The sequence below is a fragment of the Bacillus sp. V2I10 genome, from assembly GCF_030817055.1.
Classification (GTDB): domain Bacteria; phylum Bacillota; class Bacilli; order Bacillales; family Bacillaceae; genus Bacillus_P.
Genome location: NZ_JAUSYV010000001.1, coordinates 1611016 through 1668686, shown reverse-complemented (window position 1 = coordinate 1668686; position 57671 = coordinate 1611016). Strand labels below are relative to the sequence as shown.

Sequence of the window (57671 nt, the reverse complement as noted above, 5' to 3'; positions counted from 1 at the left end):
GAATTTCCCAAAGTATGCCCCGAAAGATGTAAAACAAAAAGCTGCAGGTATATGAGTCCAAAAAGAAAGCTTTGCGTAGTCTTTAAATGAAGTCGACCGATCAAGGATACAAAACGATAAAATGGAAAAGTTAACGAATGGGATCATTCTGAGAACAATAATTTGCCCTACAGAAAGTCTCGTATAGTTTCCAAGCCATTTTTTCTTTAACCCTGAAAAACGCTCCAAAAAAGAAGGAAATTGTTTTGATAGGGTATAAAAACTTATGCTTGCGACAGTCAGGCCAATAATGGAATAAAAGGTCCCAAATTGAGTGCCGAATAAAATTCCGCCAATGATGCAGATGACAACTACAGGAATGAACAAAAACTGTCTTAAAATGTGCATAAAGATAAAAAAAAGCGGGGCTAGAAAGCCTGTTGACTGAACCGTTGAAACGACTGCAGAAGTTGCAAGATCGATTGTCCTCACCTCTTTCATGCAGTTCATAAGATGACTTTTTGTGAGAATCGTGTGTACTAAATTGTATCTTATTCAATGGAGTATTATGACATCTTATATAAAAAATAGCCGAACAGGACGAGATGAATAATCATTAAAGCAGGCAGACCGACAACAAAAGATTGATGCTTCGTTTTGTGCCTGAAAGTGTTCATTCCAATTGTCAGCCCGATCGCTCCCCCAATAAAGCCAATAAACCAAAGATTGCTTTCTTTAATTCTCCATTGTCCCTTTTTAGCTTTATTTTTATCTGCTCCCATTAAATAAAAGCCGTAAATATTCAGCAATATGTAATAACTGATCAAAAGCGCCATCATCATCATCCTTTCTTTAAGAAAAGTGCAAGTGCCTGTTTAGCTCTGGCATGACAGATCAGCAGCAAAGTCCGGTTTTGACTATTTTGACGGATTTGTTCTGTCCGAGGAGCTGGGCTTGCTTCCGCTTGCCATCAATGCTCCAAACTTTCTTATCTACTTTAAAATAATGAGAAAAAAGGCCATTCTCAAACGGTGAGAATGACCTTTCTGCAGCGATTAGCTGTTTAATTTTGCTTTAGCAGCGTCTGCTAATTGAGCAAATGCTTGAGCATCAGTTACAGCAAGCTCAGAAAGCATTTTGCGGTTTACTTCGATGCCAGCAAGCTTTAAGCCATGCATTAAACGGCTGTAAGAAAGACCATTCAAGCGAGCAGCTGCGTTGATACGAGTAATCCAAAGCTGACGGAAATCGCGTTTTTTCTGACGGCGATCGCGGTAAGCATACATTAATGATTTCATTACTTGCTGGTTAGCAACTTTGTATAATGTATGTTTTGAACCGTAATAACCTTTAGCTAATTTAAGAACTTTTTTACGTCTTTGACGTGAGACAGTACCGCCTTTTACTCTTGGCATGTCAATTCCCTCCTATGTGAAAACGAATTATTTAATATTATCTAATAAATGACGGATGCGTTTGAAGTCGCCTTTGCTTACTAAAGTGCCTTTGCGAAGTTTGCGTTTTGCTTTTGTAGATTTGTTAGCAAATAAATGGCTAGTGTAAGCGTGTGAACGTTTTAATTTACCTGATCCAGTCTTTTTGAAACGCTTTGCAGCGCCGCGATGAGTTTTCATTTTTGGCATAAGGTATTCCTCCTCGTATCTTTACTTTTCTACTTTAGGTGCTAGAACCAAGAACATGCTGCGTCCATCCATTTTCGGATGAGACTCAATTGTACTTAAATCTTCACAAGCTTTAGAAAAACGGTCTAAAACACGTTGACCAATTTCTTTATGAGTGATTGCACGGCCTTTAAAACGGATAGAAGCTTTCACTTTGTCTCCTTTTTCTAGGAACTTGCGTGCATTCTTAAGTTTTGTGTTAAAATCATGCTCATCAATTGTCGGGCTGAAGCGAACCTCTTTAATACTGATGATCTTTTGATTTTTACGTGCTTCTTTATCTTTCTTTTGCTGCTCAAAACGGAATTTGCCATAGTCCATAATACGACATACAGGTGGTTTCGCGTTTGCAGCAACTAAAACTAAATCAAGATTCGATCTGGCAGCAATCTCAAGCGCCTCTTGGCGAGATTTAATTCCAAGCTGGTCGCCATTTGCACCAATTAGACGAACCTCACGAGCGCGAATTCCATCGTTTACCATCATGTCTTTGCTAATAATTAGCCACCTCCAAGGATTTTTAACTGAACAGATGAATTGTTTGTGCTACACTTTCTTGAAAAACAAAAAAGTGTGGGCGCACAAAACACCCACACTACGATTTAGTATACTAAGTATATATAGTCGTAAACCTGTAGACTGCAATGATGCGTCGATCAGGTGAGAAGCGGGTGCTTCTGCTTGCAAGACAAACTTCTATTCAATTACCCTGCAAATTATATCACGAAAAAATTTCCGCTGTCAAGTCATGCTGGTTTTATTGCAACAAAATGAATTGTATCAAACATTTACTGGATGTGCAATACTTTTTTTCGAGAAGATTTTATCTCTTCACTTCTTTTACGATTCCTTCGATAAATTCTTTAAGAGCAATTGTCTCTGATTTTTGTTCTCCGTATTTGCGGACATTAACGGCAGATTCAGCCGCTTCATTGTCACCGACAACAAGCATATAAGGTGTTTTCTGAATTTGCGCCTCGCGGATTTTATAGCCGATCTTTTCATCGCGTGCGTCAAGCTCTACGCGGATTCCTTCAGCCTGCAGCAGTTCTTGAACTTTTTTTGCATAATCAAGGTGCACAGAAGGTGAAACCGGAATTACCTGCACTTGTGTCGGAGCGAGCCAAGTCGGGAAAGCCCCTTTGTATTCTTCAATCAAGAATGCAACAAAGCGCTCCATTGTTGATACTACCCCGCGGTGAATAACAACTGGGCGGTGCTGTTTGCCGTCCTCGCCGACATAATTTAAATCAAAACGCTCCGGCAATAAGAAGTCAAGCTGAACAGTAGAAAGCGTTTCATCTTTTCCAAGCGCTGTGCGGACTTGCACATCAAGCTTTGGACCATAAAAAGCTGCTTCGCCGTCTGCTTCAAAATAATCAAGCTGAAGCTCATCCATTGCTGACTTCAGCATGCTTTGAGCTTTTTCCCACATCGCATCATCATCAAAGTATTTTTCCTTATCCTCTGGATCGCGGTAAGAAAGACGGAATGAATAATCATTGATTCCAAAATCTTTATATACTTCTTCTATCAACCTCACAACTCGGATAAACTCGTCTTTAATTTGATCCGGACGGACAAAGATATGTGCATCATTAAGTGTCATCGCACGTACGCGCTGAAGCCCGCTGAGTGCACCTGACATTTCATAGCGGTGCATTGTACCCAGCTCGGCTACACGGATCGGAAGCTCGCGGTAACTGTGAATATCATGCTTGTAAACCATCATGTGATGCGGACAGTTCATTGGACGAAGAACTAAATCCTCATTATCCATAGACATTGCAGGGAACATGTCATCCTGGTAATGATCCCAGTGACCTGATGTTTTGTACAGCTCCACACTTCCCAGAACAGGAGTGTAAACGTGCTGATAGCCCAGGCGCTCTTCTTTATCCACAATGTAGCGCTCAACGATGCGCCGGATTGTCGCACCTTTTGGAAGCCAGATCGGGAGACCCTGACCTACTTTTTGAGATGTAGTGAATAAGCTCAGTTCTTTTCCCAGCTTGCGGTGATCGCGCTCTTTCGCTTCTTCTAATAAACGAAGATGCTCATCTAAGTCGGCTTTTTTAATAAAAGCTGTGCCATAAATGCGCTGCAGCATTTTATTGTTGCTGTCTCCGCGCCAGTACGCACCCGCTACACTTAAAAGTTTAAACTCTTTTAATTTTCCAGTTGAAGGAACATGAATTCCGCGGCAAAGATCGAAAAATTCACCCTGCTCGTAGATTGTCACCTTTTCGCCTTCAGGGATAGCATCAAGCAGTTCTAGTTTCAGGTTATCGCCAATTTCTTCATAGATGGCTTTTGCTTCTTCCCGCGTTACTTCCTTGCGGACAACCTCAATGTTTTCATTGATGATTTTTTTCATTTCTTTTTCTATTGCCGGAAGATCTTCAACAGAAATCGATTGGTCCATATCAATGTCATAATAGAATCCATTCTCGATAACCGGTCCAATTCCAAGCTTCACATCTTTGTAAATTCTTTTTATAGCCTGCGCGAGTACGTGTGCAGAACTGTGACGGATAATCTCTAATGCATCAGAACTGTCCAATGTGACAATTTCAATGCTGCCATCCTGATCGATTGGTGTTTTCAAATCAATTAATTCACCATTGAATTTACCTGCCAATGATTTTTTTCTAAGCCCCGGGCTGATGGATGCCGCAATATCTTCAGTAGTTGTGCCTGCCTGATATTCCTTTACAGCTCCGTCCGGAAATGAAATTTTTACAGCGTCTGACATCCTTGTCACTCCTTAAATATAATTTTTTAAAAAATAAAAAACTCGTCCCTATAATAAGGGACGAGTGATTATTCGCCGTGGTTCCACCCTTGTTTCCATCCACAAAGTACAGTGAATGGCTCAAAAAAATCTGTAACGGGAATACCCGTCAGCTATTACTTGGCAGCATGCCTTTCAAAGCTGAAGTTTAGAGGTGGTAAGCGAGTTATTCATGCCAGGAAGCTCTCAGCCGTGACTTCCCTCTCTTTGCGCCGTGATAACACTCTCATGTCCTCATCATAACTTATCATGTATTTACTACGTATTATAGAATCATTTCCAGGGGAAATCAAGATTATTCAGCTTTTTTTATAAGATAGTATAAAATTTCGGATTGGTGTCAAAAAAGTCAAACCCGGACTTTTCTGCCTGATTCTTATTTGTCATGCCTGAGCTAAACAGGCGTTTCCGCTTTTCTTAAATACCGGCCATTTTTCTGGGATAAATGTTTACCCGCTCCAAAAAGATATTCTGTATCGTCCGTACCATGCCAAAGTCTGGTGAATCGGTATATAAATGAATTTGGTTTGGAGCGATTGACACCAGCGGTGCCAAAAGCGAGGCATCAATGTACATAGGATGCTGATGAATAAAAGACCTGTCAATATACTTCATCAGCTCATCCTGGCTCAGTTCAGCAAAATGTTCATTGTAAACTGTCAGCTCTTTTTCATGCACGATGTGAAGCACGTTTACTTTCGTTTCCCTGTTCATGGCATAATCTCTTAAACTTTGAATAAATGTCTGATATTCCTGCTCGAGCTTGTACTCTTCGATCGCAATCTCAATATATTTATTTAAACGCTCCACATACTGGTGAAGACGGAATTTTATAAAGGATGGAAGAGCAAAAGACAGATTAGGCTTGATGAAATCGGCTAGAGCTTCATAGATGGGAGTTTCCCTTAGCGGAAGCTGATCAACTTTCGGAATCTCGCTGCGTTCTCCTTCAATAATCGCCTCGGCAATATGTATAATTTGCTGCTGTTCCTCCGGCTCTTGAAAATAGAATTTGTCTTTGATGATGGACAGCATCAGGTGAGATTCTTTGTACTTCAGGATGTAGCGGACGATCACCGGAATCAGAAGGACGTTAATCATCTCACCTGGATCATTGCTTACAATCTGGATTCCATGTTCCTTTATTCTAACAATCTCGGCTTTCCATTTATCACGCTCATGATCAAGCATATTGTGGACTGTTTCTGCTTCATGCGGAGAATTGAAAAATATTTCGATCATGGTTGTCCCCCCTTTTTAGCCAATACCTGATTTCATGTATATGGCGGAGAACCGTTAAATAGAATCGTTTTTTAAAGGAATTAGAAAGGCGCAGGCGCCATTCCGTTCTGACCCGAGGATCTGTGCAATCCGCTTGCCAACAAAATCGCAACATTTTTACTTTCTTAAAAATAAATAAAAAAACACAGTCCCTGTAGAACTGTGTCTTGTACTGCTTATTTATCTCTCCCGCCAATTTCGTCCTTTTAACTCATAAGGATCGGCAAGATATTTAATTCTCTCCATGATCCGCGCTGATTTGACAGGTTCTTCTTCCCCGCGCTGTGTAACACTTAAGTGACTCTGCAGATCTTTCATGCTGAAGTTTGATGTGAAAAATGTCGGAAGATTTTCAAGCATGCGATATTGAAGAATAGAGCCTAATATATCATCCCGAATCCAGCTGGACATCGCTTCTGCGCCAATGTCATCGAGCATAAGCACTTTCACTTTTTTAACAACATCAATCTTGTCTTCAAGTGAATTGTCATGGAGTGAGCTCTTCAGCTCTCTCATAAATTCGGGAACATAGACGAGCATGGAAGGGATTTTTTTCTTGGCGAGCTCGTTCGCAATGGCTCCAAGTATATAGGTTTTGCCGACTCCAAACGAACCGTATAGATACATTCCCTTTACATGTTTTCCTGCTTCATATTCTTCGCTGAAGCTAAGTACCATATTGACAACTCTTATTCTGCTGTCTTCTTTAAGGTCAATATCTTCAAGTTTCGCATTAAGTATATCACGGGGAATAAACATGGATTTAATTAAAGCCTGATGTTTTTTCCGTTCATCCTCCGCTTCCTTCATTGGACAAACCTCATATTTTAAATCAATCGTTTTTCCCTGAAGAATAAGCTTGGGATGATACCCCTCAACTAAATTCTTACACTCTGACAGGCTTGGGCAATCTGCACACCGCTTGCTTTGGCCGATATATTCATACAGCTTGATTAGACTTCTGTTAATCATCTCATCATTAATTTCTGTACGATGTTCACTCAGAAATTTTTGAATATCGGGATTCTTCATAATTTGTGCTTTCATCGCACTCATCCGTTTTTGAAAATCCTCACGGCCCGCAAGTCCGCTTAACGTTTTATTAATCGATTCCACTTGGATTCACCTCCAATTGTTAATCAGACTGCTGCTGTCTGTATTGTTTTATTTTTTCTTCAAGCCTTTTCCGCTCAAGATCCACTTCTGTTTGGTTGATTTCTTCTTTTGTATCGGGTTTTTCCAGGTCTTCTTTAAGCCACTGTGGAAGCTTCTCTTTCCGTATCAGCTTTCTGCCTGTTTTAGAAACGGTTTTCTTTTCGGCCCACTCCTGGTATTGGCGATGCTCCTGCTTAGCGAGCTCCATAGCCGATTTCACAGTGGATACTTGTTTTCTCGCCCAGTGACTTGCAATTTTTTGCACATACGTTTTCGATAGCTTCATATCTGTTTTTAACATAACATAGTAAATTAAAACATTGACGACGCCAGGATGAAGCTTTTGCTTAAACATCACTTCTTCAACGATCTGTAAATCTGCAGCTGCCGGCTCAATTCCGTCTGCCAGATCCATTAAAAACTGCTTTGGCGATATTGAATCCAGCTGTCTGATCAGCATTTCCTCCTGAGACAGTTCTTTTTTTGAGGAAGTATCAGATCTTAGTAAAACCGGCTGGGTTTTATCGGCAAGTGCAGGCAATTTTTCGCCGTGTTCAAACTGATACCAGTCTCTTGCAGCTTTTCTCAAACTGTCAATCTGGATTGTTTCATTTGCGTCAATTGCATTCATCACGACATTTTTCATTTCCATTGCACCTATGCCATACAAGTAAGAAAGCTTTTTAATGGTTTCTTTCACTTTCTTTGTTATGGATTTTCTGGGAATGACAGCTTCAGACAAACCTGCAAAAAATAAATCAAAATCAAACACTTCATCTGTCATCTGAGGCGATGCGGCTTCTCCAGAATGATAAAATTCTGATCCTTTTTCAGGTTCAAGGTCTTCCTGCACCTCATCTGTGAGTCTGGAAATCATTTCACTCGGCTGAAGAGATTTAAATACCTCATTAAACGGCCTGGTAATCTGAACAAGATCAGAAGACAGACTGCTGTCTGCAAAAAACTTTTTCAGCTGATTGTATTTGTTTTTCCCTACGCGATTATATAAATAAATGTTTAATACCCCATCCTGAAAAAAATCAGCAGGCTTTAGGGGAGGCATTAATTCGTAGATGTACAGCTTTGTGTCACTTTGTTCCTTTTGATATGTTTTTAATAATCCGATGCCTTCAAGTTTAATCCGCTCTTCATAGATTTCTCTCAGGTTGCTTTGCATGAGGGACATCAGTCCATGATGTGTCGTTTCTTCGCTCCACATCCGGTCCTGTTCAAGCTCCGCCCAAAGCGTCATATAAAGACCATAGCATTTTGCACCTAATAGCGGCTGATAAAGCAGCGTCAAAACTTTCCTGTCAAAATCCTGCAGGACACCATTCATTTTGACCAAATACCGATCAACAGGCAATAACTGATTCCAATGCTTGTCCATTACTTTCCCTCTATTTCATAAGTTGAAAAAAGAGCCTGAAGCGATTCCTTCACGAGCTCTTTATTTCACCTTTTTAATCAGTTCTGATAACTCTTGAATGAAAACATTGATATCTTTAAATTGACGGTAAACTGAAGCAAACCGGACGTATGCAACTTCATCAACGTGTGCAAGTCTGTCCATTACCATCTCGCCGATATCTTCACTGTTTACTTCTGAGATTCCTTGATTTCTTAATTCCTTTTCAATCTCCTGAACGATTTCCTCTAAGTTCGTAAGAGGCACAGGGCGTTTTTCGCAAGCCTTAATCAAGCCCCGCAGAATTTTGTCCTTGCTGAACTCTTCTCTAACGCCTTCTTTTTTCACAACAATCAGCGGAATTTCTTCCACTTTTTCAAAGGTTGTTGAACCGATATTGGCATTCCTCGCATTCACGTCGTCTTCGAATCGATTTCCCTTCATCAACAGGCCGAGAGTCAAGCACTCTTGTTCCATTATGCTGACATGTTGGACATTTCATACTACCAGCTCCAATCCAAAAGCATCAGGGTTGTTTCTTTATTTTTTTATGAAAATAAATGACATGCTGCAAGAATCACTTTGGATTCAGTCCGGTTCCTATAAACGGCAGTGCTTTGTTCAGCTTTTCATAGGCATCAATAATCAGCTTTCGGCTGAATCCGAAATCGCTTGCCAATTTAGTGTCTGCTGATACATTAAAATCAATAGCTGTTTCATAAGGTCTCACCGAAACGATGGTTATAATCATCAGTGCTTTTTTCGGCTTGTCAATCACAATGCTGATTTCGCCCCGGTCTTCTGAAACAGATGTAACCGTCGCACCGGGCTGTTTGCTGAATGTATTTTCAACAGCTTCAATTGCCTTTTTTGCAGTTGTTTTATAATAATGGCTTTTTAATGCGTCGTCATAATGATTTTCGGATGTTTCTTGACCTGTAGAAAGAAAAACCTTCATTTTTCGCAGCATGCTCATAGTCGAAGTAAAGCTCCTTTTATTGTTTTCTATATGTAAACTTGTAATTCTTAGACAAAAGTGCAGGTGTTTAATAATAAAAGAACATTTCTGAAACATAAGAAAAAAGAGGTGCAGGTGCACCTCTTTTATTTTACATTAAAATGATTCATCATTAAAGAGCTTTTACTTGAGCTTGTTTAACTTGTACAGGACCCATGCCGCGCGGAATTTCAATATTCTCGCGAGTTTGTGCTCCAAGAGCTTCTGCAATGTAGTCTGCAGCAATATTTGGATTTAAGTCACCGCATGTGTAAACATCGATGCTTGCATATCCGTGCTCAGGGAAGCTGTGGATGGTTAAATGTGATTCAGAGATAATAACAACTCCGCTTACACCTTGTGGAGCAAATTTATGAAAGGCAACCTCGCGTACTTCGGCACCTGATTTTAAAGCAGCATTTACAAACGTTTTTTCAATGTATTCCATATCGTTCAGCTTATCAAAGTCGCATCCCCATAATTCTGAGATAACGTGTCGTCCCATTGTTTCCATTTTTAATGGATCCCCCTTTAGCAAAATTAGTTTACATGAATTCTTCGCAAATGGTTTGTTCAACTACCACGGGGGAAAGTTAGTCCAAAGAGGTCCTAACCCTTTAAGTAGCCACAAGGCCGTGCTTAGTAAGAAGTTCACGAAAAATAGTATACTTCCTTTAGTTTCTTTTTGCAACAAACTTTTTTTGAAAAAATACAGCACAGTTTCTCACATGAACCAGAGAGCCCGCCAAAACTGATTTTTGAGAAAGCCCATTTTTTCTTAATATGCTCTTTTTTTGTTGTGATGGTTAAATTTATGAAACTGTGAACGTTTGTTTTAACAGCTTAATGCGGATTTATAACCTTATCTGGACGCATAGAGCTGCTTCACATCATCCATCTCTTCACATTCCCAAAGCAAAGGTTCCTTAGACATTAAAAAAACAGGCTGCCAGCGCAGCCTGTTTCCATCTTATCATCTTATTAAACTGCAGACAGCCGCTTCATTTTTGAAGCAACAAACTGAACTAGGTCAACGACTCTGCAAGAATATCCCCATTCATTGTCATACCAGGCCAGCACTTTTATTTTACGGCCCGCCATCACAATTGTTGATAAACCATCAATGATTGCAGAGTGGGAGTTTGTATTGAAATCTACAGAAACAAGCGGTTCTGTCGTGAAGTCCAGCACTCCCTGTAAAGGTCCGCTTGCAGCAGTCATAAATGCAGAACTTACTTCTTCAACCGTTACATCCCTCTTCACATCCACCACAAGATCTACAAGCGAAACATTAGGTGTTGGCACTCTGAGCGCCATCCCATGCAGTTTTCCCTGAAGATGCGGCAATACGAGTGACAGTGCCTTTGCTGCTCCTGTTGTTGTTGGAATAATGGACTGGCCGCAGGCTCTTGCTCTGCGAAGGTCTTTATGAGGGTTATCTATGTTTTTTTGATCATTTGTGTAAGCATGTACTGTCGTCATTAATCCGTTTTCGATTCCGAATTGCTCGTCAAGTACTTTTACAACTGGCGCGAGACAGTTTGTTGTGCAGGAAGCATTTGAAATAATGACGTGCTGTTCATTATTGTAAGCCTCTTCATTTACTCCCATCACAATTGTTACATCTTCGTTTTTGCCAGGTGCCGTCAGGACTACTTTTTTAGCCCCTGCCTGTACATGGTACATGGCTTTTTCACCGTCATTGAACTTACCCGTTGCTTCAATGACGATATCAATATCCATTAATCCCCATGGCAAATCCCTGGGATCTCTGAAATTTAACAGCTGGATTTTTTGTCCATTTACAAGTAAATAATCATCGAATGGAATAACTTCACCCTCGAATTTCCCGTGATTTGTATCATATTTTATCATGTGCGCCAACGTCTCAGCCGGATAGCTGGCGTTAATCGCTACAATCGATAAATCCTCTTCAAAGATTGCTTTTCTAAATACCATTCTCCCAATGCGACCAAAACCGTTAATGGCAATCTTCGCTTTCATACCATTACCCCTTCCGGATTATGTGATATACTAATATATGCTTAATTTCATAAATAGTATATCACATTTAACCCCTAATAGGATGATTAATTTCGTTTTTTTTCAAAAAAAAAAGAATCAAGCTTCAATTAGAAGCTAGATTCCATTTTTTCATTAACTCTTCAAATTGTCTTTTCGTAGACTGAAGCGAGCCATTGTTATCGATCACTTCATCAGCTTTGTCCTTCTTATCGTTCAGAGGCAGCTGTGACTGTATTCGCCACTCGGCTTCCTGTTTTGTCAATTGATTCCGGTTCATCAGACGCTCAAGCTGCACATGGGGATCTACATATACGACAACTGTTACGTCTGCCATATGTGCTAAATTGCTTTCGAATAAGAGAGGAATATCGAGCACAACCGCAGGCTCATTTCTTCTTTCGGCATCCTCTTTTTGTTTCAGCATTTCCCTTCGGACTGCGGGATGTACGATGCCGTTTAATTTTTTTCGCTCTGTTTCATTTTGAAAGACGATGCTGCCTAACTTTTCACGGTCAATTGCACCATCATCTTTTAAGATGCTGCGCCCAAATGTTTCTACCACTGAATGGTAAGCAGGTTCTCCTGCTTCCACTACTTGTTTGGCGATTACATCTGCATCTATTACGGGGATATTTGCATCCTTGAACATGTTTGAGACTGTACTTTTTCCGCTGGCTATGCCTCCTGTTAATCCAATCGCCAATGTCACTTTGAATTCCCCTTCCCCTACAGCTTCCAGATGCCTAAAATAATCAGCAGGACACCTGGTAAAAAAGTGAGTTTATCCATCCAGGCAAACCGTGAAAAGAGATGGCCTGATTTTATCCCAAACGCTACAAACAATGAGCTCATAACAGCTACCAGCAAGCTTGTTAAAATAGGCGAATATCCTAAAAGGGCAGCTCCGATTCCTGCTCCAAATGCATCAAGTGATAACGCAAAACCCAGCAGCAGGGCCTCTACTCCTGTAATGGTTCCTGATTTATCAATATCCGCCGCAGTAGGCCTGCTTAATATATTAATCACGATTCCGAACGATTTAATCTCTAAGTTGAGCAGTGTTTTCTCCGATTCTTCCTGCGTCATTTCTTTTACCGGCTGAAAAAACTGATAAAGAACCCACGCTCCAATGGCAATTAAGATCATGCCTCCAAGTTTTCCAGTCAGGCTATGGGGGAGAAATGACGTAAGCAGGTGACCTGCTCCCATCGCTAAAAGCAAAGTCACTGCCGAACAGCAGGCAATAATAACGATTGATTTAAATGGCATGCTCATTTTTCTTAATCCATAAGTAAACCCGACTGAAAAACTATCCAAACTTACTGCAAATGCTAATAAAAAGAGTGATGCAGCTGCAACCATAAACCATGCCCCTTCCGCAAAAAGCTACGGTAGTATATGACAATGGCCTATGAGTTGTTAAAGCCTCATCGCTGGCAATTTTCGCAATAGTGTGTTCCTCTGCCCCCTACAGCTGTTTTTATCAGCGTTTTTCCGCAAACTTTACACGGCTCATTTGTTCTTCCGTAAACAAACAGTTCAAGCTGGAACATACCAATCTGCCCTTGTGTGTTGACGTAGGATCTTATGGTGCTGCCGCCTTTTTCAACCGCCTCACTTAAAGTAAGAATAATCTCATTGTGAAGCTTTACGATTTCCTCATCTGATAATTCGTTTGAAAGGCGTTCAGGATGAATGCCCGCCCGGAATAAAGCCTCATCGACATATATATTCCCAAGTCCAACCATCACTTTTTGATCCAGCAGGACAACTTTTATTTTCCGATTTGTTTTTTGAAGCTTTTCGCTTAGATAACTCACAGTAAAATTGTCAGAAAAAGGCTCAGGCCCTAAATGAGATAAGGGAAGATCGAGTTCCTCCTCTCCCTTTTTGAAAAGATGCATTGTTCCAAACTTGCGTACATCTTTATATCTCAGTTCTGTACCGTCTGTCATCGCAAAAACAACATGTGTATGTTTATCAATCGGGTCAGAATCCTTGTATAGACCGTATCTTCCTTCCATTCTCAGATGTGAAACGAGCACATAGTCATCAAGGAAAAATTTCAGGAACTTTCCCCTTCTCCCTACATCATGGATTGTCTGACCAACGACGGCATCCTGAAATTGCTCGGTCACTTCCGGTCTTTTAATGATTTTAGGCCAATGAATATAAACGGCTGCGATTGTTTTTCCTTTTACAAGTTCAATAAGTGTCCGTCTTACGGTTTCAACCTCTGGCAGTTCAGGCATCCTATCACTTCCTTATTTTGCGTCATACCAAGATGATCCGAATGAATAATCAACTTTAAGCGGCACCTTTAGTTCAACGGCATGCTCCATCACTTGCGGAACCAATTTTTCAAGAATTTCGATTTCAGCTTTAGGCGCTTCAAAGATCAATTCATCATGCACCTGCAGCAATAATCGTGTTTTCAGGTTCATTTCTTTCAGCTGTGCAGCCATATCAATCATCGCTTTTTTAATGATATCAGCGGCGCTTCCCTGTATCGGAGTATTCATAGCCGTTCTCTCGGCAAAACTGCGCACGTTGAAATTTCTGCTTGTAATCTCTGGAATGTATCGACGGCGCTGCAGCAGTGTTTTTACATAGCCATTTTGCTTTGCTTCCTGAACGATTTCATCCATATACTCTTTGACACCTTCGAAGCTTTCCAGGTAGCGTTTAATAAATTCCCCCGCTTCTTTACGGGTGATATTTAAGCTTTGAGATAAACCATAATCACTTATGCCGTAAACAATACCAAAGTTTACGGCTTTTGCCTGTCTTCTCATATTTGAAGTCACGGCTTCCGCTTCAACATGAAACACATCCATTGCCGTTTTCGTATGAATGTCCAGATCATTTTGAAAGGCCTCAATTAAATTGATGTCTCCTGCTATATGGGCAAGAACTCTCAGCTCAATTTGAGAATAGTCTGCAGCAAACATCACCCAGTCTGGTTCAGAAGGGACAAAGGCCTGGCGGATTTTACGCCCTTCTTCTAACCGGATTGGTATGTTCTGCAGATTGGGATCTGTCGAGCTTAAACGCCCTGTCTGCGTTAATGTCTGAACATATCTTGTATGGACTTTATTTGTGTCGCGGTGAACAACTTTCAGCAGCCCTTCAATATAAGTGGACTGCAGCTTCCCCAGCTGACGGTAATGGAGGATTTCCTGAACAATCTCATGCTTGTCTGCAAGTTTTTCAAGAACATCAGCAGATGTAGAATATCCCGTTTTTGTCTTCTTTACGGCTGGAAGCTGAAGCTTATCAAATAAAATCACGCCGAGCTGCTTCGGAGAATTAATGTTGAATGCTTCCCCTGCCAAACGATGGATATTTTCTTCAAGAGTTTTTAACCGTTCAGTCAGCTGCTGGCCCATATCATTTAAACGGTTCACATCCACCGTTACACCTGTTGATTCCATATCAGCTAAAATGATCGAAAGCGGCATTTCAAGATCCTGATAAAGCTCAAGCTGTTCATTCTCCTCCAGTTCAAGCTGAAGTTTTTCCCTGACTGTTTGAAGAGCTTTTCCTTTCCGAACCAGATGCTCTGCTAGCCTTTCAGTGTCCGGAATCCTTCGCTTGGCCCCTTTTCCATATACAGTATCATTAGACTGAACGATATGTATTCCTTTATGACGGGCAACACTTGCAGCATCATTAAACGTTTGTGAAGGATCGAGGATGTATGCCGCAAGCAAAACATCAAATTCAACCGCATTCAGATCAATTCCCTGCCAGTGAAGAGCCACAATTGATTGTTTTGCATCGTAAACGGTTTTGCGCTTCGTATCGTCTGATGCCCATTTAGAAAACTTTTCAGATTTTAAAGCAAGTTCGGTCGGAACATAAAAGTTTCCGTTCTCATTTATAATCGCAAGACCGATAATGTCGCTGTTATGATAATTCTCTTCCAATACTTCCACGATTAGAACAGCTTCATCTGTTAGGAGGTCATCTGTTATTTCTTCTGCAATTTCATATTGGACATCCTCGATTGGCTGTTCCTCAATGTCTGCTTCCGCTCCAAGTTTATCGAGCCGCGAATTGAATCCAAGCTCTTTGTATATCCCAATTATATTCTTTACATCGTAGCCCCCGTACTGCACATCAGCCAATGTGATTTCTACCGGTGCATCACAGTTGATTGTTGCAAGCTCCTTGCTCATAATGGCCTGGTCCTTATTTTCTTCGAGTTTCTCTTTTAACTTTTTCCCGGTCACCTGATCAAGAGATTCAAGGAGCCGCTCAAGCGTTTCGTACTCCTTAAGAAGCTTAATCGCCGTCTTCTCTCCCACTCCCGGAACTCCGGGGATATTATCCGAGCTATCACCCATTAACCCTTTCATATCCACAATCTGAGCCGGAACAAGTCCATATTTCTCCTGAACAAACTCCGGTGTATAAGAATCAACGTCAGTAATTCCTTTTCTAGTAATATCAACAGTGACATGCTCTGAAACAAGCTGCGTTAAATCTTTATCGCCGGAGATGACTTTTACTTCAAATCCATCCTTCTCGGCTTGTCTTGATAGAGTTCCTATAATGTCGTCCGCTTCAAAATTTGGAAGTTCATATCGTGATATGCTGTAGGCATCCAGCAGCTCGCGGATAAACGGAAACTGCTCCGACAGCTCAGGCGGTGTCTTTTGTCTGCCGCCCTTATATTCTTTATACGTTTCATGTCTGAAAGTGGTTTTCCCGGCATCAAATGCAACTAGAAGGTGTGAAGGTTTTTCATCCTCAAGAATTTTCATAAGTATCATTGTAAATCCATATATAGCATTGGTATGTACACCCTTATCGTTATTCAGCAGCGGCAATGCAAAAAAAGCGCGATAGGCAATGCTGTTCCCGTCAATGAGAACGAGTTTTTTTGTCATTCAAATGAACCTCCTGTATTAAAAAAATGCACCTATAAAAAATGTTTTTTTATATAAAAAAACCCATGATTTATCTTCCTCTATTCTACCATGACAGGCAGATAGAAAGAAAATCAAGGGCTTATTATTTCTTTAAAGGTGTTAAAGATTATTCCGTCCCACCCATCAGTGTTTTGGCATACTCTGAGTCAAACGGCATAATGATGACTGTTTCATTGTCGATTGTTTTCTTGTAGGATTCCAGAGTGCGGTACAGTTCATAGAATTCAGGATCTTTTGAATAAGAACTGTTGTATACCTTACCTGCTTCCTTTTCACCTTGACTTCGAATGACGTCTGCGTCTGCAGCCGCTTTAGCAAGCATTTCTTTTACGTTCCGGTCTGTCTCTGCAATGATCGTATTTTTTTGGGCATCTCCCATAGATAAATACTCCTGGGCTGTAGACTGACGTTCTGAGATCATTCTGGTGTAAACCGATTCCTCATTATCTTCAGGAAGATCTGTTCGTTTAATCCTGACGTCCGTTACACTGATGCCGTATCCATCTTTTTCAAGAAGTGAATTCACAATCTCTGTTACTTTATCGTTAATGCTTCCCCGGGAGGATTTTTCATCGTTGATGATATCATCGTAGTTCAATTTCCCAAGTTCAGAACGAACAGTAGAGAACGTAAATTCAGCCATCTTTGTTTCAGCATTGACAAGTGTTCTTGCATTGGCAATCAATTTTTTGGGGTCATCTACTTTCCACACAGCATAGTTATCTATCAAAATGCGCTTTTTATCTTTTGTGTTAATTTCCGCCTCTTCTACATCAAAAGTCATTTGGTATTTTGGAATCGAAGATACCGTTTGTACAAATGGTATTTTTATGTGCAGACCTGGTTTTTCAATGATTTTAACAACTTCCCCAAACTGGCGGATTACTTTGTACTCATTTTCTTTAACGACAAATAGATTTGTCAGCAGCACTACAGCAAGGATCAGCGCTAAAATGAACCAGATCCCCGTGCGGATATACTTCCTGTATCCGCTGAAATCTCTGCTGTGACCTTTCATTTTGACTAGATTATCATTGGCCATTTTTATCACTTCCTTTTTCATCTGCTGCTTTTGGCATAGCCTCTGTTTGTTTTTGCATTTCTCCGATCGGGAAATACTTCATTGTGTTGCCGTCATCTTTCATGAAATAAATGCTTGCTCCCGGCAGTACTTGATCAATCGTTTCAAGGATTAATCGTTTTTCAGTGATTCCCTTTGCATTCTGATACTCACCCAGAATGGCATTGAAGGTAGCCACCTCACCGCGTGCTTTCTCAATTCTTGCGGTTTTATCCCCTTCAGCTTTTGAGATTAATGCATTTTTTTCTCCCTCTGCCTCTTGAGTACGCTGATTTGAATATTTCTTTGCTTCATTTATTTTTGTATTCATCGTTTCACGGGCACTTGTTACATCTGTAAAGGCTTTGCGAACCTTATCATTCGGCAGATCAACATCCTGCAGTTTCACAGCAAGGACTGAAATACCGATATCATATTTTTCAACGAGGGAGATTAAAAGCTCTTGTACATCTTCCTCGATTTCAACTTTTCCGGATGTCAGTGCATCATCAATAATGGAACTTCCGATAATACTTCTTAATGATGCAGATGTAGCATCATATAAAATTTCCTGAGGATCCTCAGAGTTAAATAAATATTTTTCAGGATTGGTTATTTTCCATTGCACAACCATATCAGCCAAAACAATATTTTCATCACCCGTGATCATTTTTGTGTCTTTTGGAAATGACTTCACATCTCCATCCTTTTCTGTGTAGCCAAACTGAAGACTGAATGTTTCTTTTGACAGTTTTTCTACAGTTTGAATCGGCCACGGCATTTTAAAATGAAGTCCAGGTTCACTTATGCCTTCTTCTACTTCACCAAAAGTAATAATAACAGCCTGATCCGATTCATCTACCGTATACCAGGTTGTAAAAGCGATAATAGCTAAAACAATAACTAATAAGACAGCTCCGATTATTGTATAAATGCGCTTGATGCTGATCATTTCTACGCCCCCTTTTTCCCTTCTCAAATATTTACGCAATTCCCAAGAAAAGGTTTCACTTTTTTTGTAAGCATTTTAATCTAAATACGAACAAAAAAAGGGACGAGAACAGGGAATGTTCTCGTCCAAAAGATTGGCTCCTTGGATGAAGGGGTTTTCACTTATTATATTAACAGCACTTTATTAAGCAAAATTAAATGTGATGTAAATATAATGTAAACCTAATCTAAATGATTATTTTTATTGAGTTTTACTGTGAATGTCGTTCCTTCACCTACCGTGCTGTTTACAAAAATCTGGCCCTTATGCGCTTCAACCAAATGCTTCACAATAGCAAGCCCAAGTCCCGTTCCTCCCGAGTTCCGGCTTCTCGCTTTATCTACTCTGTAAAAACGTTCAAAAATCCTCGGAATCTCTTCTTTTTCAATTCCAATGCCTGTATCGCTGACAATAAAGGTTGCGTAACTTTCACCGTCTTTTAATGACACCTGAACTCTGCCGCCTTTAGGGGTATAGTTCAAAGCATTGCTTATGAGATTAATAAAGATTTGCTTCAGACGGTACACATCCCCATACACATAGAGTTCGTCGGAATTTACATGCAGTGATAACTCAATTTCTTTCTCATCTGCTTTGCTTTTAAGAATGATAATGACCTCTTCAAGGATTTCCTTTGCATTGCAGTTTTGAAGATTGAGCTTGAAGCCCTGCTGTTCAATTTTCGATAAATCAAGTAAATCCTGAATCAGCGTTTGCAGTCTGTCGCTTTCTTTTAAAATGATTGATAGAAAATACTCCAGAGTCTGTTTGTCCTCAAGTGCACCATCAAGCAAGGTCTCAGTAAAGCCTTTTATGGATGTGATTGGCGTTTTCAGCTCGTGAGATACATTTGCAACAAAGTCTTTTCTCATTTGCTCAAGCTTTTTCAGTTCCGTAATATCATGAAATACCAGAACGATGCCTTTCCATTCATCGTTTGTGCCAATAATCGGCGCACCATAGACTTCAAAATGCCTGCGCTCTATTTTCAGCGGAAGATGCAGCTGTTTTCTTGCTTTAATTTCAGTCATAAAGATGTGCTCGACTAAATCCACAATTTCTTTATGCTCGAATGCTTCATAGTACAGCTTATATAAAAAGTCGGTGGATTCAATATTGAATAATTCTTTGTATGCACGATTGACAAGATTGATATATCCTCTGCCATCAATCAAAATCAATCCGCTGCCCATGTTTTCTATTAGAGTCTGAAGACGATCCTGCTGCATTTCCTGGGCACGGTTCATATCCTGAAGATTTCTTGCAAGTATATTTATTGATTGACTAAGCATGCCTGTTTCATCCAGATGATCTTCATACGTTCTTGCTTTATAGTTGCCTTTTGCAAGCTCCATGGCCACATTTGTTGCAGATTCAATTGGTCTTGTATAGCGCGACGTAATTCTTACCGCTAGCAGAAGAATAACGAGAAGAGCCAAACCAAGGCTTGCAATGAGAAGAACCCAGATCTGCTGATTGATTTTCTTTAAGGAGTTTTCTGTAGAGCTCAGGACAATGTATCCTTGCTTCACATCCTTTTCAATGTAAGGCAAACCGTAAAAATAAAGATTGTCTTCTTCAATATTGAGTTTGAATCCTTTATTGGCATTGCGGTGTTTCAGCAGAATTTCTTTCGCAATGGCATCATGGTCTTGCAAAAAAGGCCCTGCATCCTTTAAAACGTTTCCGTTTCGATCATAAATTGTAATATGGGAATTGATTGTATCACTGTAATGTTTAAGAAACGAATCGAAATCAGGAGACGTAAATCCTTTTTCCTGAATAAAAAGCTCAGTTATTTTTGCCTCTTCTTTTATCCGCTCCTGAAAAGAATTCATATAATAACTGCCGAATATTTGACCAAGAAGCAGCCCGAGGCCAATTAAAACAGCAATAATCAGTGTGATAAGAGCAAATATCAGGCGTGAGCGAAACCTATTCATCCATTCTAGGCTCCTCGAGCTTGTATCCCAGTCCCCTTATCGTTTTTATGTATAGCGGTTTTTTTGTGTTTCGTTCAATTTTTTCACGCAAGTGGCTGATATGAACATCAACGATTCGGGTATCTCCGGCGAAATCATAGTTCCATACTGCGCTCAGCAGCTGGTCCCTTGTAAGCACACGTCCCTTATGTCTGGCTAAATAAACAAGAAGTTCGAATTCTTTAGGCGTCAGCTCAAGACGTTCATCTCCGTAATATGCCTCATAATGTTCCGGGAGGATCTTCAGATCTCCAATCATCATTCTTTCAGAAGTATCAAGTTCTTTGATCTCTGTATCTGATGAAGTCTGAGTTCTTCTTAAGATAGCCTTTACTCTCGCAACTACTTCTCTTGGACTGAAAGGCTTTGTCATATAATCATCTGCGCCCAGTTCTAAACCCAAAACTTTATCAAATTCATCATCCTTAGCCGTCAGCATCAGAATCGGCACCATGATTTTCTTTTGTCTAAGCTGTTTGCATACCTCTATGCCGTCCATTTTGGGAAGCATGAGATCTAGCACCATTAAATCAGGCGATTCATTTAACCCCTTTTCAAGACCTTCTTCTCCATCGATTGCTGTAATGACTTCAAAACCTGCTTGAATAAGATTGTATTGAAGCAGGGTTAATATTGATTGTTCATCATCTACGACCAGAATTTTCTTACTCATATAAGCCTCCACCAAATAGTTTTACCCCAAACAATCCAAAACGCTTTATCTCTTTTTATATCTCCATTATAGAGGATAGATGCAATTGAACAAACGTTTTCTTTCAGAACGTGCAGATCCTGATTTAAATAGGCAGGTTACTATTCATTAGAATGACCAATAAAAAGCAGACAAATTCCTATTGGATACATAAAGGAGAAGAACAAAAGTACATGTATCCTAATTGATATTTATTAAAAAATAAAATACCAGCATCCGAATTAGGACGCTGGTATGGCAGGTTTAAAAGTTTTCAAGAGCATGGCCGTCCATTGAAGAAAGCTGAACTGGCGGTACGACAATGATCGTTCCTTCGATAACAGTCACTTCTTTTTCATTTTGCGCTTCTACACGCAAGGTAATTTGATTCTCTGTTTTATTAACATCTGTGACTTCAAAGAAAAACTGAATCATGCTGTAATGATAGACTGGCAGGGGAAACGAGAGGTTCTGCTCCAGGATATGGCTTCCTGGTCCCGGCAAATATTTCGAAACAGCAGATGTAATAATTCCTGTCAGCATGATACTTGGTACAATCGGTTTTTCATAAGGTGTTAAAGAGGCATAGTCATGCTGAATGTACAGCGGGTTTGCGTCATTTGTCAATCCAAGATACAGGAGCAGATCTTTATCTTCAATCTTTTCTGTAAGCGTTAATTTTTCGCCTGTTGTGATCTCTTCGATTTGTCTCCCAAGTTTTCTTTTTTTGCCAAGCAGCATTTTCGGTCACCTCCAGAATTGAAAACGTTTACAATTCATTTTATAAAGAAGCTGGGGATCTCTCCCCAACTTCAGTTTTTTACGAAAGAACTTTCATTACGCTTTTTACAGAGTCCGCAGACTTTGTTAAAGCTTCTTTTTCGTCACTCGTTAATTCAAGTTCAATAATTTGCTCAAGCCCGTTACCGCCAAGGATAGTTGGCACGCCCAGGTAAATTCCTTCATAGCCATACTCGCCTTCTAAGTAGACAATCGCAGGGATTACGCGGCGCTGATCTTTAAGGATCGCTTCTGACATTTCAACTAATGAAGCTGCTGGAGCGTAATACGCACTGCCATTGCCTAATAAGTTAACAATCTCTCCGCCGCCTTTGCGTGTTCTCTCAACGATTGCTTCTAAACGGTCTTTCGGGATCAGTGTTTCAAGCGGAATACCGCCGGCATATGAGTAGCGTACAAGCGGCACCATATCGTCTCCGTGTCCGCCTAGTACAAAACCTGTTACATCCTTCACAGAAAGATTCAGCTCTTGAGCAACGAATGTACGGAAGCGCGCTGTATCAAGTACTCCTGATTGTCCGATAACACGGCTTTTCGGGAATCCTGATTCTTTATACACAGTGTATGTCATTGCATCAACAGGATTTGTTAATACGATAATAATTGTATTTGGAGAGTATTTTACAATTTCTTGTGTAACACTCTTCATAATTTTTTGGTTTGTTTGAACTAGATCATCACGGCTCATTCCAGGTTTGCGGGCGATGCCTGCTGTAATGATGACAATATCAGAATCAGCTGTATCGGCATAATCGCTTGTTCCAATAATATTTGCATCAAATCCTTGAACAGGGCTTGCTTCAAGCATATCTAATGCTTTTCCTTTAGTAGGATTCTCAAGTTGCGGAATATCGACTAATACAACATCTGAAAGTTCTTTTTGAGCTAATAAAAATGCCGTAGTCGCACCAGTAAAGCCAGCACCTATGACGGATACCTTTTTACGTTTCATTCCCAATCAAAACATCCCCTTTACTATGTACTATAAGGCTATTTTTCTTAAAAGAAAAATAGCCTTAACTTGTTTACTTACATTTTGCTGATTAAAGCATCAGCGAACTCAGAGCATTTTACTTCTTTAGCGCCGTCCATCAAACGGGCAAAGTCATACGTAACTACTTTATCTGAGATTGATTTTTCCATTGCGTCAACAACTAATTTAGCTGCTTCATTCCAGCCTAAGTGCTCAAGCATTAACACACCTGACAGAATAACAGATGATGGATTTACTTTATCAAGTCCCGCATATTTAGGAGCTGTGCCATGAGTAGCTTCGAATATAGCATGTCCAGTTTCATAGTTGATATTTGCTCCAGGAGCAATACCGATTCCGCCAACTTGAGCAGCTAGGGCATCAGAAATGTAATCTCCGTTTAAGTTCATTGTTGCAACTACGTCAAATTCACGCGGACGAGTTAAGATCTGCTGAAGGAAGATATCTGCAATCGAATCTTTTACGATGATTTTGCCTGCAGCTTCTGCATCCTGCTGTGCTTTGTTTGCTGCATCCTTGCCGTCTTTTTCTACGATGCGGTCGTATTCAGCCCAAGTAAATACTTGATCTCCGAATTCTTTTTCAGCCAGTTCATAGCCCCAGTTTTTGAAAGCACCTTCAGTATATTTCATGATGTTTCCTTTATGAACGAGTGTAACTGATTTGCGGCCTTCTTTAATTGCATAATTGATTGCTGCACGCACCAGACGCTGAGTTCCCTCTTCAGAAACAGGTTTAATGCCGATTCCTGAAGTTTCAGGGAAACGGATTTTATTAACGCCTAACTCATTTTTAAGGAAAGCAATCAATTTTTCTACTTCTTCTGATCCTTTAGCATACTCAATACCAGCATAGATATCTTCCGTATTTTCACGGAAAATCACCATGTCTGTATCTTCAGGGCGCTTAATTGGAGAAGGAACACCATTAAAATAGCGTACAGGACGAAGACAAGTGAACAAGTCAAGCTCTTGACGAAGAGCAACGTTCAACGAGCGGATTCCTCCGCCTACTGGAGTAGTTAAAGGTCCTTTAATAGCAATGAAATATTCGCGGATTACTTCAAGTGTTTCTTCAGGAAGCCATTCCCCAGTTTTGTTAAATGCTTTTTCTCCAGCTAAAACTTCTTTCCACTCAATTTTCTTTTCGCCATTATATGCTTTTTCAACTGCTGCCTCTAAAACGCGTGAAGCTGCCGCCCAGATATCAGGACCAATTCCGTCCCCTTCGATAAATGGAATGATAGGATTGTTAGGTACGTTTAATACTCCATTTGCAACTGTAATTTTTTGTCCTTGTGTCAAAATAATAACCTCCTGTTATGTAATATAGAAAAGTGGAATCGCCTGGTCAGCTCCGACAGACAGATAAGGATCCGACAGAAAAGGCGCTTTTTGCCTTTACTGGCGGAGCCGTTCTGGCCGAGGAGTTAGGCGATGGAGCTAGACACCGCAGAAAAGCGGAATCGCCTGGTTAGCTCCGACAGACAGATCAGTAATCAACCCAAAAGTCCGTTTTTGACTTTTTAGGGGTTTTTATTCTGTCCGAGGAGTCAGGGGTGGCTCTACTTAAAAACCTAAAACTGCGGTCTTCTGATTCTTCAATAAGAGGCCGTTTCAGTTTTACCTGAAAAGAGCCTCTTGTGTGATTAAGAGAGCTCAGCCCCGCTGGTCCAGTGGCACGTATTTCTGCATATTCGGTCCTGTGTAATCTGCACGCGGGCGGATCAGACGGTTGTTCTCATATTGCTCGAGAATATGAGCGAGCCATCCTGATACACGGCTTACAGCAAAGATAGGCGTGAATAAATCATGATCAATGCCTAAGCTGTGGTACATGGATGCAGAATAGAAATCCACGTTTGGCGGAATGGATTTTTCACTTGTTACAACTTCTTCAATTTTAGTAGAAATTTTAAACCATTTAGGCTCACCTGTAAGATTCGTCAATTTTTCAGACATTTCCTTCAGATGTTTCGCTCTAGGATCTCCCTGACGGTACACACGGTGTCCAAAGCCCATAATTTTTTCTTTTCGGGAGAACTTTTCATGCAAGTATGACTCAACGTTATTAATGTCTCCAATTTCTTTGAGCATTTTCATTACCGCTTCATTTGCTCCGCCATGCAAAGGTCCCTTAAGAGCGCCGATTGCTGCAGTTACGCCGGAATAAACATCTGATAATGTTGCTACACATACGCGTGCTGTAAATGTAGATGCATTCAGCTCATGATCAGCATGAAGGACTAATGCTTTATTAAAAGCTTCCACTGCAACACTGCTCGGCTCTTCTCCAATTAAAGTATACAGGAAATTCACTGCTAAACTAGCATCTGATTTTGGTTTAATAGGCTCAAGTCCTTTGCGGATACGGGCAAATGCTGAAACAATTGTCGGCAGCTTTGCCTGAAGACGGATCGCTTTGCGGTAGTTAGCTTCCGGATCCATTACATCTGCTTCACTGTCAAATATGCCAAGAAGAGAAACAGCTGTACGGAGAGCAGCCATCGGATGCACAGATTTTAGATCGTATGATTTAAAGTGATCGACAACCTCCTGCGGTATTTCTGCATTTTCAGCAAGCTCTTTTTTAATTTCTGCAAGCTGGTCTTTTGTCGGAAGCTTTCTATGCCACAATAAATAAACGACCTCTTCGAAACTAGCATTCTCTGCTAAATCATCGATATTATACCCCGCATATGTAAGAGTATCATCAATAATTGAACTTACAGATGAAGTAGTAGCAACTACTCCTTCTAGACCCCGTGTTGTTGTCATGTAAATCTCTCCTTTGCAAAAATATCCCCATTGATCCGCTCTTCTCGTCAACAATAAAAGATAGCATTCGACAAACTGGTCTTTTCTTTTTATTTGCCCAATCTTCCAATCGTTTAAACGACCGAGCGCTTGCTCAATACACAAGCATTTTTTTAAAAAGAAAATGCTTACATTTACAGCTAATATAATAGCCACATCGAATGTTATCTTCAATTGTGACTTTAATTAATTAGAAGGCGGAATTAAACTGCCTATACCCATTATAAACAATTATCTGATTTTTGTGAACGAAAAGAATTTCCAGAACCAAAAAATTTGTCAGAAAAATGATATTAAAGAAGAATAATGAGTTTTTAGGGCGCCTTCTCACTTATTGTATCAGAATTTATTATATTAACCAAAAAATTTAACTGTTTGCATCGCTAAATAGGCAATACCCGCTCCAATCAGCGGACCGACTGCAACTCCCCCAAATAAAGACACCGCTAAAATAGTTCCAAAGACAAGAGCTGTTGTTATATGGGGATCTTCAGAAAGAAGCGTCAAGCCATTTTTGGCTATAAGGGCAACAGCAATCCCTGCTCCTAGAGCAATCCATGCGTAGGATGATCTCATTGCCTCTGTCAGCTGCTTAAATCCAATATCACCGGTCGCAATCGGCACCAAAACGGCAATCGTAATAACCGTTACGCCCCAATTGATTCCTTTTGCCTGGATATGCGGGAACAATTTAGTATCAAGGCCGGTCAGTTTGATTATAAGTAAAAAGCCGACTGCAAACATTAATGATTGATTTTTGGCAAGAAATCCAACGATCAATAATATGATTAAAAATAGGACAGGTTGATTCATTCTCTTACATCCTTTCAAAACATGTTTCTACTTAGAAAAGCGGAACCGCCTGGTCAGCTCCGACAGACAGATAAGGATCCGACAGAAAAGGCGCTTTTTGCCTTTGCTGGCGGAGCCGTTCTGGCCGAGGAGTTAGGCGGTGGAACTGACACGATTACGGAAATTTATATCCTTTCTTATCCTAAAAATGTCTGAATAAAAAACAGGAGGGAAACATTTGAATGCATATTTAGTACAAGTTGCTGCCAGAGCACTTGCTATTGCATGTATCATTGCCGCCGCTTTAGCCTCTGTCTATTATGTCTCGGCACTTACTTACCCGTTTATTATAGGTCTCATTCTTGCGATTCTTATTAATCCAATGGTCAATTTGCTTGAAACAAAAATGGTCCGAAGTGCTGCTGTTTTTATTTCAATCGCATTCCTGTTTGTCATTTTCGCAGGAATCATAACTTTGCTTATCGCAGAACTCGTAACGGGAACAACCTACCTGGCGTCGTCCGTTCCTGAGCATTTCAAAACTCTGGTTGTTTATATTGAGACATTCATTGGGGATCGTGTGCTTCCCATCTATGAAGATATTGCTGCTTTATTTAATACGCTTGATTCAAGTCAGCAGGCTACAATACTTGCCAACATTCAAAATGCTGGCGAACAAATCGGATCGAATGCAGCCGATTTTTTAAAAGGGCTGCTTGAGAATATTCCTCTGTTGATCAGCTGGCTGCCTAACGCCGCAACAGTGACGATTTTCTCCTTGCTAGCTGCTTTTTTTATCAGCAAAGACTGGTACAAATTTCAAAAGCTGCTGCGCAAGTATCTTCCTCTTAAAGCAAGAAAAAGCGGGAGAACGGTGGTTGATGATCTAAAAAAAGCTTTGCTTGGATTTATTAAAGCGCAGCTGATTTTAATCAGCATCACAACGATTATCGTATTAATAGGGTTACTCTTCCTGAAGGTGGATTATGCAATAACGATTGCTTTGTTAATTGGAACAGTTGATTTGCTTCCCTATCTGGGAACAGGCCTGGTTTTTGTTCCATGGATTGTTTATTCGGCATTCAGCGGCGATCTGCCATTTGCTATTGGTTTAGGTGTCTTATATCTGATTATATTGATTCAGCGTCAAATGATGGAGCCAAAGATTTTATCCTCAACAATTGGGCTTGATCCACTGGCTACTCTGATTTCATTATTTGTTGGATTCAAACTGATTGGATTTCTCGGTTTAATTGTAGGACCTGTGGCTTTAGTCATTTTCAATGCCCTTCATAATGCTAGAGTATTTGAAGATATTTGGACATTTATCACTGCTAAGAAATCGTGATAGCAACTAAAAAAAAACCGCTGATGCAATATGCACAGGGCGGCTCTATCGTATGATCGTAAATCGATTTTGGTCAATCAGCCTGCTGAGCCATTTTTGGAGAAGCGGCTTTACGAATTTCCTTGTTGCCGGTATTAATAAAACAAACCCAGTTAAATCTGTCAGGAAACCGGGTGATAATAGAAGCAAGCCCCCGACAAGTACACAAAGACCATCGATTATGGCATCACCAGGTAAATTCCCAAAGCTTATTTCCCGCTGAACTTTTCGGATCGCTTCCATTCCCTGCTTCTTTGCAAGCCATGCTCCAGCTATTCCAGTAGCAATGATCATAAGGATAGTTGGAATGATTCCGATCGTTTTACCAGAGAAAAGCAGGATGCCGATTTCACAAGCTGGGATAATAATTAAAAACGGCAGCAAATATCTCATCTAATGCACCTCATTTTGTCGTATATAAAGAGTATATGGAATGCATGCAAAAAAGAGAAGGAAAAGCCCTTCTCTTTTTAATGTATTTTCTTAAAGAACACTTGCATGTCCTTGATAGATGGCACCGCGTGATCCATCAACTGTAATTTCCTGACCATCTTTCAGGATAGAAGTTGCATCTTCTACTCCTACAATAACCGGAATTCCAAGGCTCAGGCCAACTACAGCAGCATGACTTGTTAATCCGCCTTCTTCTGTAATTAATGCTGAAGCTTTCTCTAATGCACCCATCATATCGCGATCTGTACATTGAGAAACTAAAATAGCACCCTGAGTCATTTTTGAATCAGCATCAGAAGCTGAGCTTGCTACGACAACTTTGCCAAACGCTGTTTTGCGTCCGATTCCCTGTCCTTTAGCTATCACATCTCCAACAACATGAACTTTCATTAAGTTCGTTGTGCCAGTTTCGCCGATCGGAATGCCTGCAGTGATGACTACTAAATCACCATGTTTAACAATTCCTGACTCTAATGACTCTTCTACTGCCTGATCAAGCATTTCATCTGTTGATGCTGCTTTCTCACCATTGCGCGGGTAGACTCCCCAAACAAGAGCAAGCTTGCGAGATACTGACTCACATGAAGTAACGGCAACGATCGGAGCTTTAGGGCGGTATTTAGAAATCATTCGGGCAGTATGACCGCTCTCAGTAGTTGCTACAATAGCAGCAGCCTGCAAGTTAAGGCCTGTATGCGCAACCGATTGTCCAATTGCATCCGTAATTGTCATATCAGCCTGTTCACTGCGTTTCGCAAGAATTTGCTTATAATCAAGCGCCTGTTCTGCACGTGAAGCAATGTTATTCATTGTTTGAACAGCTTCAACCGGATAAGAACCTGCAGCCGTTTCACCTGATAACATGATCGCATCTGTACCGTCAAAAATAGCATTTGCAACGTCACTTGCTTCTGCCCGTGTCGGACGCGGATTGCGCTGCATGCTGTCCAGCATTTGCGTAGCTGTAATGACCGGTTTGCCTAAAGCATTGCACTTTTTAATTAGGTCTTTTTGAACCAATGGCACTTCTTCAGCAGGAATTTCAACACCCAAGTCACCGCGTGCAACCATTAAACCATCTGAAACCTCAAGAATCTCGTCGATGTTGTCAACACCTTCCTGGTTTTCAATTTTAGGAATGATTTGAATATGGCCTGCATCGTGCTTTTCAAGCAATTCACGAATTTCAAGAACATCTGCTGCACGCCGTACGAATGACGCAGCGATGAAGTCTACTCCCTGCTCGATTCCAAAAACAATATCATTTGCATCTTTTTCTGTGATTCCTGGAAGCTTTACGCTTACTCCCGGAACGTTAACACCTTTTTTATTTTTTAATGTTCCTGTGTTTAAAACCTTTGTTCTGATTTCTTTCGTTTCTTTATTCATTTCAAGAACTTCAAGTCCAATCAGTCCATCATCAAGCAAAATGATTGAGCCTGCATGTACATCATTAATTAATCCTTCGTATGAGATAGAGAACTTATCAGCAGTTCCAAGCACCTCAGTCATTGAAACGATCACTTCTGATCCTGCAACAAGCTCGATTGCACCGTCCTGCATGGAATGTGTGCGGATTTCAGGTCCTTTAGTATCCAATAGGATTGCGATATCCTTATTAAGCTTTCCTGAAGCCTCGCGGATGTTTTTGATTCGTGCTCCGTGCTCTTCGAAATCTCCGTGTGAGAAGTTTAAGCGTGAAACGTTCATTCCGGCTTCCATTAATTGCGTAAGTTTTTCAACACTTTCACTTGCAGGACCGATCGTACAGACTATTTTCGTTTTTCTCATTCGATATATTCCTCCTGTTAATAGGTATGAAAACGATACCAAACAGATATCATTTAGATGGATAATTCTTTTGAAAGCTGGTACATGTTCTTATCGACTGTATGCGGAGTATCTAAAATCTCAAGGATATCATTGTTTGTCAGTTTATTGCTTTGAATGCCAACTGCACGGCCACCTTTTCCTTCAAGCAATAATTCCACAGCATAAGCACCAAGACGGCTTGCAAGCACACGGTCAAACGCAGTCGGTGATCCTCCACGCTGTATATGTCCTAAAACAGATACGCGTGTTTCAAGGTTTGTAGCCTCTTCAATTTTTCTTCCGAAGTCCACTCCGCTGCCAACGCCTTCAGCCACGATGATAATACTGTGTTTTTTGCCCCGGTCTGTTCCATGCTTTAAACGTGCAAGGATATCTTCCATGTCATAGTCCACTTCCGGAATCAGAATGGTTTCTGCTCCGCCGGCAAGACCTGACCATAACGCAAGATCTCCAGCATGTCTTCCCATGACTTCAATCACGTATGTACGTTCATGTGATGTGGCAGTATCACGAATTTTATCTATAGCATCAATTACTGTATTAAGTGCAGTATCAAATCCAATGGTAAAATCAGTGCCTGGAATGTCATTATCAATGGTTCCCGGAACGCCTACACATGGAAAACCATGTTCAGTCAGCTTTTTAGCTCCCATATAAGAACCGTCTCCGCCGATGACAACTAAGCCTTCTATTCCATGTTTCTTTAATTGCTCGATTCCTTTTAATTGTCCCTCAACTGTTCTAAATTCAGGACAGCGTGCTGTATAGAGCTTTGTACCCCCGCGGTGGATAATATCTCCTACAGATCCAAGCTCAAGCTTTTCGATATGTCCAGCAATTAATCCAGAATAACCGTGATAAATTCCGTACACTTCTACATCATGATAGATCGCTTTACGCACAACAGCGCGCACGGCCGCGTTCATACCAGGCGAATCTCCTCCACTAGTTAATACGCCGATTTTTTTCATTTTTCTCACCCCAAAGTAGTATGTGATATTAAAATAACATGAAGAAATGGGCAACACAATAGACAAGAAACGACAAATGTCGAATTTTCACGTTACATTTAAACCTTTCTCATTATACAATAAAACCTCTTGTTTTGAGGGGTTTTCAGAGAATCTTTGAAAATTAAATAAAGTAAACGCTTCCTTTTAGATTTGTCGAAAAATCTCATTAGTTCAAGGGTCTGCGATTACCATCATTTACTAGGCATATTCCCTTAAAAAAAGAAACGTGCTGCCTTCCTGGTTCGAAGGCTACACGTTAATCTATTTTACCCCAAGTATTTCTCCTGCAAACGAAACTTGACCGATTCTTTTAAACTTTTCATAACGATGCTGAACTAATTGAGGTCCATCCAGCTTTAACAACTCTTTAAGGGAAGCATGAATGACTTTATCAATATTTTTTGCCTGTTCAGATACATCCCTGTGTGCGCCGCCTTTGACTTCATTGATAATATGATCGATGACGCCCAGCTTCTTCAGATCAGGTGCTGTGATTTTCATTGTTTCTGCGGCTTTTTTTGCCAGCCCTGCATCCTTCCATAAAAGCGCAGCTGCTCCTTCTGGCGATATAACAGAGTAAGTGGAGTTCTCAAGCATATGAATATGATTTCCGACTCCCAGCGCCAGCGCACCGCCGCTGCCGCCTTCCCCAATTACAATACAGATAACCGGAACAGATAATCCAGCCATTTCAAATAAGTTTTTGGCGATGGCTTCGCTCTGGCCCCGTTCTTCTGCTGCCTTACCGGGATAAGCCCCTTTTGTATCAATAAAGCAGATAATCGGACGGTTGAATTTTTCAGCCTGATGCATTAACCGCAAAGCTTTGCGGTAGCCTTCCGGATGAGGCATTCCGAAGTTCCGGCGAATATTCTCTTTCGTATCCTTGCCGCGCTGATGGCCTATTACCGTTACAGGAAGCCCGTCGTATTTTGCGATGCCCCCTACAATAGCTTCATCGTCGCCGTAATAGCGATCACCATGAATTTCAAAGAAATTCGTAAAAAGTTTTTCAATATAATCCAAAGTTGTCGGGCGGTTAGGATGTCTTGCAATTTGCACTCGATCCCAAGGCTGCAAATTGGTATAAATATCTTTTTCAAGCTTTTCAAGACGGCCCTCAAGCTTCATAATCTCAGCTGAAAGGTCTACATCGGTATTTTTTGTAAACTCTTTAAGCTCTGAAATTTTTCCTCTTAACTCTGTTATAGGTTTTTCAAACTCCAGTTCTCCTACCATGATGATCCACCGCCTGACGTATGAAGTTCGAGGATGTTTGAAAGAGTGTCCTTCATATCCAATCGATTAATAACGGCATCAAGCTGGCCGTGTTTTAAAAGAAATTCTGCCGTCTGAAAATCTTCAGGCAGGTCTTCTCTGATTGTCTGTTCAATAATTCTTCTTCCTGCAAACCCAATCAATGCACGGGGTTCTGCAAAATTGTAATCGCCAAGAGAAGCAAAGCTCGCTGAAACTCCGCCTGTCGTCGGATGTGTCATAACAGAGATGATCAAACCTCCGTTATTGCTGAACATTTTTAGTGCTGAGCTCGTCTTGGCCATTTGCATTAAACTGAGAACACCTTCCTGCATTCTCGCACCGCCCGAAGCTGTAAAGATGATAAATGGCAGCTTCCGGTCATTTGCACGCTCTATCGCTCTAGTAATCTTTTCGCCGACAACCGATCCCATGCTGCCCATTCTGAAGCTTGCATCCATGATGGCAACGACTGTATGATTTCCGTTTATCGTGCCTTCTCCGGTCACAACCGCTTCATTTAAATTTGTTTTTTTGCGGTCTTTTTCTACTTTTTCCATATAACCTGGAAAATTAAGCGGATTTTCTGAAACCATTTCTTTATCGAACTCTGTAAATGAATGTTCATCAAATAAGCTTTTAATTCTTTCTCTGGCATTCATGGTGTGATGATGGCCGCAATTCATGCACACTCTCAAGTTTTTATTCAATTCTTTAGAATACATAATCTTTTTACAGCTAGGACACTTTGTCATTATTCCTTCTGGAACATCATGCTTTGCCTGCTCAGAGGGAATGGATGCATATTTCTTCTTTTTCGAAAATAAATCCTTTAACAAAACGTTGCCTCCTTTTCTATGAAAATAATCCGGTGTCTTTAGAAAGATCGTCTGACTGATTAGAAATGATCTCTTTTAGCCATATCTATCTACTTTAACGAACCATCTTCAATTTTTTTGTAAAAAGGTGTCATGTCCTATTCGACATTTTCTTTAAACGATCGGAATTCATATTAATTCCAGCATCTATGTCTAGCTACAGCGCCTAACTCCTCGGTCAGAGCTTTTTCTGCCTGTCGGAGCTGACCAAGGCGCTTGCGTTTTTCTTATTTGTTAGAGTGTAAAAAGATTCAAAAACCATCTTTTCATCTTTTGAAGCAAGTCCGTCAATTATTTTTTCATAAACGATGGCGCTGCCTGAGTGATGATCCGTCTGTATTACTTTTAAATACTCATTCAGAACAGACCATATCCGGAGTAAAAGATAGTTGTCCGACAGCTGCATGAACTTAGCCATAATATCCATATGTCCCAGGTTCTGCTCCTGAATAGCGATGGCGAGATTCTTTAACTCTTCTTCATTATTATCTTTCTCAAGCAATAGCTTTAATGCATTTGATTCCAAAAGAACGTTCATTTCAATTAAATCTGCGATAGCATTCTTATCCTGTAAAATAAACGTTCCGAGAATTTCAACAAGACCATGTTCGCGGAAATCCTTAATATACGTTCCTTCACCGCGTCTTGTTTCAATCATTCCAAGCAGCTCGAGCGCCCGAAGTGCTTCTCTGACAGATGATCTCCCTGCATTTAAGAGTTCTGCGAGCTCTCGTTCAGATGGTATTTTATCTCCTGCTGACAGACCGTCTTTGTGGATAATGGACCTGATTTGACGAAGTATCTCAATATATACCTTCGACTTCGGTTCAGTCACTGTACACCACTCACTTTGTTTCGATGATCGCTAACTGTTTAGTCTTCTCAGCTATTTCATTTGGGTCAGCCTTTAATCTTGCCACACCAGTTTCCATCGCCGCTTTAGCTACTGCTGCAGCTACAGCAGGAGCAACACGTGCATCGAATGGAGCCGGAATGACATAGTCAGCGGATAATTCTTCTGCACTTATTAATGAAGCAATCGCTTCTACAGCGGCAATTTTCATTTGCTCGTTAATATGTGTAGCGCGCACATCAAGTGCACCTCGGAAAATTCCCGGGAATGCAAGAACATTGTTGACTTGGTTTGGGAAATCTGAACGGCCGGTGCCAATAACCATCGCTCCTGCTTCTTTTGCATCACTTGGCATGATTTCCGGTACTGGATTCGCCATCGCGAAAATGATTGGATCCTTTTTCATCGTAGCAATCATTTCTTTTGTTAACGCACCCTCAACTGAAACGCCAATAAATACGTCCGCATCTTTAATGACATCTGCCAATGAGCCTTCAGCACGGTCACGGTTCGTAAATTTCGCTACTTCCGCCTTCACGTTATTCATGCCAAATGAACGTCCTTCAAAGATCGCACCTTTTGAATCGCACATAATAATATCGCGCACGCCATAGCGGTATAGAAGCTTGATAATTGCTATTCCTGCTGCACCTGCTCCATTTGCAACCACTCTAATGTTAGACATTTGTTTTCCTGTAAGCTTAAGTGCATTCACAAGTCCTGCAACAGTAACAATAGCAGTTCCGTGCTGATCATCATGAAAAACAGGAATGTTTGTTTCTTTCTTCAATCTCTCTTCAATAACAAAACAATTTGGTGCTGCAATATCTTCAAGATTGATGCCTCCGAATGTAGGCTCAAGCAATTTGACCGTTTCTACAATTTTATCCACATCTGTCGTATTCAAACAAATCGGAAATGCATCAACTCCCGCAAAGCTTTTGAATAGTACCGCTTTGCCTTCCATTACAGGGAGTGCAGCCTCCGGCCCAATATTTCCAAGGCCAAGCACAGCAGTGCCATCTGATACTACTGCCACCATATTGCCTTTCATTGTATAATCGTACACTTTATTTTTGTCGTCATATATTGCCTTACAAGGTTCAGCGACCCCTGGAGAATAAGCTAAGCTTAAGTCTTTAGCATTTCTGACTGGTACTTTTGATTTTGATTCTAGCTTTCCTTTATGAATTAGATGCATATGTAATGCTTCTTCTCGCAATGACATCTTCTCACTCCTTAGGGTCATATTAGAGGTGGTCTGACCACTCTCAGCCAATAATAAATCATAACATATTTTTAGTTATTGTAAAGTCTTGTATTTTTTAACTTACCGTTTAAATGTGCCGAATCTAATCTTTCACGGCAATATTCTGATTGCCCAAAAGGTCTTTCAGCTCCGATAAACACCGGTCATTCGCATCCACAAAGTAGTCTCTTGGCAGCTGGACGGTTCTTTTGTCCTTCTCGTAATAAAGAAAAACAGGTGTGCTGCCGCGATGACGTTTGAGAGTATCTTGTACAGTCTGCAGTTTCCCTTCAGTCAGATGAGTCTCTTCGATTTTAAGGAATAGTGTTTTCGTTCTTTTCTCGAGATCCTGGGTGGTCTCTGCATCAGATATAATCAGCTGCATCCGGTCATTGCGATTCTCAATCTTCCCGCTGAGTACAGCGACTTTACCTTGAGAAAAGATATCACCCGCTTTAGTATAAACAGTCGGAAAAGCGACCGCTTCAAGTTCCCCGCTCTCATCACTTAATGCAAGAAAAGCCATAACCTCACCTTTTTTTGTCCGGATTGTGCGTATCGCTGTAATAAAAACCCCAACCTTTACCTTTTGATGAAGCAATTGCCGGGCATCACTGATTTTTACAATCCCATACCGATTAAATAAGAATGAGTGCGCTGATGCAGGATGACTTGAAAAGTAAAATCCCAGTGCTTCCTTCTCGAATTTAAGCATTTCTTCAATTTTGAACGGTTCAACTTCTATATATTTCGGCTTTATACTGAATTCTTCCTCTTCTAAAAATAAATCATATTGATTTTCATCATCGGAAGAAAAAAGGGCAGCATGCTCGATAGCTAAATCAAGACTTGCAAGGAGCGTAGATCTTTCCACCTCAAACTCATCCATTGCCCCGGAAAAGATAAGAGATTCCATCACTTTTCGGTTGACGATTTTCGTTGATACCCTCACACAAAAATCAAATAGATCGGCAAATTTCCTTTTCTTTCTTGCCTGATATATTTCTTTAACAGCATTTGTTCCTACATTTTTAATTGCATTCAGACTATACCGGATTCTTCCTTTTTCTACAATAAAAGGATATTCGCTCCTGTTAATAGATGGCGGCAAAACAGCCACACCGTGCTGCTTGGCCTCTCTAATATATTGAGCCACTTTTTCATCATTGCCGATCACACTTGTTAAAAGCGCCGCCATAAAATAAACAGGGTAATGGGCTTTCAAATAAGCAAGCTGAAACGAAATCATGCTGTAGGCAACTGCATGGCTCCTGTTAAATCCGTAGTTGGCAAATTTAACAATTAAATCATAAATACTGTTTGCAGAGGCTTCATCATAGCCGTTATCCATGCAGCCTGATACAAAATGCTCTCTTTCCTGATCAAGCATTTCTTTAATTTTTTTCCCTACTGCTCTTCTTAATAAATCAGCTTCACCCAAAGAAAACCCAGCCATTTTCGAAGCGATTTCCATGATCTGCTCCTGATACACGATGACGCCATTGGTTGTCTTTAAGATAGGCTCTAGAGCAGGGTGCGGGTATTCGATCTTTTCTCTGTGATGCTTCCGATTTATAAATAGAGGAATATTTTCCATTGGACCCGGGCGAAAAAGGGCATTTACGGCCACTATATCCTCAAGATCCGTTGGTTTCAGCCTTCTAAGAACGCTCCGCATTCCATCAGACTCCAGCTGAAAGACCCCAGTTGTATCTCCTTGTCCGAGCAGTTCAAATGTTTTTTCATCCTTATATGAAATTAGGGAGAAATCGATTTTCTTTTTCTCATTCCGTTCAATAAGATCTGTTATTTTTTCGATTAGCGTTAAGTTTCTCAAGCCAAGAAAATCCATTTTCAGCAATCCAAGGTCTTCAAGGTAATCCATCGAAAACTGAGTTAAATAAATCCCATTATGCCCTTCCTGAATGGGAATGATGTCCGTTAACGGCTCGCTGCTGAGCACTACCCCGGCAGCATGTGTGGATGTATGGCGCGGAAGCCCTTCTATCTTCATGGCCGTTTCATAAATTTTCTTATAAAGATCCGACTCCGAAAGAAGGTTTTGCAGATCTTTGGACTCTGAATAAGCCTGCTTTAAAGTTGTACCTGGTTTAGAAGGAATGAGCTTGGCCAGTACATCTGCTTCTTTTGCTGATGCTCCCATGACTCTTCCGACATCCCGAAGCGACGCTTTAGCTGCAAGCGTTCCGAATGTCACAATTTGAGCAACATGCATCGACCCGTATTTTTCTGCAACATAGGCAATCATTTCATCCCGTTTTGTATCTGGAAAATCAATATCTATATCGGGCATGTTGATTCGTTCCGGATTTAAAAACCGTTCAAATAAAAGATGGTGTTCTATCGGATCTACATCTGTAATCTTTAATACATACGCTACAAGGGATCCTGCAGCAGACCCCCTTCCAGGTCCCGTCAAAATGTGATGGTCGTTGGCATACTTCATAAAGTCCCAAACAATTAAGAAATAATCACTGAACTTCATTTGTTTAATAACATCCAGTTCATACTCAAGCCTTTTAAAATATGTATCTTTCGGTTCTGAAAAACGGTGTTTCAATCCTTCCAGGCAGAGTCTCTCCAGATATTCATCAGCTGATTGGCCGCCAGGTGCAGGGTATTTTGGAAGCTGTGTTTTTCCAAGCTCAAGAGATACATTACATTCATTTGCAATCTTCAGCGTATTCTCCAAGGCTTCAGGACAATCTTGAAAAAGTTCAGCCATTTCAGACGGTGATTTAAAGTAATACTGGTTCGAGGGCAATGCATAATCACTGTCATCTTCCATTTTCGAACCATTTTTAATAGACAGCAAACAATTATGTGCAAAGGCATCCTCTTTATCTATATAATGAACATCATTTGCTGCTACAAGCGGAAGGCCTGTCTGATTGCTTATTTGGAGCAGCTCTTCAGCCATTTTAAGATCATCTTGAAGGAAATGCTTTTGAACAGATAAATAAAAGTCTCCTTCATTAAAAAGGCTTCTATATATCTTTAAAATCTTGACTGCTTCTTCACTGTTTCCCTCTTGTATATACTTTTCAGCTAGCCCAGTTCTACCAGGGGTAAAAGCCATTAAACCGCCGCTGTAGGATTTCAGCCATCTGCTCTTAATTCCTTCAGGCGATTTTGTTTGAAGAACACTGCTGATTTTCAATAGATTCCGGTAGCCATCATTATTTTTCGCAAGCAATACCAGGGGATACCCTGTACTTTCACCGGACTCTTCTAAAATGACTGAAGCCGTCAGTCCGATAATCGGCTTTATGCCGTGTTTTTTGCATTGTTTATAAAAAGCAATCGCTCCATACATCGTGTGAAAATCTGTAATAGCGAGAGCCTTTAATTGAAATGATTCAGCTTTTTCAATTAACTTGTTAATTCTTGCTGAACTATTCAGCAGACTGTAGGCACTTTGAACTTGAAGGTGAACAAATGGCAATCTATGTTCCCATCCTTTCTGACAGCTGTAAATTGTATAAAATTTTGATCATCTATGTCTAGCTCCACCGCCTGACTCCTCGGGTCAGATCGGCTCCGCTTTTCTAACAATCTCATAGTAATATTATATTCCTGTTTGAAAAGTGACACAAATTGAAGCTTTCTCATCACATACTTCCCACTGTTTGTCCATATACATGTTAGTAAGGGGATGATGAAAAATGGAGGTTAAAGAAGCTTTTATACCAGCCTTTATTAATAGTTATTTTATAGCGCTCGGAGTAATCTTAGGCGGTTCAATCATCGGCGGCGTAGGAGCATACTTAGCCGGAGAGCCTCCTCTGTCAACGATTTACAGTCTTGCAAACAGATTGAAAATTTGGGCGCTTGTCGCTGCTATCGGCGGTACGTTTGATACGTTTTACAGCTTTGAAAGAGGATTTTTTGAAGGTGAAACACGGGATGTCATCAAACAGATTCTGCTTATTATCTCAGCAATGGGCGGGGCACAGACAGGCTGGCTTCTTATTTCATGGCTGACTCAGGAGCAGCCGCAATGAGAATACCGCCTTTATACAAAAGACCTTCCTGGCAGCGACTTTTCGCAGGAATGGTTCTCGGCGCCGTCGTCAGCTGGTGTATCTTTCTCTACATTTACGGTGAATGGCAGGAAGAGCTTATTACCAAGATTGAAGATCAGGCATATACAATTGAGGAATTAAAAAAAACAAATATAAGCTATAAAGAAGAAATTGAGACTCTCAATAAAATCAATCAGGAAAAACTGAGGGTCCAAAACATCCATGTGACACTGATCAATGGGGAAAGGTATCAATTCACGTCACTTATGACCTATATGATCCAAGATCATGTAAAAGAGGATATTTCTGACGTCATTGCAAAGGATTTGGAAAGTGTATATAAAAGCCGGAAGCTGATGAAAAAAGCCATTGAAAATAAGGTATATAAAATTGATGACAAGCAATACAAGGTAGAAATCGAGGAAATGTTCATATACACCACCCTTTTCATCGAGCTTAAAGTATCATTCGCAAAGTAGAAACCGGGACTTAAGAACCGAACAGATGGATCCTCTATAAACATATCTAAATAAATTGAATTATTTTTTGAAATTTCAATTAATTAAATCGCACTCCCTCGCGTCTTTGGGGTAAAATGGTAATAGCATCAGACATGATCACCCACTATAAAGAAGGAGGGAATGTGATGTATGTATTAAATCACAAAAAGATGGCCCGCGAAAAAGCAAAACGGCTGAAAGAAGGTTTCTCCGCTTATGCAGAGTCTGCGGAGCTCGCTTCATTAATTAAAAAAGAACTGCTTGCACAAGGACTGACCTTCCATGAAGATTCAACAGAATTTGGATATTGGTTTATTCCTGTAAAATAAAGCGATTAACCCTGACACACCTTTTCGAGATCTGCTAGAACCTGCTCTGCTTCTTCCCAATTATAGATCGATGCCCCAGAAGCAAGCGGGTGACCTCCGCCGCGATATTTCTTTGCCAATTCATTGATAATCGGTCCTTTAGATCTTAAGCGCACTCTAATTTGATCAGTTTCCTCTACAAAGAAGACCCATGCCCGAAGACCTTCAATATTGCCAAGCATTCCAACCAATTGAGAAGCCTCAGAAGCACTTACTTCAAATTTTTCAAGGATTTCTTTTGTCAGGATCATCGATGCAGCACCCGAAGATGACAGTTTAAAATTTTGCAGAACGTATCCGCTCAGCTTTGCTGCATTCACCTTTGTCTTATATAACTCATCATAAATTTCTGTGAAAGCAAAGTTATACTCAACTAGCTCACTTGCGTATCTCAGCGTTTTTTTCGTCGTGCTCGGAAAAAGAAAACGGCCTGTATCTCCCACTATGCCTGCATAAATAAGCTGAGCTGCTTTATCAGGCAAAACGAGTCCATCTTCTTTCTCTGAAAGGTAAAATTCATAAATCATTTCACTGACAGAACTTGCATTAGTATCAACCCATAAAAGATCTCCATACGGATCTTCATTAGGATGATGATCAATCTTAATTAATTTAGCGCCTGTATGGTAGCGCTGATCGCAAATACGTTCCTGATTGGCTGTATCACAGACAATCACTAAAGCGCCCTCAAAATCCTGGTCTGTTACGGTGTCCATTTTATACAAGAATTCAAGTGTCGGCTCCCCAAGTCCCGCAAGTAAAACTTTTTTATCAGGAAATGATGCTTTAATGATTTCAGCTAATCCGCACTGTGATCCGTATGCATCCGGATCAGGCCGCACATGCCGGTGAATAATGATCGATTGATATTCTTTTATGGCTGACAATATTTCACTTTTCATATGTAATCTCCTTTGCGTACCTGCTTATAGACTAATTAAATCATAAAAACCACCGTGCAGAAAAGCGAATCTTCTCTTTGGTTATGGCAATTCACTTCAAGAATGATTAAAATAGAGGATGTAAGTTTAATATGGAGGTTTTACTTAATGCCTGTATTCGTAATTCTGATTATCTTTGCATTTTCCTTTTATCTCTTCTATAAAGTGAAATTCTACAGAACAAAAAAACCTATGGAGAAGCAGTGGCTCTCTGCAAAATCAAGCATTGCACTTGGAATTTTCGTCTTTTTCTTTGGACTCAATCAATTATTTCTTTTTCATTCAACTGTATCATTAGTCGTTGGAATCATTTTTATGATCGTCGGACTCGCCAGCAGCTGGGCAGGATATAAAGCTTATAAACATTATTTGCCTTTTGCCGTTAAGGAATCCAAACAAGGCTGATTAGAAAGCGGAAGCGCCTTGGTCAGCGCAGGCATGGCGGATCTGTTCTGACCGAGGAGCTGAGAGCTGCCGCTTCATCCATACGCAAAATGTTATCCTTTCTTATTGCTTAAAAAAGAAAAAGGACGGCTCTCCGTCCTTTTTATATACCTGCATTAACTTCTCTCAATAAGCTGGACCATCATCATCGCTTTTCCGACAACAACGCCATTGCTGAACACTTCAACATCTATTTTTCCAAACTTGCGTCCGACTTCAAGGATTTTCGGATGAACCTCAAGTATACTATCCATCTGAACAGGCTTCATGAAATAAATAGTTATATTCTCAACAACAATTTCTCCTTTTTTTTGTGCACGCAAATAGCGGTTGGTCGCTTCTGTGACGACTGTTGTAAACACTCCATAAGAAATCGTGCCAAGATGATTAGTCATTTGGGGACTGACCTGGAAGCGATAAACATTTGCCTTTTTTGCATCCTCGGCAATCACCACAAATTGGTTTGTCACAATATCATCCAGTTTTTCGCCGATTTGAGGTTGTCTTTGAATCATCTGCAGCGCCTGAAGCACGTCCTGACGACTGATCATTCCTTCAAGACGATTGTTCTGATCGACAACCGGCAATACTTCGATGCCTTCCCAGACCATCATTTGTGCTGCAGATGCCACGGATGTTTTTCCAATAACGGTAATCGGGTTTTTCGTCATCACTTTTTCTACAAGGACATGGCGATCATAGCCCATCACATCTTTAGATGTAACCATTCCCTGTACTTTTAAATTATGATCGACAACAGGAAAACGGCCGTGGCCTGTTTTATAATTATGCTGATACCATTCCTCAATTGGATCGGTTGTATTCAGGCAAACGGTCTTATCCAGCGATGTTAAGATGTCCTCTACAAGAACAATTTCTTTTTTAATAAGCTGATCGTAAATGGCCCTGTTGATCATGGTTGCAACAGTAAAGGTGTCATAGCTCGTTGAAATAATCGGAAGCTCTGCATCATCGGCAATTTTTTTTACATGCTCGTCCGTGTCAAAGCCGCCTGTTATCAGCACGGCAGCACCCGCTTCAATTGCAAGCTGATGGGCATTCGTGCGGTTCCCTACAATCAGCAGGTTGCCGGCGCCTGTATAACGCATCATTGCTTCTAGTTTCATTGCGCCGATGACAAACTTATTCAGCGTTTTATGAAGTCCCGCACGACCTCCAAGTACTTGTCCATCAACAATATTTACAACCTCAGCATAAGTGAGTTTTTCGATGTTTTCTTTTTTCTTTTTTTCAATCCGTATTGTTCCAACCCGCTCTATCGTACTGACATACCCTTTGTTTTCTGCTTCTTTTATCGCACGATAGGCTGTACCCTCGCTCACACTCATATCTTTTGCAATCTGCCGGACCGAGATTTTTTCTCCAATCGGGAGGGAATCAATATGCTGCAGTATTTGTTCATGCTTCGTTGCCAAGCTTCTTCACCCTTTTTTCATCAGCCATTCTAATCTTCCAATTTCATTATAAGGGTGTGAACGCTTTATATCAACGAGCGGCTGCACGCTGCTTTGTTTTTGCCTGGTATTTACGCACAGCTGAATGTTTTGTTAAACGTTTTTTAGGAGTATAAATCAGTCCCGTCATATTGCCGCCTATCACAAATAAAGCAAATATCAGCCAAATAAGAGAAAATAAGCTTTCAAGTGAACTGCTGCTTGAAAAATCCAGACGGGGCAAAGCAAAATACACAACAGCTCCCGCAAGTAAGATATAAAGAATACGCATCATTGACCAACTCCTTTTTACAGCTTGTTTCATTTTATGCGCTGGTCCTCTCATTCATGCGAAAACACGGGGATATAAGAGAAGAAAAATAGACATAGAAAAAAGCGGAGGAATAACCCCCGCCTGCGTTTTTACAGTTTAATAGATTCTCCAGCTTCCATGACTTTTCCGGTTTTGCCTGAGAGCCTGCTGACAAATTCTTTTGGATCCTGTTCAATGACAGGAAACGTATTATAATGCATAGGAACTACGGTCTTTGCTTTAATCCACTTCGCTGCAATCACCGCATCCTCAGGACCCATTGTAAAATTATCCCCGATCGGCAAAAAGGCAAGATCTATATCTTCAAATTCGCCAAGAAGTTTCATGTCTGAATAGAGAGCTGTATCCCCTGCATGGTAAACCGTTTTCCCTTCTTTTTTAAAGAGAATTCCGGCTGGCATGCCTGTATAAATGATTTTTTGTTCCTCTTCCTCATAGCTTGAACCATGAAATGCCTGTGTTAATTTAACCGTTCCAAATTCAAATTTGTGCGATCCGCCAATGTGCATAGGATGAACATTTAAACCTTTCCATCCTAAATATGTAGCAAGTTCAAAAGGAGCAACAACCAGGGCATTGTTTTGTTTCGCAAGCTGAATGGTATCGCCGACGTGGTCATTATGACCATGCGACAGTAAAATAACATCAACTTTCAAATCTTCAACCTTCAAGTCTGTCTGGCCATTTCCATTTATAAATGGATCAATGACAATCGTATGTTTATCCGTTTGAATTTTTACAACTGAATGTCCATGGTATGAAACCTTCATTTTCTCACTCCTAATCCTTTGATAATTTTATCGTACTAGAAATGACCATTGATGTCACATTATAACCTCCCATAAAAATAGGAAAAGCGAACATCTTTTTATTATTAACTTGGAAAATCAGGTTTTTTCATTTTTCTTCTATATATATGTCAACTTAACATTTCTTCAAAATGATGAATTTCAAATTCGTAAAAATTCATACTCTTTCGGTGAAAATGTGGTCAATAATGTGGTCAAAACAAACCTCTTTCAAAACATTCAATAGCATTTGCATTATCTGAACAAGTACATTACTCAGACCAGAACATTAATCGCTGCATGATTATTCCAGAAATGCCCCCGATTGTTGAATATCATTTATGTTGTCTTATCGAAGAAAAGCGCCCTTTAACGGAAGACTTGATTTCAAGATAAGTTTTTCTGGACTCATCGTTCCGAAAACTTTATACTAAATTATATGAATGGGGGTGTTGTAAATTGGGTAGAAGTATTAGTTTTAACAAAGTACATGCTTTGGATAAAGCTATGTATTTATTCTGGGAAAAAGGTTATGACGCTACATATATCTCAGATCTTATTGAAACGATGGGAATAAGTCGATCTACTCTCTACGATAGTTTTGGAGATAAGGATGAACTATTTAAACTGGTTTTAGAACATTATAAAAACTATGGCTATCGAAAGAGAAATTTACTTTTTAGTGGTATAAACACTAAAGCATCACTTAAATCCTTTTTTTATCAACATATTGAAAAATGCTATTCAGATGACATTCCCAAAAGTTGTATTATAACTAATTCTTCTCTGCTTATTGGACATATTGATCCTTCTATAGAAGAAATACTTCTAAATGATTTTAATGAACTTGAAAAAGTATTTAAGCAAGTCATTGAAGAAGGAAAAAAGAAAGAAGAAATTTCACAAGAGGCTAACTCTGAATTAGTTGCATATTCTTTATTAAGTTTAAATCATAGCATTAATTTAATGTCCAGATATAAAAAAGAGAAAAATCTAGCCTATAATCTAGTGGATAAGACTATTGCAGACCTATAGTCTTTCTTTTTTAAGTATTTTGGAACGAACATACCAAAAAACAATAAGAATAAACAAAAGGGATGATAAAGTTGACTAAAAAGACAAATTTTCTAATATTTATTTTGGCAATTAGTTGTGGTTCACTTGCTGCTAATATTTATTATGCACAACCAATTGTACAATTCATTGCAAAAGATCTGAACATCTCTTCTGATTTATCTGGATTGCTCACTACCTTGACACAAATTGGGTATGGATTGGGCTTATTTTTTATCGTACCAATGGCTGACTTATTTAAAAGTAAGAAAATAATAGGAATTCTTATCGGGCTTACTATTATTTCATTAATTGGTACGCTAATTTCGACAAATGGAATTGTTTTTTTAATATTAACAACCATAATTGGCATTGGAGCCTGTGCGGCTCAAATGTTAGTTCCACTAACAATGAGGATTGTGCCCGTTGAAGAGACAGGTAAATATGTGGGTAAAGTGATGAGTGGTTTATTGATTGGGATTATGATTGCTCGCCCATTATCTATCGGAATAGCTGACTGGTTCGGCTGGAGAATGGTATTTCTTTTTTCATTAATAACGCTAGTTGCCGTATTACTGTTAATTATAAAATTTTTGCCCAACTATGAAGTAGTATCGACTAGTAACATGTTATATCCAAATTTAATAGCTTCTATGGTGAAGCTACTAATAAATACATCTCCTTTACAACAAAGAGCTTTTTATCACGCATGTTTATTTGCAACATTTAGTCTTTATTGGACAGTTATCCCAATTTTATTAAGGTCTAAGCCATTACATTTTTCAAATAATGAAATTGCATTAATTGGCTTTGTTGCAATAGCTGGAGCTTTATTAACTCCTACTATTGGTAAAATAGCAGATAAAGGTTATATTTTTACAATGACTAATGTATCAATGGCGCTCGTACTATTATCTATCGTACTATTATTTTTTGTTCAAGATCATTCACTATTTAGTGTAATTTTAATCCTTATCTCCGGAATTAGCATTGATATTGGTGTATCAGGAAATTTATTATTAGGTCAAAAAGTTATCTTTGGTTTGAGTCCCGAGATAAGAAACAGACTTAATGGATTATATATGACTATTTTCTTTTTGGGAGGAGCCTTTGGTTCATGGATTGGAAGTTATACTTACTATAAATTTAATAGTGAAGTAACTTTACTCATTGGAACAGCTTTGCCTTTAATCGCCTTATTAGTTCATTTAATAAAAAATAATACAATAAATTTATCAAAAACCAAAAGTAAATACATGTCCTAATTATTAATGTACTCCAAAAGTTAGAGTGAAAATCTAATTTTTGGGGTAGCATTAGCATTATCTTCTACATCAGAAGCAAATTAATCACTATTATTGCTTATCTTTATTCGTTTTGGCCTATGCCAAAAATAAGATTATAACCAAAACACCTCATATATTTCTCCAATGCCTTAGTGCATAATCCTATTCTTCAATTATTCTGTAAGATAGTTTAAGTACAATTCTTCACAATCTCATTTATATTCAGTTTTCTTTAAAGATGTTGTTCAATTATATGGCCCGATTGTTGATCAAACTCTTGAAACCACTCTTCAACTATCCTGCCCGTTTGTTGAATAAGAGCTGTGTATGTCCAAATCTACCCACCAGTTATTTTTTGGGTTTCGCCCAAACCAGATGGAAAACATCGAACCAATGATGTTCTACTTTCTGTATTTCAATAGCAGAAAGGCTAATCAGTTCCATGATGTTTCGGTTTTGATGGCACCCAATCATTCTCACAAACATAGGATCTAATATCTTCTGTAACTTTGAGAATAAAAAATTGGAGCTGATCCCATGCTCCAATAACAATATTTGTCCCCTTGGTTTACACCATTTACTTAGGTTCTCTAACGTTTGTAAAGGTTGAGGATAACCACAAAAAGAAAGCGTCGAAACAATGGTATCGAACTGATTCTCTTCAAACTCCAATTGATCAATGTCACTTTCAATAATTTCAACTGGAAGATGATACTGAAGAGCTGCAACCCTTGCTTTCTCCAGCATTTTAGGACTAAAATCCACCGCTGTAATTTTCCCAATCTTCTCTGGGTTATAATACGGAAAGTTTCCTCCAGCTCCGACTGCTACTTCAAGAACGGATCCTTTGGCCTCTTTAATTAATTTTTCTCTCCATTTCCTTTGGATTTCTTTTTCTCTTATTCGATCGTAAGTATTGGCTTGTTTATCAAACTTTTTTATCAGCTTATTATTGTTCATGCTTCCTCCTTCCTTCTTAAACAATTAAATTTACAGTTTAAAACGCAAGAATACTGCCCTTTAATGGAATAACTACGTGCAGAGGGTTTACCTTCAACGACTCCCCTGAATGTAAGGAATTTTTGACTTAGATATTCAACTAAAAAAAGTAATCCTCCCCAAATGGTCATCGAATAAACAATATAAAATACTCCTATTTTATGATCGTATAAAGCATTTCCTAATAGTTCTCCCAATACAATAGCTGCGATAAAAGTAAAAGGAGATATTTGATTAATGATTTTTTTCCCTACAAACTTAACGATTATAAATAGAAAAAAAAATCCAACTATAAGTTCAATTGTTAAGTACATAAATTTCATTTAGTTGTAAACCCCATTCATCTTTTGAGAACTTTAAAGTCTATTCTCAACTACTTTTTACTGTTTCAAGAAGAGAACTCATTGAAATATTATCCCCACTTATTTTGAAAATATAAAATGACTGCACAGCGTTGTAACAGGAGTTAAGTAAGTAAAACGAATATTTATTAGGGGAATTGGATGTAAGTCCCTTCATCTTCCATTAAATAAACAATATGATTAATACAGATATTGCCGAAACATACTTACCATTTTACATTACCTACTCTTAAACTATCCTGCTTCGTAGCTCAATAAGAAAAGCCGCCAAAAATGGCAGCTCAGTTTAAGAACAAAAATACTTTAATTTAAATAGTCTGGATGGTCTTGTTGTCTTAAATTATTAATTTCTTCAAAAATATTCTCCTTTTTTGGAGATGAGTTTTGATTTCTGTTTTGGTCAACACTTTGCGTTCGAAAATAAGATTCTAAAAGTTTCTTGAACTCTCCGACAGTTAAGGGTTTTGCATTATCCTTCAATTCATAACCAAGCAGTCCATTAGGTTCAATGGTTGCAGTTTTTACATCCTCTATTTTAGATATTCCCTGATTACGCATCCTCATTTCCAATTGGTCAACTGTTAGACGTAACTTTTTTAGGTTCTGCGTATTCAAAGTACCATTCTCGATAACTATTTTTGATTTACCCGTAATGACCTTTCAAAAATGTTAAATTTGAGTTCTAAATATTCCAGAATGATGATAGAAACCACAAAGATTGCTGCACCCAACAATAGCTTTGATTACACTTTTTTCTACAATAGGTTGAACTATAATTGTTCCAATGGAAATCATAACGATTGTTTGAGCAAGGGTCATTTGAGATATGGATTTTCTTTCACCTACTCTTAACAAGAAAATACCAGCAATAATTAATACAAACTCTTTCCAAATAAAGGATAAATCCATCTAATTAGCCTCCTAAAAACAACTTACATGTAAATTTCCCAACTTGGCATTTTCTTATGTTCTTCTTCAACAATCCTGCCACTTTACTTCAATAAGCGAGGGAGCTACCATCACGACAAATCCTTCTATCGTTCAAGCACCGGTTTGTTAAAAGCGTTAAGAAATATTAATTTGCTTCAACCATTTTTATTTTCAAGGTAAAAGTTGGACATATTATCCGTAGGAGGTGATAAGGTGGCTGACAAAAAGAAAACTTCCAAACACATAGAAAGATACAGTAAATTAGATAGATACAAAAACGATCGACATAATGATAATGCTAGGGCAGCAGCGGCTCTTGAACCAGAAACCCCAAGAATTAATACAGATAATCTTTAACAGTAAGTTTATTATTCAAACATTTGAAATAGCATACCGAATAACAAACTAATACTACACCTATCAACGCTTGGATCTAAGCCCAAGCGTTATTAATTCTAATATGCTTTTATTTCACTCTGGCACCCATTAGTTTAAGTACAATTCTTCACAATCTCTATTTTCAGACCACGTACTATCATTGAAACCAAAATGGATTTACTGTCGCTGCCAGGACCCCTTCACACCAGTTTAAATAAGTGAAACAAACAAATACTTTTGTCTTACTGATGGGTAAAATTATTAATGTAAGTACCGAAACTTACGCCCCAAAAGGTAGTAAAAAAGGTTGCCGTTACTAAGAAAAACCCTTTTGGTTGAAGTAGTCATCGGATAAAAAAATCTTACGAGTTAAATTAATAAATGCCTCTAAAGGAGGAGTCATCCATTTATCTTTATGCCAAGCAATTTGAGTAAAAAGTGAAGATGTGGAATCCTTCCATGGTATTTCCTTCATTCTCCCCTCCTTAATATCTTTTTTCACTACCATCTCTGGTAATAGCGCTATTCCTAGTCCTGCTATTACACATTGTTTGATTGCCTCGATACTACTAAATTCTATTTTATCCAGTGGGTATACTCCTGCCGATTTAAGGGAGTCTTCAAACATCACTCTGTAAGAACATCCCATTTCTGTAAGCAAAAGAGTCTCATCCTTAAGGTCATCTATCGAGAGCACTGGTTTGGGGTGATTTGGTGCGATGACCATTTTGAACTCCTCTTTGATAAGTTGCTCCACTCTTAATGATCCCTCAGGCTTACTTATATCCATAATAAAGGCAACATCTACTAAACCCTCCATAAGATTATTTCTCGCCATTTCGTCAGAATGTGCAGGCTTAAAGATGAGTTTAACTTTGGGAAATGTAGCCTTGAATTCTTTAAGAATTGGAGGTAAACGATAGGTACACTGGCTCTCTTGGGCACCAATTATTAAGGTGCCAGTTGGTTCTTCTTCTCCGTTCACAGCCATGATCGCTTCTTCGTTTAGTCTTATCATCTTTTCAGCATATAGTTTAAACTTGTGTCCAGCCTCTGTTAAAATCAATCGTTTTCCTAGACGCTCAAATAAGGGTTTACCAATTTCATCTTCGAGAGCTTTAATTTGGACAGTTACACTTGATTGTGCAAAATTTAAAATTTTTGCAGTCTGGGTAAAGTTCAAATTTTCTGCGGCATTTTTAAAAGTTATCAATTGTTTAATATCCATATTTCCCGCCTCTTTATAATCGTTTTTTTCGATTGAATCAATCAAAATAATCATCTGTATCTATTTTTAAATTAAATATAAGATATAAGTAATAAGGAAACAACTAGAAAACCACTTAATATAGCTGAAAGGAGAAATGATGAATGAAAATAGCAGTCATATATGGGGGAACCCGTCCCAATGGCAATACGGAGATGCTGACAGAACACGTAATTCAAGGTATGGTTACAGAAAAGATTTACTTAAGAGATTATAATATCAAGCCAATTATAGACATGCGTCATTCAAAAGATGGCTTTCAGGACAGAAATGATGATTATAATTCCATAATCGAACGGATTCTTCCAAATGACATTCTAGTATTCTCTACTCCGATTTATTGGTATAGCATGTCAGGAACAATGAAAAACTTTATCGACCGATGGTCACAAACCTTAAGGGACCCAAAATATCCTGATTTCAAGAATGAAATGGCTTCTAAAAAAGCATTTGTTATTGCTGTTGGAGGAGACGATCCTCACATTAAAGGGCTGCCTATGATTCAGCAATTTAATTACATATTTGATTTTATAGGAATTGAATTTGCGGGATATATTCTTGGAAATGGAAACAAACCTGAAGAAGTAATTCAAGACAAAGATGCACTTTTCGCAGCTACTCAAATTCGAAATAAATTAACTGAAAACAAATGGAATTAAACAACAAAATGGGTTTGCATTGTAATTTGAATGCAGACCTAATTTTTTTGATTGCTCAAACTATAGTGTTAGGTGTTCTTTTATTCTTGTTCAACTAGTCGAGTAGAAGAGAACCTCTCTACCTTGCGGTAGATTGTATTTCTCCCCCCTCACAGAACCGTGCTTGCGCTATTAACGCACACGGCTCCTCCTAGTCATCATTTACAGAATGTAGCTAATCTCTTTTCTTAAATCGTATATATTCACTTTAATTCTTGGTGATGGTAGTGGATATTTATCAAGAAAGAGTCTGTACTTATCCCAAGTAAAGGATTTTCTTTGACTTCTTCTATTGAGCCACTTAAACAGTAAGTATTGGATTTTGTCTTTGAAGTTGTTAACATTTTGGGTATTATCTGTGATGCAGTAATAGTTGTAATAACCTGTTAGTGAGCGTTTGAATCTATCCATAATCATATGAATATCTTTATTTCTATTATTCTTTAACCATTCTTTAGATTCCTTGAGTTTGCCTTGAACTTTCTTCCTACTTGATTTCCGCTTTACTCGGAAGTTACCTTGTTTACTCTTCCCACAATAGTGTGTAAAGCCTAAGAAATCAAAGGTTGCTGGTTTACCCTCTCCCTTTTGATTTGCATTTTTCTCCGCAAACCTCCCGAAGGGAATAATTTTGGTTTTATCCTCAGCTATTTCTAGGTTAAACTTCTTTAATCTCATCTTTAAAGAATGGAAGAATTCCTGAGCTTCACTCTTATATTGAAAACAACAAACAAAATCATCTGCATATCTCACTATGTATGCTTGTCCTTTGCACTGTTTTCTAACCCTTTTCTCAAACCAAAGGTCGAGGACATAATGGAGGTATACATTAGCTAATACAGGTGATATTACTCCACCTTGCGGTGTACCATTATCTGTTTTGTGTTTTCTACCTTCCTCCATATATCCACCTTTAAGAAACCTACCAATTATACTTAGTAAGTTAGGGTCAGCAATTCGCAGTTTTAAGAACTCCATCATCCATATGTGGTCAACGTTGTCAAAGAATCCTTTAATATCTACATCTACTACATAGTTTACTGACCTCTTTTCAATGTAGTGGTTCAGTATTTTCAAAGCATCGTGGCAATTACGATTTGGACGGAATCCAAAAGAGCAGTCTAGAAAATCATTTTCATAGATGGTATTTAGTATCTTCGTAATGCCTTTCTGAACAATCTTATCTTCATGTTCCGGTATTCCCAATGGTCTTTTCTTGTTTGAGTTGAGCTTTGGAATATACATTCTCCTTACTGGAACAGGACGATAGCTTTTGCTTTTAAGCCTACATACTAAATCCTCTATGTTTTCTTCTAGATTTTCACTGTATTGCTCTTTAGTTGTACCGTTTACTCCAGTTGCCTTCTTATTAGGTAATTCAAGATGACATTGAACTAGTGATTGCTCATTTAGTAAATGTACAAGAGATGTAAATTTCATTTTAGGATCAGATTTTGCTAGTTCTGCTATCCTTATTAGTTTTGTTTCCATTTATTATCCCTACCTCTGTGTGTAGTAAATGTGTCCCTAGTAAGGGTGATAACTGGTAGCTAGCCTTTCCTCCATCGGCATTACCCAACTTCATCGGTACTACGCTGCTATCCGACTCCCTACATCGGCATTTGGTTTCCTTGCTTGTTATCGCTTGTACACCATACTCTTCTAAAAAAAAAGAAAAGACCGGTAGGGTCTCCCGAGTTGCCGTATCATATCAATGTGTAACGTGCCAAGGTCTCTGACTCCAGAGAGGTTTTATCCATCTTGCCCTTAACGAAGAATAAAATGTAGCTTTCTGCTGCAGGTAAGGCATCAGCCCTCTCGATTTACTAACATTATGGAGCTCAATCCCTTCAACCACTTGGCTTTCGGCCCGCTGTCGGGTAGAAAACAAGCGCGCGCAATCAATTATGATTCACGTTTCTTGTAGCCCCCCTACGATCCCGGACGGTCGGATTTCCCGAGTCCGGTTCTGACCTTGGATTAATCACCTACAAGCCTTCCCATACAACCGCAGGATTAAATGTCGGTACACATATTCCCCCATCATTTGTAGGTTTACTTGTAAGCTAGTTTAAACATACTTTATAGCTCAGAGTCTATAATGCTCAAACATTCCAAGTGCCCAGAGGTCCTTTGCCCTATCAAAGGTGTTACCTTGATAGGAGTGTAATTTCCTTACACTTAAGAAGGCATTACCCTTCCATCATTGCTACTACGACCTCATGCGCCAATCCTAAATCATCCTACCATTTTCTATTAGCCTCTTATATGATAGGTCTTTATTGGTTAGTACCTTCCCAATTTGAAGTAGGACCTTCCCGTTGTTATCTCTGAAAATCTTTCCACAGATGCCAGAACCCATACCCCGGCTGCTCTTACGGTGCTTTTGACCGTTTCTTCCCGTAAGACATCGGTCTTCCCCCGTTAGGCAAAGGTCGACGCTAAGCAAAACATCCCTCGAACAGTTTCTTTGAGGGGCGTAGATTTCGGGATTGCAGTATTCGTTAAATCCTTCTGGCCTCTGTGTTTGCTCGCCACACAGACTGTTCCGACCTTATCCTCTCTGTGTAAAATAGGCCGCCGTGACTTTTACTTCCAAGCAGAACGTAGTTCGTTACCTCCCCACGCATTGGATATGCTAGTCATCCGAATCGGTCAATTGATGACAGGAGACTTTCACTCCATAAGATTTTCAGCCTTGACGGCTGCTCCACCTAGCTGTCTACGCTTAAAGACTAAAGTTACCTTTAGCCCTCCAAGACTCGCTACGAGCGAATGGCTAGTTCTTACTCGACGGGAATCCCACCCGCTATATGATACGACCTAGGCTCGGCCGCACACCTGCTCCGTTACTTTAAGTACATTCCTTCACAATCTCTATTTTTAACATAAATCTTCAAATTAACTGCTAAGTGTTGTTCAATTATATGGCCAGATTGTTGATCAAACTCTTGAAACAACTCTTCAATAATCCTGCCCGATTGCTTAATACCAATTATTTCAAAATTAGGTGATTAACTCAATCTTTTATTCCAGTAAAAAGGACACTTACCTTTTACAGATAAGCGCCCGATTACGGATTAAAAATAATATATTTCTTTTTCAGCCTAATTTACATAAAGCGACTTATTAGGCAATGAAAAAGGATCTTCGGCTGAAAGATCCTTTTGTACTGTTTCTTAAACTAACGCATTTTTAGCTTTATTACTACGAGTTTATCAACTTATCTCTGTTTGTCACAAGCGGAGGTTGTTCCAGCCATTTCTTTTCAACCACTATATCAAATGTGTCTTTGGCGTACATCATTACCTCTGCAATAATTTTACTATATTGAGCTGTAAGATCTGTTCTCATCGATACTGACAAGGCGTGTGAAATTAAGCTGATGTCCACTGAATTTAATACATTTATCATAGACATGATAAGTTTGTCTGAAAATGGTGATACAGTAGAATCAGTTACTTCCATGTTCACCGTCACCGTACCGAGGAGATCTTCTTTCATTAGTAAATTGTTAAAAAATGAAATTTGTTTTTCACTGATAATTTTCCCTCTAATAATGTGATCCTTCAGTTTCTTGTCCTTTATTACTTGAGCAAATCCGAGCATGATAAGAATTGAGAAGTAATTTCGCTCAATGTTAAAAAATATCTCGGACAATTCAATTGCATTCAACGGACGCTTTTTGCCAATAATACCGGAAATAAATGATTCCTTCTGGACAAACTCGATTTCTTTTGGGTACTCCATTTTAGGTGGACGATCATAAATGCCTTTTGACAACATCATCTTGACTGCTTTGCCGAACATCTCGGTAGATGTATGAATACACTCTGTAAAAAAGTCGAGCACATCAAGTCGAACGTTGTTAGAGGCAGTATAACTAAAATTAATCATTCCTAGCCGATTCATCATGTAAATGTAACTCAGGGTAAACACATCGTGAAATAGCGGAGGGGCAGACAAATTGACATCACCTTCTGAAAAAGCCGCGGGAAATGGGAAGTTTTCAGCAAGGAATATATTTTTCATTTTGTCTAATCGCCCTTGAGATATTTGCAATGCCTCTTTTGTTAGAGGTATGATTTCCTCATCTTGAAGATGATGCAAAAAATATGTAAGGAAACAAGTGCTCATACTCTCTTGAATAAAAACGCCCCAAAGCCCACCGATTTCGGTACATGTCAGTTCTATATTTGTTGACTTTTTCTGAGGTTTCAATTTAAGAATCCTCCTCAAAATATTTTTAGGCTTAGTATCTCATACTGATACATTAATTAACCTTTATGTTTTAAAAAAGAATAAAACTAATTGGGGAAGTTAGTTAAAAAATGTATATGATATACATTTCAAGTTAATATAATGCCAATTTTAGGAAGATGGCAAAAACGCCAAACCTTATGGTTCAAGGTATTGGTATTTGTTCATTTTTATCGTTTATGCTGAATTTTTTAGAGGACCTCTGAAATTGATTCCTCCCGGATCTAATCTTCTTTTCACGGAAAGCACACAAGATAAAGAAGCATATTTCTTTTTGTTTCTAACACTTATTCGAACGGGATTGAGAAAAGGAGAGGGTATGGCTCTTCAGTGGGAAGATATTGACCTGGACAGAGCAGAGTTAACTGTCAATAAAACATTGTTATATCACCTTAGTAGTGATGAAGATGCTTTCGAACCACCTAAGACAGATTCGTCATATAGAACAATAAAAATAGATCCATACCTAATACAGGAGCTTCGAAAATTAAAGCACCTCCAAAATAAGAGGAAACTCTTATACGGAGACAGATATTCTAAATTGAGTTTTGTATTTTGCAAAGAAGTTGGCAAGCGTTTAAGGGATAGAACAATTCAAACTGCATTTGAAAGGCTAAAGAAAATAAGCAGGGTACCTAATATTAAAATTCACGATCTAGGGCATACTCATGCTGTTATGCTGCTGGAAGCAGAAGTTTCTTTAAAAGAGATTCAAGAAAGATTAGGACACAAGGATATAATGACTACCGGAAATATTTATTCACATGTTACAAAATCAATGGAAGCTAAATCAATTAATAAATTCTCGGAGTATATGGCCGACTCAAACACATTTTAGCAAAGAATGTGGTCAAAATGTGGTCAGTCACCCTTTTTTATTCCCCGAGAACTATGCAATTACCTTATTAAAAATAATAAGGAAAGTAGCGTAAAACCTTATTCCTCTAAGCGTTTTTCAAGTTTCGCTTTAACTTCTTCAAAACCTGGTTTCCAAGTAATGCAAACATCTTTTTAATGTTCTCTTTCTGCATTATTCACCCAGCAGTGCTTTTGCATCTGAATAGGTTAATCCGTGAGATTCCGCAACGGCTTCATAAGTTACAAAACCATTTAATGTATTGAGACCTTTTAAAAGCGATTCATTCTCCAAGCAAGCTTTTTTATACCCCTTATTCGCAATCTGCACGGCATAAGGAACAGTTACATTTGTAAGGGCAATCGTTGATGTTCTTGGTACTGCTCCAGGCATATTGGCCACAGCATAGTGAAGGACGCCATGCTTTTCATACGTAGGATTGTCATGAGTTGTAATTCTGTCTGTAGTAGCAAAAATACCGCCCTGATCGATGGCAATATCAACAATGACTGAACCTGCCGTCATACTTTGGACCATTTCTTCGGATACAAGCTTTGGCGCTCTTGCCCCCGGAATCAGCACCGCTCCAATGACAAGATCTGATTGGCTGACAGCATAACCAATGTTATAGGGATTTGACATAAGCGTGGTGATTTCTTTTCCAAAAATATCATCCAGCTGGCGGAGACGATCCGGATTCACATCGAGCATGGTAACATCGGCTCCAAGTCCGACGGCAATTTTGGCAGCGTTCGTTCCGGCTACGCCGCCTCCAATTATGGCCACTTTCCCGCGCTTTACTCCTGGAACTCCTGACAATAAAATACCCATTCCGCCTTTTGGCTTCTCTAAGAACTGGGCTCCAATTTGCGAGGCCATTCTTCCTGCCACTTCACTCATCGGTGTTAATAGAGGCAGTGAGCGGTTTGGAAGCTGAACGGTTTCATATGCTATTCCAACTACTTTCCGGTCAATCAGTGCACGCGTAAGCTCTGATTCAGCAGCAAGATGCAGATAGGTGAATAAAATTAAGCCTTCACGAAAATGCTGGTATTCAGACGGAAGGGGCTCCTTCACCTTCATAACCATATCCATCGACCAGGCTTCTTCTGGCGAAGGTACAATTCTCGCACCTGCTTCAATATACTGATGATCCGGAAAACCAGAGCCTTCCCCTGCGTTTTGCTCAATATAAACATCATGGCCCGCCTGAATAAGGGGGATGACGCCAGCAGGGGTCATTGCCACACGGTTCTCATTATTTTTAACTTCTTTAGGTATGCCGATTTTCATCGTTTTTCCTCCTGTATCATTTCCAATTCTTCCGGTACTATTTTTAGTATTTCCTTAATTTATCATATGGAAACTTATATAAATTGGAAATGTATTCTAGGAAATG

Annotated in this window: 53 protein-coding genes, 3 pseudogenes and 1 other annotated feature (1 of these 57 running past the window's edge); of the genes and pseudogenes, 11 read left to right on the top strand and 45 right to left on the bottom strand. The window is 39.4% G+C overall.

Annotation, left to right across the window (positions count from 1 at the left end):
• The 26 genes and pseudogenes from QFZ72_RS08375 to QFZ72_RS08250 form a co-directional block, all read right to left on the bottom strand.
• A protein-coding gene (locus tag QFZ72_RS08375) for a TVP38/TMEM64 family protein (RefSeq protein ID WP_307431808.1) crosses the window boundary here: on the bottom strand, positions 1-489 show its 5' portion. The gene continues 120 nt to the left of window position 1, outside the view; the window shows 489 of its 609 coding nt (coding positions 1-489); its start codon is at positions 487-489; its stop codon lies beyond the left edge, outside the window.
• A gap of 56 nt (positions 490-545) precedes the next feature.
• On the bottom strand, positions 546-815 hold the full coding sequence (locus tag QFZ72_RS08370) for a DUF1294 domain-containing protein (protein ID WP_307431806.1): 270 nt from the start codon (positions 813-815) through the stop codon (positions 546-548).
• Positions 816-1034: 219 nt separating this feature from the next.
• Complete coding sequence (rplT, locus tag QFZ72_RS08365) at positions 1035-1394, bottom strand: 50S ribosomal protein L20 (protein WP_307431802.1); 360 nt, start codon at positions 1392-1394, stop codon at positions 1035-1037.
• 27 nt (positions 1395-1421) lie between these two features.
• Positions 1422-1622, bottom strand: coding sequence for a 50S ribosomal protein L35 (rpmI, locus tag QFZ72_RS08360; protein WP_029279195.1), 201 nt, complete (start codon positions 1620-1622; stop codon positions 1422-1424).
• Between the two features lie 21 nt (positions 1623-1643).
• Complete coding sequence (infC, locus tag QFZ72_RS08355) at positions 1644-2162, bottom strand: translation initiation factor IF-3 (RefSeq protein WP_180850219.1); 519 nt, start codon at positions 2160-2162, stop codon at positions 1644-1646.
• A 58-nt stretch (positions 2163-2220) separates the two neighbouring features.
• Positions 2221-2350, bottom strand: a sequence feature (ribosomal protein L20 leader region).
• A gap of 134 nt (positions 2351-2484) precedes the next feature.
• A complete protein-coding gene (gene thrS, locus QFZ72_RS08350) occupies positions 2485-4416 on the bottom strand; it encodes a threonine--tRNA ligase (protein WP_307431800.1) in 1932 nt (643 codons plus the stop codon).
• A 456-nt stretch (positions 4417-4872) separates the two neighbouring features.
• Positions 4873-5697 (bottom strand): putative sporulation protein YtxC, encoded by an 825-nt coding sequence (gene ytxC / locus QFZ72_RS08345; RefSeq protein WP_307431799.1) that lies wholly within the window; start codon positions 5695-5697, stop codon positions 4873-4875.
• A gap of 219 nt (positions 5698-5916) precedes the next feature.
• Complete coding sequence (dnaI, locus tag QFZ72_RS08340; RefSeq protein ID WP_307431797.1) at positions 5917-6852, bottom strand: primosomal protein DnaI; 936 nt, start codon at positions 6850-6852, stop codon at positions 5917-5919.
• Between the two features lie 19 nt (positions 6853-6871).
• Positions 6872-8281, bottom strand: coding sequence for a replication initiation and membrane attachment family protein (locus QFZ72_RS08335; protein ID WP_307431795.1), 1410 nt, complete (start codon positions 8279-8281; stop codon positions 6872-6874).
• 60 nt (positions 8282-8341) lie between these two features.
• Positions 8342-8801, bottom strand: a pseudogene (gene nrdR, locus QFZ72_RS08330) (transcriptional regulator NrdR).
• Between the two features lie 75 nt (positions 8802-8876).
• A complete protein-coding gene (locus QFZ72_RS08325) occupies positions 8877-9275 on the bottom strand; it encodes a cytosolic protein (RefSeq protein WP_307431792.1) in 399 nt (132 codons plus the stop codon).
• Between the two features lie 154 nt (positions 9276-9429).
• On the bottom strand, positions 9430-9810 hold the full coding sequence (gene speD, locus QFZ72_RS08320; RefSeq protein WP_070877709.1) for an adenosylmethionine decarboxylase: 381 nt from the start codon (positions 9808-9810) through the stop codon (positions 9430-9432).
• 467 nt (positions 9811-10277) lie between these two features.
• Complete coding sequence (locus tag QFZ72_RS08315) at positions 10278-11300, bottom strand: glyceraldehyde-3-phosphate dehydrogenase (RefSeq protein WP_307431790.1); 1023 nt, start codon at positions 11298-11300, stop codon at positions 10278-10280.
• 124 nt (positions 11301-11424) lie between these two features.
• A complete protein-coding gene (coaE, locus tag QFZ72_RS08310; protein WP_307431787.1) occupies positions 11425-12030 on the bottom strand; it encodes a dephospho-CoA kinase in 606 nt (201 codons plus the stop codon).
• A 17-nt stretch (positions 12031-12047) separates the two neighbouring features.
• A complete protein-coding gene (ytaF, locus tag QFZ72_RS08305; RefSeq protein ID WP_307431785.1) occupies positions 12048-12683 on the bottom strand; it encodes a sporulation membrane protein YtaF in 636 nt (211 codons plus the stop codon).
• Positions 12684-12748: 65 nt separating this feature from the next.
• Positions 12749-13573 carry a DNA-formamidopyrimidine glycosylase gene (gene mutM, locus QFZ72_RS08300; RefSeq protein ID WP_307431783.1) on the bottom strand — a complete coding sequence of 275 codons (825 nt, stop codon included), beginning with the start codon at positions 13571-13573 and terminating at the stop codon, positions 12749-12751.
• A gap of 12 nt (positions 13574-13585) precedes the next feature.
• Positions 13586-16216 carry a DNA polymerase I gene (gene polA / locus QFZ72_RS08295; RefSeq protein ID WP_307431781.1) on the bottom strand — a complete coding sequence of 877 codons (2631 nt, stop codon included), beginning with the start codon at positions 16214-16216 and terminating at the stop codon, positions 13586-13588.
• 148 nt (positions 16217-16364) lie between these two features.
• Positions 16365-17300, bottom strand: coding sequence for a protease modulator HflC (gene hflC / locus QFZ72_RS08290; protein ID WP_307431779.1), 936 nt, complete (start codon positions 17298-17300; stop codon positions 16365-16367).
• Complete coding sequence (gene hflK, locus QFZ72_RS08285) at positions 17290-18270, bottom strand: FtsH protease activity modulator HflK (RefSeq protein ID WP_307431776.1); 981 nt, start codon at positions 18268-18270, stop codon at positions 17290-17292. The genes hflC and hflK overlap by 11 nt, the downstream gene beginning before the upstream one ends.
• Positions 18271-18491: 221 nt before the next feature.
• On the bottom strand, positions 18492-20252 hold the full coding sequence (pnpS, locus tag QFZ72_RS08280; RefSeq protein WP_307431773.1) for a two-component system histidine kinase PnpS: 1761 nt from the start codon (positions 20250-20252) through the stop codon (positions 18492-18494).
• Positions 20245-20964 carry a response regulator transcription factor gene (locus tag QFZ72_RS08275; protein WP_307431771.1) on the bottom strand — a complete coding sequence of 240 codons (720 nt, stop codon included), beginning with the start codon at positions 20962-20964 and terminating at the stop codon, positions 20245-20247. The genes pnpS and QFZ72_RS08275 overlap by 8 nt, the downstream gene beginning before the upstream one ends.
• Before the next feature lie 282 nt (positions 20965-21246).
• Complete coding sequence (locus QFZ72_RS08270; RefSeq protein WP_307431769.1) at positions 21247-21723, bottom strand: MaoC/PaaZ C-terminal domain-containing protein; 477 nt, start codon at positions 21721-21723, stop codon at positions 21247-21249.
• 79 nt (positions 21724-21802) lie between these two features.
• Complete coding sequence (gene mdh / locus QFZ72_RS08265) at positions 21803-22741, bottom strand: malate dehydrogenase (protein WP_307431766.1); 939 nt, start codon at positions 22739-22741, stop codon at positions 21803-21805.
• Between the two features lie 71 nt (positions 22742-22812).
• The gene (icd, locus tag QFZ72_RS08260) at positions 22813-24081 is read right to left on the bottom strand and encodes an NADP-dependent isocitrate dehydrogenase (protein WP_307431764.1); all 1269 of its coding nucleotides are present in this window, start codon (positions 24079-24081) and stop codon (positions 22813-22815) included.
• A gap of 354 nt (positions 24082-24435) precedes the next feature.
• Positions 24436-25554: a citrate synthase gene (gene citZ, locus QFZ72_RS08255; RefSeq protein ID WP_307431762.1), complete on the bottom strand. Its 1119-nt coding sequence runs from the start codon at positions 25552-25554 to the stop codon at positions 24436-24438.
• A gap of 393 nt (positions 25555-25947) precedes the next feature.
• Positions 25948-26406: a DUF441 domain-containing protein gene (locus QFZ72_RS08250; RefSeq protein WP_307431759.1), complete on the bottom strand. Its 459-nt coding sequence runs from the start codon at positions 26404-26406 to the stop codon at positions 25948-25950.
• Between QFZ72_RS08250 and QFZ72_RS08245 the strand changes: the two genes are divergently transcribed.
• Positions 26398-26601 carry a hypothetical protein gene (locus QFZ72_RS08245; RefSeq protein WP_307431756.1) on the top strand — a complete coding sequence of 68 codons (204 nt, stop codon included), beginning with the start codon at positions 26398-26400 and terminating at the stop codon, positions 26599-26601. The genes QFZ72_RS08250 and QFZ72_RS08245 overlap by 9 nt on opposite strands.
• 22 nt (positions 26602-26623) lie before the next feature.
• Positions 26624-27733 (top strand): sporulation integral membrane protein YtvI, encoded by a 1110-nt coding sequence (gene ytvI / locus QFZ72_RS08240; protein ID WP_373464449.1) that lies wholly within the window; start codon positions 26624-26626, stop codon positions 27731-27733.
• 45 nt (positions 27734-27778) lie between these two features.
• On the opposite strand, the gene QFZ72_RS08235 is transcribed toward ytvI, so the two are convergent.
• The 8 genes from QFZ72_RS08235 to dnaE form a co-directional block, all read right to left on the bottom strand.
• Positions 27779-28165 (bottom strand): FxsA family protein, encoded by a 387-nt coding sequence (locus QFZ72_RS08235; protein ID WP_307431754.1) that lies wholly within the window; start codon positions 28163-28165, stop codon positions 27779-27781.
• Between the two features lie 90 nt (positions 28166-28255).
• Positions 28256-30016: a pyruvate kinase gene (gene pyk, locus QFZ72_RS08230; protein ID WP_307431750.1), complete on the bottom strand. Its 1761-nt coding sequence runs from the start codon at positions 30014-30016 to the stop codon at positions 28256-28258.
• Positions 30017-30069: 53 nt separating this feature from the next.
• Positions 30070-31029, bottom strand: a complete 960-nt coding sequence (gene pfkA / locus QFZ72_RS08225; protein WP_307431747.1) for a 6-phosphofructokinase — start codon at positions 31027-31029, stop codon at positions 30070-30072.
• A gap of 303 nt (positions 31030-31332) precedes the next feature.
• On the bottom strand, positions 31333-32310 hold the full coding sequence (gene accA, locus QFZ72_RS08220) for an acetyl-CoA carboxylase carboxyl transferase subunit alpha (protein ID WP_307431745.1): 978 nt from the start codon (positions 32308-32310) through the stop codon (positions 31333-31335).
• Positions 32304-33167 (bottom strand): acetyl-CoA carboxylase, carboxyltransferase subunit beta, encoded by an 864-nt coding sequence (gene accD, locus QFZ72_RS08215; protein WP_307431743.1) that lies wholly within the window; start codon positions 33165-33167, stop codon positions 32304-32306. Before accD ends, accA begins: the two co-directional genes overlap by 7 nt.
• Before the next feature lie 217 nt (positions 33168-33384).
• Entirely contained in the window at positions 33385-34041 is a 657-nt protein-coding gene (locus tag QFZ72_RS08210; RefSeq protein ID WP_307431740.1) for a FadR/GntR family transcriptional regulator, read from the bottom strand.
• A gap of 10 nt (positions 34042-34051) precedes the next feature.
• Positions 34052-35287, bottom strand: a complete 1236-nt coding sequence (gene ystJ, locus QFZ72_RS08205; protein WP_307431738.1) for an NADP-dependent malic enzyme — start codon at positions 35285-35287, stop codon at positions 34052-34054.
• 124 nt (positions 35288-35411) lie between these two features.
• A complete protein-coding gene (gene dnaE, locus QFZ72_RS08200) occupies positions 35412-38774 on the bottom strand; it encodes a DNA polymerase III subunit alpha (RefSeq protein ID WP_307431735.1) in 3363 nt (1120 codons plus the stop codon).
• A 220-nt stretch (positions 38775-38994) separates the two neighbouring features.
• Between dnaE and ytrH the strand changes: the two genes are divergently transcribed.
• The 3 genes from ytrH (at position 38995) to QFZ72_RS08185 (ending at position 40183) form a co-directional block, all read left to right on the top strand.
• The gene (gene ytrH / locus QFZ72_RS08195) at positions 38995-39333 is read left to right on the top strand and encodes a sporulation membrane protein YtrH (RefSeq protein ID WP_070877732.1); all 339 of its coding nucleotides are present in this window, start codon (positions 38995-38997) and stop codon (positions 39331-39333) included.
• Positions 39330-39833, top strand: coding sequence for a sporulation membrane protein YtrI (gene ytrI, locus QFZ72_RS08190; RefSeq protein ID WP_307431730.1), 504 nt, complete (start codon positions 39330-39332; stop codon positions 39831-39833). The genes ytrH and ytrI overlap by 4 nt, the downstream gene beginning before the upstream one ends.
• A gap of 167 nt (positions 39834-40000) precedes the next feature.
• Positions 40001-40183 (top strand): YtzJ family protein, encoded by a 183-nt coding sequence (locus tag QFZ72_RS08185; protein ID WP_307431728.1) that lies wholly within the window; start codon positions 40001-40003, stop codon positions 40181-40183.
• 5 nt (positions 40184-40188) lie between these two features.
• Here the strand turns inward: QFZ72_RS08185 and QFZ72_RS08180 are convergent, their stop codons facing one another.
• A complete protein-coding gene (locus tag QFZ72_RS08180) occupies positions 40189-41124 on the bottom strand; it encodes a DHH family phosphoesterase (protein WP_307431725.1) in 936 nt (311 codons plus the stop codon).
• Positions 41125-41271: 147 nt separating this feature from the next.
• Here QFZ72_RS08180 and QFZ72_RS08175 point away from each other — a divergent pair, with 147 nt between their 5' ends.
• Entirely contained in the window at positions 41272-41568 is a 297-nt protein-coding gene (locus QFZ72_RS08175; protein WP_223437180.1) for a YtpI family protein, read from the top strand.
• A gap of 155 nt (positions 41569-41723) precedes the next feature.
• Here the strand turns inward: QFZ72_RS08175 and QFZ72_RS08170 are convergent, their stop codons facing one another.
• The 3 genes from QFZ72_RS08170 to QFZ72_RS08160 all read right to left on the bottom strand — a co-directional run bounded on the left by QFZ72_RS08170 (position 41724) and on the right by QFZ72_RS08160 (position 44165).
• Complete coding sequence (locus tag QFZ72_RS08170) at positions 41724-43043, bottom strand: DRTGG domain-containing protein (RefSeq protein ID WP_307431721.1); 1320 nt, start codon at positions 43041-43043, stop codon at positions 41724-41726.
• Positions 43044-43113: 70 nt separating this feature from the next.
• Positions 43114-43356, bottom strand: a complete 243-nt coding sequence (locus QFZ72_RS08165) for a hypothetical protein (RefSeq protein WP_307431718.1) — start codon at positions 43354-43356, stop codon at positions 43114-43116.
• 128 nt (positions 43357-43484) lie between these two features.
• On the bottom strand, positions 43485-44165 hold the full coding sequence (locus QFZ72_RS08160; protein WP_307431715.1) for a metal-dependent hydrolase: 681 nt from the start codon (positions 44163-44165) through the stop codon (positions 43485-43487).
• 477 nt (positions 44166-44642) lie between these two features.
• On the opposite strand from QFZ72_RS08160, the gene QFZ72_RS08155 reads away from it, so the two are divergent.
• A complete protein-coding gene (locus tag QFZ72_RS08155; RefSeq protein ID WP_307431712.1) occupies positions 44643-45218 on the top strand; it encodes a TetR/AcrR family transcriptional regulator in 576 nt (191 codons plus the stop codon).
• Between the two features lie 62 nt (positions 45219-45280).
• Positions 45281-46501, top strand: a complete 1221-nt coding sequence (locus QFZ72_RS08150; RefSeq protein WP_307431710.1) for an MFS transporter — start codon at positions 45281-45283, stop codon at positions 46499-46501.
• 369 nt (positions 46502-46870) lie between these two features.
• Here QFZ72_RS08150 and QFZ72_RS08145 read toward each other — a convergent pair whose 3' ends face one another.
• The 3 genes and pseudogenes from QFZ72_RS08145 to QFZ72_RS08135 form a co-directional block, all read right to left on the bottom strand.
• Positions 46871-47482: a class I SAM-dependent methyltransferase gene (locus QFZ72_RS08145; RefSeq protein ID WP_307431707.1), complete on the bottom strand. Its 612-nt coding sequence runs from the start codon at positions 47480-47482 to the stop codon at positions 46871-46873.
• Between the two features lie 77 nt (positions 47483-47559).
• Positions 47560-47844 (bottom strand): annotated as a pseudogene (locus QFZ72_RS08140) (DUF421 domain-containing protein); the annotation flags it as partial.
• 342 nt (positions 47845-48186) lie between these two features.
• Positions 48187-48792: pseudogene (locus tag QFZ72_RS08135) on the bottom strand (DUF421 domain-containing protein).
• Between the two features lie 234 nt (positions 48793-49026).
• On the opposite strand from QFZ72_RS08135, the gene QFZ72_RS08130 reads away from it, so the two are divergent.
• Positions 49027-49170, top strand: a complete 144-nt coding sequence (locus QFZ72_RS08130) for a hypothetical protein (protein ID WP_213109894.1) — start codon at positions 49027-49029, stop codon at positions 49168-49170.
• Between the two features lie 337 nt (positions 49171-49507).
• Here the strand turns inward: QFZ72_RS08130 and QFZ72_RS08125 are convergent, their stop codons facing one another.
• The gene (locus QFZ72_RS08125) at positions 49508-50419 is read right to left on the bottom strand and encodes a LysR family transcriptional regulator (RefSeq protein WP_307431702.1); all 912 of its coding nucleotides are present in this window, start codon (positions 50417-50419) and stop codon (positions 49508-49510) included.
• Positions 50420-50562: 143 nt separating this feature from the next.
• Between QFZ72_RS08125 and QFZ72_RS08120 the strand changes: the two genes are divergently transcribed.
• Positions 50563-51117 (top strand): flavodoxin family protein, encoded by a 555-nt coding sequence (locus QFZ72_RS08120; protein ID WP_307431700.1) that lies wholly within the window; start codon positions 50563-50565, stop codon positions 51115-51117.
• Positions 51118-51318: 201 nt separating this feature from the next.
• On the opposite strand, the gene ltrA is transcribed toward QFZ72_RS08120, so the two are convergent.
• Both ltrA and QFZ72_RS08110 read right to left on the bottom strand, forming a co-directional pair.
• Positions 51319-52647 carry a group II intron reverse transcriptase/maturase gene (ltrA, locus tag QFZ72_RS08115; RefSeq protein ID WP_307431698.1) on the bottom strand — a complete coding sequence of 443 codons (1329 nt, stop codon included), beginning with the start codon at positions 52645-52647 and terminating at the stop codon, positions 51319-51321.
• A gap of 1716 nt (positions 52648-54363) precedes the next feature.
• Positions 54364-55377 carry a DUF3231 family protein gene (locus QFZ72_RS08110; RefSeq protein ID WP_307431695.1) on the bottom strand — a complete coding sequence of 338 codons (1014 nt, stop codon included), beginning with the start codon at positions 55375-55377 and terminating at the stop codon, positions 54364-54366.
• Positions 55378-55576: 199 nt separating this feature from the next.
• On the opposite strand from QFZ72_RS08110, the gene QFZ72_RS08105 reads away from it, so the two are divergent.
• Positions 55577-56254, top strand: a complete 678-nt coding sequence (locus QFZ72_RS08105) for a site-specific integrase (RefSeq protein WP_307431689.1) — start codon at positions 55577-55579, stop codon at positions 56252-56254.
• A 192-nt stretch (positions 56255-56446) separates the two neighbouring features.
• Here the strand turns inward: QFZ72_RS08105 and ald are convergent, their stop codons facing one another.
• A complete protein-coding gene (gene ald / locus QFZ72_RS08100) occupies positions 56447-57565 on the bottom strand; it encodes an alanine dehydrogenase (protein WP_307431686.1) in 1119 nt (372 codons plus the stop codon).
• Positions 57566-57671: the final 106 nt, after the last annotated feature.

Coding starts and splice junctions, on each gene's coding strand:
- QFZ72_RS08160 (WP_307431715.1), bottom strand. CDS start 44,165: ATGAAGGTTTCATACCATGGACATTCAGTTGTAAAAATTCAAACGGAT.
- QFZ72_RS08370 (WP_307431806.1), bottom strand. CDS start 815: ATGGCGCTTTTGATCAGTTATTACATATTGCTGAATATTTACGGCTTT.
- QFZ72_RS08335 (WP_307431795.1), bottom strand. CDS start 8,281: ATGGACAAGCATTGGAATCAGTTATTGCCTGTTGATCGGTATTTGGTC.
- citZ (WP_307431762.1), bottom strand. CDS start 25,554: ATGACAACAACACGGGGTCTAGAAGGAGTAGTTGCTACTACTTCATCT.
- polA (WP_307431781.1), bottom strand. CDS start 16,216: ATGACAAAAAAACTCGTTCTCATTGACGGGAACAGCATTGCCTATCGC.
- QFZ72_RS08180 (WP_307431725.1), bottom strand. CDS start 41,124: ATGAAAAGTGAAATATTGTCAGCCATAAAAGAATATCAATCGATCATT.
- mutM (WP_307431783.1), bottom strand. CDS start 13,573: ATGCCTGAACTGCCAGAGGTTGAAACCGTAAGACGGACACTTATTGAA.
- speD (WP_070877709.1), bottom strand. CDS start 9,810: ATGGAAACAATGGGACGACACGTTATCTCAGAATTATGGGGATGCGAC.
- pyk (WP_307431750.1), bottom strand. CDS start 30,016: ATGAGAAAAACGAAAATAGTCTGTACGATCGGTCCTGCAAGTGAAAGT.
- thrS (WP_307431800.1), bottom strand. CDS start 4,416: ATGTCAGACGCTGTAAAAATTTCATTTCCGGACGGAGCTGTAAAGGAA.
- QFZ72_RS08150 (WP_307431710.1), top strand. CDS start 45,281: ATGATAAAGTTGACTAAAAAGACAAATTTTCTAATATTTATTTTGGCA.
- ltrA (WP_307431698.1), bottom strand. CDS start 52,647: ATGGAAACAAAACTAATAAGGATAGCAGAACTAGCAAAATCTGATCCT.
- pfkA (WP_307431747.1), bottom strand. CDS start 31,029: ATGAAAAAAATCGGCGTATTAACTAGTGGAGGAGATTCGCCTGGTATG.
- rplT (WP_307431802.1), bottom strand. CDS start 1,394: ATGCCAAGAGTAAAAGGCGGTACTGTCTCACGTCAAAGACGTAAAAAA.
- ytrI (WP_307431730.1), top strand. CDS start 39,330: ATGAGAATACCGCCTTTATACAAAAGACCTTCCTGGCAGCGACTTTTC.
- hflK (WP_307431776.1), bottom strand. CDS start 18,270: ATGATCAGCATCAAGCGCATTTATACAATAATCGGAGCTGTCTTATTA.
- QFZ72_RS08145 (WP_307431707.1), bottom strand. CDS start 47,482: ATGAACAATAATAAGCTGATAAAAAAGTTTGATAAACAAGCCAATACT.
- ytxC (WP_307431799.1), bottom strand. CDS start 5,697: ATGATCGAAATATTTTTCAATTCTCCGCATGAAGCAGAAACAGTCCAC.
- QFZ72_RS08235 (WP_307431754.1), bottom strand. CDS start 28,165: ATGAGATATTTGCTGCCGTTTTTAATTATTATCCCAGCTTGTGAAATC.
- QFZ72_RS08175 (WP_223437180.1), top strand. CDS start 41,272: ATGCCTGTATTCGTAATTCTGATTATCTTTGCATTTTCCTTTTATCTC.
- QFZ72_RS08250 (WP_307431759.1), bottom strand. CDS start 26,406: ATGAATCAACCTGTCCTATTTTTAATCATATTATTGATCGTTGGATTT.
- ystJ (WP_307431738.1), bottom strand. CDS start 35,287: ATGTCATTGCGAGAAGAAGCATTACATATGCATCTAATTCATAAAGGA.
- accA (WP_307431745.1), bottom strand. CDS start 32,310: ATGGTAGGAGAACTGGAGTTTGAAAAACCTATAACAGAGTTAAGAGGA.
- hflC (WP_307431779.1), bottom strand. CDS start 17,300: ATGGCCAATGATAATCTAGTCAAAATGAAAGGTCACAGCAGAGATTTC.
- QFZ72_RS08165 (WP_307431718.1), bottom strand. CDS start 43,356: ATGATGCGTATTCTTTATATCTTACTTGCGGGAGCTGTTGTGTATTTT.
- ytaF (WP_307431785.1), bottom strand. CDS start 12,683: ATGGTTGCAGCTGCATCACTCTTTTTATTAGCATTTGCAGTAAGTTTG.
- ald (WP_307431686.1), bottom strand. CDS start 57,565: ATGAAAATCGGCATACCTAAAGAAGTTAAAAATAATGAGAACCGTGTG.
- pnpS (WP_307431773.1), bottom strand. CDS start 20,252: ATGAATAGGTTTCGCTCACGCCTGATATTTGCTCTTATCACACTGATT.
- QFZ72_RS08185 (WP_307431728.1), top strand. CDS start 40,001: ATGTATGTATTAAATCACAAAAAGATGGCCCGCGAAAAAGCAAAACGG.
- ytrH (WP_070877732.1), top strand. CDS start 38,995: ATGGAGGTTAAAGAAGCTTTTATACCAGCCTTTATTAATAGTTATTTT.
- QFZ72_RS08275 (WP_307431771.1), bottom strand. CDS start 20,964: ATGAGTAAGAAAATTCTGGTCGTAGATGATGAACAATCAATATTAACC.
- QFZ72_RS08315 (WP_307431790.1), bottom strand. CDS start 11,300: ATGAAAGCGAAGATTGCCATTAACGGTTTTGGTCGCATTGGGAGAATG.
- QFZ72_RS08325 (WP_307431792.1), bottom strand. CDS start 9,275: ATGAGCATGCTGCGAAAAATGAAGGTTTTTCTTTCTACAGGTCAAGAA.
- QFZ72_RS08120 (WP_307431700.1), top strand. CDS start 50,563: ATGAAAATAGCAGTCATATATGGGGGAACCCGTCCCAATGGCAATACG.
- QFZ72_RS08270 (WP_307431769.1), bottom strand. CDS start 21,723: ATGCTGCTTGGCAAAAAAAGAAAACTTGGGAGACAAATCGAAGAGATC.
- QFZ72_RS08125 (WP_307431702.1), bottom strand. CDS start 50,419: ATGGATATTAAACAATTGATAACTTTTAAAAATGCCGCAGAAAATTTG.
- rpmI (WP_029279195.1), bottom strand. CDS start 1,622: ATGCCAAAAATGAAAACTCATCGCGGCGCTGCAAAGCGTTTCAAAAAG.